The 53658-nt window shown below is 59.9% G+C and carries 49 protein-coding genes and 1 tRNA gene (1 of these 50 cut by a window edge); 27 read left to right on the top strand and 23 right to left on the bottom strand.

Translation table 11 applies throughout. The features are described 5' to 3' along the window. The coding region (locus HNQ99_RS12460) for an FAD-binding protein (RefSeq protein WP_184476006.1) at positions 1-419 on the top strand (419 nt) is incomplete at its 5' end. Between the two features lie 203 nt (positions 420-622). On the opposite strand, the gene HNQ99_RS12455 is transcribed toward HNQ99_RS12460, so the two are convergent. Continuing rightward, entirely contained in the window at positions 623-2101 is a 1479-nt protein-coding gene (locus HNQ99_RS12455) for an MmgE/PrpD family protein (RefSeq protein ID WP_184476004.1), read from the bottom strand. Positions 2102-2530: 429 nt separating this feature from the next. Here HNQ99_RS12455 and HNQ99_RS12450 point away from each other — a divergent pair, with 429 nt between their 5' ends. The 4 genes from HNQ99_RS12450 (at position 2531) to HNQ99_RS12435 (ending at position 7755) form a co-directional block, all read left to right on the top strand. Further along, positions 2531-4729 carry a TonB-dependent receptor gene (locus HNQ99_RS12450; protein ID WP_184476002.1) on the top strand — a complete coding sequence of 733 codons (2199 nt, stop codon included), beginning with the start codon at positions 2531-2533 and terminating at the stop codon, positions 4727-4729. Between the two features lie 94 nt (positions 4730-4823). Further along, complete coding sequence (locus tag HNQ99_RS12445; RefSeq protein WP_184476000.1) at positions 4824-5192, top strand: VOC family protein; 369 nt, start codon at positions 4824-4826, stop codon at positions 5190-5192. A gap of 452 nt (positions 5193-5644) precedes the next feature. After that, positions 5645-6562: an HpcH/HpaI aldolase/citrate lyase family protein gene (locus HNQ99_RS12440; protein WP_322790366.1), complete on the top strand. Its 918-nt coding sequence runs from the start codon at positions 5645-5647 to the stop codon at positions 6560-6562. Positions 6563-6594: 32 nt separating this feature from the next. After that, positions 6595-7755 (top strand): acetyl-CoA C-acetyltransferase, encoded by a 1161-nt coding sequence (locus tag HNQ99_RS12435; RefSeq protein WP_184475998.1) that lies wholly within the window; start codon positions 6595-6597, stop codon positions 7753-7755. Positions 7756-7862: 107 nt separating this feature from the next. Here HNQ99_RS12435 and HNQ99_RS12430 read toward each other — a convergent pair whose 3' ends face one another. Continuing rightward, positions 7863-8651, bottom strand: coding sequence for an IclR family transcriptional regulator (locus tag HNQ99_RS12430; RefSeq protein WP_184475996.1), 789 nt, complete (start codon positions 8649-8651; stop codon positions 7863-7865). Between the two features lie 248 nt (positions 8652-8899). After that, on the bottom strand, positions 8900-9706 hold the full coding sequence (locus HNQ99_RS12425) for a crotonase/enoyl-CoA hydratase family protein (RefSeq protein WP_184475994.1): 807 nt from the start codon (positions 9704-9706) through the stop codon (positions 8900-8902). A 130-nt stretch (positions 9707-9836) separates the two neighbouring features. On the opposite strand from HNQ99_RS12425, the gene HNQ99_RS12420 reads away from it, so the two are divergent. The 3 genes from HNQ99_RS12420 to HNQ99_RS12410 all read left to right on the top strand — a co-directional run bounded on the left by HNQ99_RS12420 (position 9837) and on the right by HNQ99_RS12410 (position 12969). After that, a complete protein-coding gene (locus HNQ99_RS12420; RefSeq protein WP_184475992.1) occupies positions 9837-10736 on the top strand; it encodes a LysR family transcriptional regulator in 900 nt (299 codons plus the stop codon). Positions 10737-10844: 108 nt separating this feature from the next. Next, positions 10845-11990, top strand: a complete 1146-nt coding sequence (locus HNQ99_RS12415; protein ID WP_322790365.1) for an acyl-CoA dehydrogenase family protein — start codon at positions 10845-10847, stop codon at positions 11988-11990. A gap of 13 nt (positions 11991-12003) precedes the next feature. Continuing rightward, positions 12004-12969 (top strand): acyl-CoA dehydrogenase, encoded by a 966-nt coding sequence (locus HNQ99_RS12410; RefSeq protein WP_184475990.1) that lies wholly within the window; start codon positions 12004-12006, stop codon positions 12967-12969. Between the two features lie 188 nt (positions 12970-13157). Here the strand turns inward: HNQ99_RS12410 and HNQ99_RS12405 are convergent, their stop codons facing one another. From HNQ99_RS12405 to HNQ99_RS12390, 4 genes are all read right to left on the bottom strand, one after another. Continuing rightward, positions 13158-14429 (bottom strand): cytochrome P450, encoded by a 1272-nt coding sequence (locus HNQ99_RS12405; protein WP_184475988.1) that lies wholly within the window; start codon positions 14427-14429, stop codon positions 13158-13160. A gap of 226 nt (positions 14430-14655) precedes the next feature. Then, positions 14656-15405: an SDR family NAD(P)-dependent oxidoreductase gene (locus HNQ99_RS12400; protein WP_184475986.1), complete on the bottom strand. Its 750-nt coding sequence runs from the start codon at positions 15403-15405 to the stop codon at positions 14656-14658. A gap of 158 nt (positions 15406-15563) precedes the next feature. Beyond that, entirely contained in the window at positions 15564-15845 is a 282-nt protein-coding gene (locus HNQ99_RS12395; RefSeq protein ID WP_184475984.1) for an enoyl-CoA hydratase-related protein, read from the bottom strand. Between the two features lie 72 nt (positions 15846-15917). Then, positions 15918-18821, bottom strand: coding sequence for a TonB-dependent receptor plug domain-containing protein (locus HNQ99_RS12390; protein ID WP_184475982.1), 2904 nt, complete (start codon positions 18819-18821; stop codon positions 15918-15920). Positions 18822-19054: 233 nt separating this feature from the next. On the opposite strand from HNQ99_RS12390, the gene HNQ99_RS16915 reads away from it, so the two are divergent. After that, the gene (locus HNQ99_RS16915; protein ID WP_184475980.1) at positions 19055-20170 is read left to right on the top strand and encodes a zinc-binding dehydrogenase; all 1116 of its coding nucleotides are present in this window, start codon (positions 19055-19057) and stop codon (positions 20168-20170) included. 184 nt (positions 20171-20354) lie between these two features. Here HNQ99_RS16915 and HNQ99_RS12380 read toward each other — a convergent pair whose 3' ends face one another. After that, positions 20355-21701 carry an MFS transporter gene (locus tag HNQ99_RS12380; RefSeq protein ID WP_184475978.1) on the bottom strand — a complete coding sequence of 449 codons (1347 nt, stop codon included), beginning with the start codon at positions 21699-21701 and terminating at the stop codon, positions 20355-20357. A gap of 194 nt (positions 21702-21895) precedes the next feature. Between HNQ99_RS12380 and HNQ99_RS12375 the strand changes: the two genes are divergently transcribed. The 6 genes from HNQ99_RS12375 (at position 21896) to HNQ99_RS12350 (ending at position 28026) form a co-directional block, all read left to right on the top strand. Then, positions 21896-23107, top strand: coding sequence for an acyl-CoA dehydrogenase family protein (locus HNQ99_RS12375; RefSeq protein WP_184475976.1), 1212 nt, complete (start codon positions 21896-21898; stop codon positions 23105-23107). A 36-nt stretch (positions 23108-23143) separates the two neighbouring features. Next, positions 23144-24280: an acyl-CoA dehydrogenase family protein gene (locus tag HNQ99_RS12370; RefSeq protein WP_184475974.1), complete on the top strand. Its 1137-nt coding sequence runs from the start codon at positions 23144-23146 to the stop codon at positions 24278-24280. Then, positions 24261-24761, top strand: coding sequence for a nuclear transport factor 2 family protein (locus HNQ99_RS12365; protein ID WP_184475972.1), 501 nt, complete (start codon positions 24261-24263; stop codon positions 24759-24761). The genes HNQ99_RS12370 and HNQ99_RS12365 overlap by 20 nt, the downstream gene beginning before the upstream one ends. Positions 24762-25120: 359 nt before the next feature. Beyond that, positions 25121-25987 (top strand): HpcH/HpaI aldolase/citrate lyase family protein, encoded by an 867-nt coding sequence (locus HNQ99_RS12360; RefSeq protein ID WP_184476028.1) that lies wholly within the window; start codon positions 25121-25123, stop codon positions 25985-25987. Between the two features lie 45 nt (positions 25988-26032). Continuing rightward, positions 26033-26791, top strand: a complete 759-nt coding sequence (locus HNQ99_RS12355) for an NADPH-dependent F420 reductase (RefSeq protein WP_184475970.1) — start codon at positions 26033-26035, stop codon at positions 26789-26791. Positions 26792-26832: 41 nt separating this feature from the next. Beyond that, positions 26833-28026: an acyl-CoA dehydrogenase family protein gene (locus HNQ99_RS12350; RefSeq protein WP_184475968.1), complete on the top strand. Its 1194-nt coding sequence runs from the start codon at positions 26833-26835 to the stop codon at positions 28024-28026. A gap of 45 nt (positions 28027-28071) precedes the next feature. On the opposite strand, the gene HNQ99_RS12345 is transcribed toward HNQ99_RS12350, so the two are convergent. From HNQ99_RS12345 to HNQ99_RS12335, 3 genes are all read right to left on the bottom strand, one after another. Continuing rightward, a complete protein-coding gene (locus HNQ99_RS12345; RefSeq protein ID WP_184475966.1) occupies positions 28072-30135 on the bottom strand; it encodes a 3-hydroxyacyl-CoA dehydrogenase NAD-binding domain-containing protein in 2064 nt (687 codons plus the stop codon). Between the two features lie 62 nt (positions 30136-30197). Continuing rightward, positions 30198-30935 carry an SDR family NAD(P)-dependent oxidoreductase gene (locus HNQ99_RS12340; protein ID WP_184475963.1) on the bottom strand — a complete coding sequence of 246 codons (738 nt, stop codon included), beginning with the start codon at positions 30933-30935 and terminating at the stop codon, positions 30198-30200. A 101-nt stretch (positions 30936-31036) separates the two neighbouring features. Next, positions 31037-32065 carry an amidohydrolase family protein gene (locus HNQ99_RS12335; RefSeq protein WP_184475961.1) on the bottom strand — a complete coding sequence of 343 codons (1029 nt, stop codon included), beginning with the start codon at positions 32063-32065 and terminating at the stop codon, positions 31037-31039. A 374-nt stretch (positions 32066-32439) separates the two neighbouring features. Here HNQ99_RS12335 and HNQ99_RS12330 point away from each other — a divergent pair, with 374 nt between their 5' ends. The 3 genes from HNQ99_RS12330 (at position 32440) to HNQ99_RS12320 (ending at position 34902) form a co-directional block, all read left to right on the top strand. Next, on the top strand, positions 32440-33870 hold the full coding sequence (locus tag HNQ99_RS12330; protein ID WP_184475959.1) for an aldehyde dehydrogenase family protein: 1431 nt from the start codon (positions 32440-32442) through the stop codon (positions 33868-33870). A 73-nt stretch (positions 33871-33943) separates the two neighbouring features. Beyond that, positions 33944-34438 carry a MaoC family dehydratase gene (locus HNQ99_RS12325; RefSeq protein WP_184475958.1) on the top strand — a complete coding sequence of 165 codons (495 nt, stop codon included), beginning with the start codon at positions 33944-33946 and terminating at the stop codon, positions 34436-34438. Further along, positions 34435-34902, top strand: coding sequence for a MaoC family dehydratase (locus tag HNQ99_RS12320; RefSeq protein WP_184475957.1), 468 nt, complete (start codon positions 34435-34437; stop codon positions 34900-34902). Before HNQ99_RS12325 ends, HNQ99_RS12320 begins: the two co-directional genes overlap by 4 nt. Before the next feature lie 138 nt (positions 34903-35040). On the opposite strand, the gene HNQ99_RS12315 is transcribed toward HNQ99_RS12320, so the two are convergent. From HNQ99_RS12315 to HNQ99_RS12300, 4 genes are all read right to left on the bottom strand, one after another. Beyond that, positions 35041-35370, bottom strand: a complete 330-nt coding sequence (locus HNQ99_RS12315; protein WP_184475956.1) for a hypothetical protein — start codon at positions 35368-35370, stop codon at positions 35041-35043. Positions 35371-35423: 53 nt separating this feature from the next. Beyond that, entirely contained in the window at positions 35424-35750 is a 327-nt protein-coding gene (locus HNQ99_RS12310; protein ID WP_184475955.1) for a hypothetical protein, read from the bottom strand. A 198-nt stretch (positions 35751-35948) separates the two neighbouring features. Then, entirely contained in the window at positions 35949-37013 is a 1065-nt protein-coding gene (locus tag HNQ99_RS12305; protein ID WP_184475954.1) for a phosphotransferase family protein, read from the bottom strand. Continuing rightward, positions 37010-38296 carry an acyl-CoA dehydrogenase family protein gene (locus tag HNQ99_RS12300; RefSeq protein ID WP_184475953.1) on the bottom strand — a complete coding sequence of 429 codons (1287 nt, stop codon included), beginning with the start codon at positions 38294-38296 and terminating at the stop codon, positions 37010-37012. The genes HNQ99_RS12305 and HNQ99_RS12300 overlap by 4 nt, the downstream gene beginning before the upstream one ends. A gap of 410 nt (positions 38297-38706) precedes the next feature. Between HNQ99_RS12300 and HNQ99_RS12295 the strand changes: the two genes are divergently transcribed. The 4 genes from HNQ99_RS12295 to HNQ99_RS12280 all read left to right on the top strand — a co-directional run bounded on the left by HNQ99_RS12295 (position 38707) and on the right by HNQ99_RS12280 (position 44524). After that, positions 38707-39939 carry a CaiB/BaiF CoA transferase family protein gene (locus HNQ99_RS12295; RefSeq protein ID WP_221232678.1) on the top strand — a complete coding sequence of 411 codons (1233 nt, stop codon included), beginning with the start codon at positions 38707-38709 and terminating at the stop codon, positions 39937-39939. A gap of 74 nt (positions 39940-40013) precedes the next feature. Continuing rightward, positions 40014-40538, top strand: a complete 525-nt coding sequence (locus tag HNQ99_RS12290; protein WP_184475952.1) for a nuclear transport factor 2 family protein — start codon at positions 40014-40016, stop codon at positions 40536-40538. A gap of 80 nt (positions 40539-40618) precedes the next feature. Further along, complete coding sequence (locus HNQ99_RS12285) at positions 40619-42106, top strand: aldehyde dehydrogenase (RefSeq protein ID WP_184475951.1); 1488 nt, start codon at positions 40619-40621, stop codon at positions 42104-42106. Positions 42107-42541: 435 nt separating this feature from the next. Beyond that, positions 42542-44524, top strand: a complete 1983-nt coding sequence (locus HNQ99_RS12280) for an acyltransferase family protein (RefSeq protein WP_184475950.1) — start codon at positions 42542-42544, stop codon at positions 44522-44524. Between the two features lie 14 nt (positions 44525-44538). On the opposite strand, the gene HNQ99_RS12275 is transcribed toward HNQ99_RS12280, so the two are convergent. Then, positions 44539-45297, bottom strand: a complete 759-nt coding sequence (locus HNQ99_RS12275; RefSeq protein ID WP_184475949.1) for a competence/damage-inducible protein A — start codon at positions 45295-45297, stop codon at positions 44539-44541. A gap of 79 nt (positions 45298-45376) precedes the next feature. Between HNQ99_RS12275 and map the strand changes: the two genes are divergently transcribed. Continuing rightward, positions 45377-46201 carry a type I methionyl aminopeptidase gene (map, locus tag HNQ99_RS12270; RefSeq protein WP_184475948.1) on the top strand — a complete coding sequence of 275 codons (825 nt, stop codon included), beginning with the start codon at positions 45377-45379 and terminating at the stop codon, positions 46199-46201. A 35-nt stretch (positions 46202-46236) separates the two neighbouring features. Here the strand turns inward: map and HNQ99_RS12265 are convergent, their stop codons facing one another. Continuing rightward, positions 46237-46443 carry a hypothetical protein gene (locus tag HNQ99_RS12265; protein WP_184475947.1) on the bottom strand — a complete coding sequence of 69 codons (207 nt, stop codon included), beginning with the start codon at positions 46441-46443 and terminating at the stop codon, positions 46237-46239. Between the two features lie 142 nt (positions 46444-46585). Continuing rightward, positions 46586-46675 (bottom strand) — tRNA-Ser (locus HNQ99_RS12260). Positions 46676-46816: 141 nt separating this feature from the next. Here HNQ99_RS12260 and hspQ point away from each other — a divergent pair. Then, positions 46817-47191, top strand: a complete 375-nt coding sequence (gene hspQ, locus HNQ99_RS12255) for a heat shock protein HspQ (RefSeq protein ID WP_184475946.1) — start codon at positions 46817-46819, stop codon at positions 47189-47191. A gap of 12 nt (positions 47192-47203) precedes the next feature. Here hspQ and HNQ99_RS12250 read toward each other — a convergent pair whose 3' ends face one another. After that, positions 47204-48049 (bottom strand): ABC transporter permease, encoded by an 846-nt coding sequence (locus HNQ99_RS12250; protein WP_184475945.1) that lies wholly within the window; start codon positions 48047-48049, stop codon positions 47204-47206. Between the two features lie 109 nt (positions 48050-48158). On the opposite strand from HNQ99_RS12250, the gene HNQ99_RS12245 reads away from it, so the two are divergent. Further along, positions 48159-48824, top strand: coding sequence for a GcrA family cell cycle regulator (locus HNQ99_RS12245; RefSeq protein WP_184475944.1), 666 nt, complete (start codon positions 48159-48161; stop codon positions 48822-48824). Between the two features lie 51 nt (positions 48825-48875). Here HNQ99_RS12245 and HNQ99_RS12240 read toward each other — a convergent pair whose 3' ends face one another. Next, on the bottom strand, positions 48876-49721 hold the full coding sequence (locus HNQ99_RS12240; RefSeq protein ID WP_184475943.1) for an outer membrane protein: 846 nt from the start codon (positions 49719-49721) through the stop codon (positions 48876-48878). A 148-nt stretch (positions 49722-49869) separates the two neighbouring features. Here HNQ99_RS12240 and parE point away from each other — a divergent pair, with 148 nt between their 5' ends. Both parE and HNQ99_RS12230 read left to right on the top strand, forming a co-directional pair. After that, the gene (gene parE, locus HNQ99_RS12235) at positions 49870-51846 is read left to right on the top strand and encodes a DNA topoisomerase IV subunit B (protein WP_184475942.1); all 1977 of its coding nucleotides are present in this window, start codon (positions 49870-49872) and stop codon (positions 51844-51846) included. A 78-nt stretch (positions 51847-51924) separates the two neighbouring features. Beyond that, positions 51925-52296, top strand: a complete 372-nt coding sequence (locus HNQ99_RS12230; protein ID WP_184475941.1) for a c-type cytochrome — start codon at positions 51925-51927, stop codon at positions 52294-52296. A gap of 60 nt (positions 52297-52356) precedes the next feature. Here the strand turns inward: HNQ99_RS12230 and HNQ99_RS12225 are convergent, their stop codons facing one another. The 3 genes in view from HNQ99_RS12225 to HNQ99_RS12215 are tightly spaced (at most 14 nt apart) and all read right to left on the bottom strand, a layout consistent with a single transcriptional unit that may run on beyond the window. Further along, complete coding sequence (locus tag HNQ99_RS12225) at positions 52357-53151, bottom strand: LysR family transcriptional regulator (protein ID WP_184475940.1); 795 nt, start codon at positions 53149-53151, stop codon at positions 52357-52359. Then, entirely contained in the window at positions 53148-53546 is a 399-nt protein-coding gene (gene apaG / locus HNQ99_RS12220) for a Co2+/Mg2+ efflux protein ApaG (protein ID WP_184475939.1), read from the bottom strand. The genes HNQ99_RS12225 and apaG overlap by 4 nt, the downstream gene beginning before the upstream one ends. 14 nt (positions 53547-53560) lie before the next feature. Beyond that, positions 53561-53658, bottom strand: partial view of a trans-sulfuration enzyme family protein gene (locus HNQ99_RS12215; RefSeq protein ID WP_184475938.1) — the end only. The gene runs 1111 nt beyond the window's last position; 98 of the gene's 1209 nt are visible here — the last part of the coding sequence; its start codon lies beyond the right edge, outside the window — the gene reads right to left on this strand; the stop codon is at positions 53561-53563.

Below are 53658 nucleotides of genomic sequence, written 5' to 3'. Positions count from 1 at the left end.
AAGGCAGGGTGAAGGTCGCCGACACGATCGCCGAACTCGCCAAACGCGCCGATATCGATCCGATATGCCTTGAGGCCACGGTCGAACGCTACAATCATTTCATGGACGAAGGGGAAGACCAGGATTTCTTCAAGAAGGCCGAAAAGCTCTACCCCATCCGCACCGGCCCCTTCTATGCCGTCGAAATCCGCGCCACGGCCATGGTGTCGTGCCACTCCGGCCTCGAAATCGACAGCGACGGCCAAGTGATCGACGGGCGGGGCCTAATCATTCCCGGACTCTATGCCGGTGGCGAAGTTCTCGGCTGTACTCTAGGACGTCGATACATTGGCGGCGGCATCGGCATAGCCAATGCGCTCACCTTCGGACGCGTGGCCGGAGAAAGCGCGGCGAAAGGGTGCGCCACGCACCGTGCTTAGGGGGGCGGACTGAAGACTGGCCAGCCCGCTCCTACCTGCGCGGCGTCGACATGAGGCGCCGCATCCTACGCTGGGTCGAGGCCTGGACCGATCGAGTGAGCAATGACGCCAATGAAACTGAATCTTCGGCACATCCGTCGCGATCCGGGCGTCGCGATCCGGGCGTCTCGATCCGGGTTCCGCGCCGGGTGATCGACATGGCGTTAGCCAGTCATGACGAAGTGCACGTCATCGCCTGCCCTGACGTCGCGAAGCAGATCGCTCAGGGCAACGCCCTGGTCGAGCCTAGAAACGCCGCTGAGAAGCCTCCTGGCCACGTCGGCGCCAAGCACGGGGACTGCCAGGCTCATGAACTTGGCCTCGATCCGCTTCGCCTGGCGGAGTAGATCGTCCTCGACCACGCCGGTATCATGATTGGCCTCGTAGCGGGCGCCGTCGTGCGTCTGTACAACCACCCGCACCGCTCCACCTGCAGGCATGTCTCCGTAAACCGACACGCGCTGTCGCATGGAAACAAGCTCCGGATCTGCGGCGCCTTCGTCCGAGAAGGTCTCAAGCGCCGAACTGTTCCGCCTGTGAAGGGCGAGCGCGGCCGCGTGCCTGAGACTGAACTTGGCCTCAAGACCATTGGCCGGATCGAGAATGTTGCATGCCGCAAGGTGGCCAGGCGCAACATGAATGTAGACCGCCGCCACGGCATCCGCAGAAAGATCTGCCTCGTCGCGCAGTTTGGCCAGGCAATCTATTGTCGAATGGGTCATGTAACAGGCTGCGTGATATTTGAAGAGCGTCTTGACGATCTCAGCGCCTGGCGGAGGGATTATGGCGGAGCGAGAGGGCTCGAGGCTGAGGGTCGAGATGAACCCTTGACCCGCCTCCAGCGCGCCGGGATGCGCCGTGAACCCTCGCGCGGCCAGTCGGGCCGCGAGCACACCATTGGCGGCCGCTTTCCCCGCATGAAGGGGCTTGGCCATGCTGCCGAACATCGCCTTCAGCCCGGCGCTCTGCGTCGCGGCCAGGCCGATCGCGTGCGCCATCTGCGTCTCATCCAGTTCGAGCAGCAGGCCGGCCGCAACGGCCGCGCCAATGGCGCCGATCGTGCCCGTCGCGTGAAATCCCATGGCATAATGGGATGGGGCCACTTGGGCGTTGACAATGCAGGCGATTTCATAGCCTGCAATGTAGGCAGTCAGCAAATCCCGACTGCTCTTCCCCTCGGCCTCCGACACGGCGAGAGCAGCCGGAAATATCGCCACCGTGGGATGGCCTTGCATCGTACGGTTGACATCGTCGAAATCGAGCGCGTGCGACGCCACGCCATTGGCGAGTGCGGCATCCTGCGCCGACAGGCGGCAGCGTCGGCCGATCACCATGCACGGGCCTTGACCGACCGATTCCAGCTCATCGGCGAGCAGCATGGCGCAGTCTTCCCGTGCGCCGGGCAGAGCGACGGCAAACCAATCCATGATACATTGCTTGGCCACCATCAGGGCATCAGCCGGCAGGGCGGCAGTTCGATAGTCGAGCGCCGTTCGCGCCAGGAGCCTTGTCAGGCCAGCATTGGCCTGCACCGCTTGATTGCCGCTGTCCATGTCTTCAGTCCCGCTTCTTTCCGACAGTTCTGCGTGGGATACGGGCATGTCCAGCACGCCACGTAACGGCCTGATTTTCGTCTCGGACACCATCGCTCTCCACATAGACGGCTATATCGTATCCGCCATTCTAGGGATGTGGCCAGGTCGGTTAGCAAGCCTAATCGCCACAGCGTCTGTGTTGATTGCATGGGTAATGAGCCTGCCTGAGTCAGCGCGGTGGTATCCAAACAACCGCGCGCGCCACACAACAGCTTGTGGTACTATCCACCAGCGCAACTGCTTGCCGCCCGTGGGACGCAGCCATATGCGTTTGCCGCCAAATACAGATGTCCAAATACAGATGTAATGCCTCAGCGGGTACCTTGCCGGCCCGAGCTAGGCCGGCATATATGTTAAACCAATAATTAGACCAGAAGATCGATTAGGCGGCGCAGTTCGTCTAAGTTGAGTATTCGTTTTGCGAATACATGTCCGCATAGAACGGATGATGACAACCACAAAAAGGGGAGGCAGCAATTGAAGAATAAAATAGCTTTAACGTACGGCTCCATCGGCATGATCATGATGGTCCCGAGCCTTGCGCAGGCGCAGCAGGCTGGCGCCGAAGAACCTGTCTCTCCTGCTGGCATTCCCGAAATCGTGGTGACGGCGCAAAAGCGCTCCGAGAGTATTCAGAAGGTTCCCGCAACGATCACTGCGCTGAACTCTGAAGCTTTGGAAACCCGTCAAATCAATGACACGGCAGCATTGCAGTCGCAGGTGCCTGGCCTTGTTGTCGGCGAAACCTTTGGCGCCAGCCTGATTTCGCTGCGCGGGATCAGCACCGGGGTTACTTCGGGGGCCGAGGACCCGTCCGTCGCGACCCATATCAACGGGGTTTATCAACCGCGATCACGCACTATCGATTCCGCGCTGGTGGATCTGGATCGCGTGGAAGTTCTGTCCGGCCCGCAAGGCACGCTCTACGGTCGCAACGCGACGGCCGGCGTCATCAACTATATCTTGAAGCGGCCTTCGAGCAGCTTCCAGGGCGAAGTAACGGGCAGCGTCGGAAATTATGAAACATTTGGCGTCAAGGGCCGTGTTTCCGGACCCCTTTCGGACAATGTCCGACTTCTTGCCTCCGGCGTGTTCGAAAACCGTGACAAAGGCTTTACGAAAAATCTTCTTGCAGGAGCGCCGCAGTCGCGTCTGCAGACCAATCGCGTCGCCGGCGGCCGGGCCGCACTCGATATCGATCTGCCAGGCGGCGCCGGGATCGAGCTTGACGCCATTTACCTGGATAGCAAATACACGCCAACCACTCTGGCGTTCGGCCCGTCGCAGGAGTCCTTCATTCAGGCCGCTCTGGACCCGCAGTCGTTCAACCCGCGCGAGGTATACACCAACTACAGGTCGCTGGATCGCACGAAATATCTCCAGCTGATCGGAACCATCAATGTTCCGCTGTCCGATGGCGTCAGCCTGAAGTCGATTACCGGATATCAGCGCTTTCGCAATCATCTGAGGCTCGACGGTGATGCCAGCAGAACGAGGGTCGTCGAGAGCGACATCCGGTTTCGCAGCAATACATTCAGCCAGGAACTCAATCTCAACGCCTCCCTTTTAGACGGCAGGCTGAAGTCCATTTTCGGCGCATTCTACTATAACGACAAGTTCAATCACAAAGGCGACAACCCTTTCGACCTGTCTTCATTCTTCCCGACCGCCGCACCTTTCATTTTTTCGGTCGAGGGTCCTATCCACGGCGAATCCTATTCGGCATTTACCGACCACACATTTTCGGTAACCGATCGCCTGCGCTTGCAAGCCGGCATACGCTACAACCATGACAAGAAGTCCGCAGCGACCAACATCCTGTTCGATGGCTTCGATGTGTGCCCTGCGCCGCCCGCAACAAAGTCATGGAATAGCTGGACCCCGCGCTTCGGCGCCCAATATGATATCACCGACAGTTCCATGCTCTACGCGCAATATACCAAGGGGTTCAAGACAGGCGGCTTTGCCGCGTCCAGTTGCATGGATGAGTTCGACCCCGAGAAGATCAGCGGCGTGGAAGTCGGCCTCAAGGCGCGGTTCTTCGACAATCGGGTGAGGTTCAACATTGCCGGATACAGCTACCGGATCAAGGATCTGCAGGTTCAGAAGGTCGTCGATATCGGAACGCTGTTGATCGAGAATGCGGCTCGCGCCAAGGTATATGGTGTGGAAGCATCGCTGACCGCCCAATTGGCCGAGCACCTGCGCCTGGACGCATCCGGCATGATCCAGTCGGCAAAATATGACGAGTTCTTCAATTGCAACGAGAAGCTGTTCCTCGGCGCCTGTAGCGCTTCCGATACGAGCCCGGACTCGGACGCATCGGGCAACAGGCTCAATCGCGCGCCGCCCTATACCGCCAATGTCGGCGCGGAATATGATGTGATGCTGAACGGCGGAGGGAAGATTCTTCTGCGCGGCGAATCCGTGTTCAGCGGACGGGTGGACTATCATGAATTCCCGACAGAAGGATCACAGCAGAAGGCCTACAGCATTCAAAACGCCTTCATCTCCTACACCAGCCCCAACGACCGCTACGTCCTGCGGGGCTTTATCAAGAACATCGCCAACAAGGTCTACAAGAGCGGCTATCTGTTTTTCTCCGCGACCAGGCAGGACACGGGCCAATATGCTCCGCCGCGCACTTTTGGCGCTGAGGCGACTGTGAGGTTCTGAGTTTCGCTCCTTGCCATCCTCCCGCAACGTGTATGGTCATACGCTGCGGGAGCCCCCCCCTTCCTCCTTTGCTCAGCCACGAACGGGATGAACGATGATCGGTTATGTCACCTTGGGCACCAACGACCTGCCGCGGGCGGTCGCTTTTTACGACAAGCTATGTGCTGAACTTGGCGCCTCGCGGATGATCGAGATGGAGACGGGCGTCCTATGGGCGATCGATGGCGTCTGGCCGGGGCTCACGCTGACCAAGCCCTTCAACAAGGAACCGGCGACGGTCGGCAATGGCGTGATGGTGAGCTTCAAGGCCAAGGACCACGAACAGGTCCGCCGGCTTTACGAGATTGCGCTCGCCAATGGCGGGAGCGATGAGGGCGCACCTGGCCCGCGCGTCGAGGGATTCTACGCGGCCTACTTCCGTGATCCGGACGGTAACAAGCTCAACGCCTTCGTGATGGACTGAGCATTTTCTCGTCAGGGGGGCATCACCTGACGACCCGGATAATAGAGCATGTTTCGATCCCATCTGAACATGCTCTAAGCAGGGGCGGGCGACGTCAATCAGGATTCACGCCGCCCTTTGAACACCCCACGGCGCTTGGCCAGGAATGCTTCCACGCCCTCACGGAAATCCGTCTCGGATGCCGCTTATACTTTACGAACGACGGTAGGAGACAATATCCGGCTGAAATCATTACAAGTGAATTGTCTGGGCTCGCGCGGACCAAGATGCTGATCCGAGGGAATTTGTCGCCGTCACGACCAGCGATATTCCTATTGTAATGCCTCCAACAGCAAGGGCTAATCCAAGGTGAAAATTGCGCTCCGGCACCTTATGCCCATAGCCATTCCATGCCGATCCTGCCTGTTACGATCGAATGGTTGCACAAGCCGTATCAAATGTGGGGAAATCGAGTGAGTAACTATATCCGTCCTGCCCGCTTGCGCCGTGTCCAGCTTTCCGTGCCGGGGAGCAGCGAAAAGATGCTGGCCAAAGCCGCCGCGTCGAAAGCCGATCATGTGTTCTGTGACCTTGAAGATGCGGTTGCGCCTTCCGCGAAGGTCGGTGCGCGGGACTTGATCGCGAATGCACTCAACGAACTCGACTGGGGCCGCAAGACGCGCTGCGTGCGCATCAACGATGTCACGACGCCCTGGTGTCATGACGACATCATCACTCTGGTCGAAAAGGCCGGGCGCAACATCGACACCATCATGCTGACAAAGCCGCGTAACGCGGGGGACGTTCTTTTCCTGCACCATATGCTGTGTCAGCTGGAACAGAAGCTCAAGCTGGAGCGCAGCATCGGCATCGAAGTGCTGATCGAGGAAGTCGAGGCTCTGCAGAATGTCGAGGAAATCGCGTCCTGCACCAATCGCATGGAGTGCCTCATCTTCGGCATGGGCGACTATTCGGCGTCACAGGGGATCGATACGCGGGCCATCGGAGAAGGCGGCGCCTATCCGGGCGATATTTTCCATTATGCGCGTTTTCGCGTCACGATGGCGGCCCGCGCGATCGGCATCGACGCAGTCGACGGTCCGTTCGGAAATTTCAGGAACGAGCAGGCTTATCGTGAGCAGGCAATCCAGGCGCGTTCATTGGGCATGGTGGGCAAATGGGCAATCCACCCCGCGCAGATCGACTGGGCCCTCGATGCGTTCACCCCGGCGCCCGAAGCGGTGGCCCACGCCCGCAAGCTGGAAGCCGCCTATCGCGAGGCCGAAGCGCAGGGTCTGGGCGCGGCGCAGGTCGACGGCGCAATGATCGACGCCGCCACCGTACGGCTGGTCCGCAACACGCTGGTCAAGGCCGATTTGATCGGCATGTGAACGGCGCATGTCGCTTCACAAAGGAGAGACACATGGCTGAAGCCTATATCGTAAACGCATTCAGGACCGCTGGCGGTCGCCGCCGCGGCCGGGTGGCCGGCGTGCACCCTGCCCTGCTGGCGGCGGAGACACTCAATGGGCTGATCGATCGCACGAAAATCGATCCGTCCGCCATCGAAGATGTGATCATGGGCTGCGTCACCCAGGCGGGCGAGCAGGCGCTCAATATCGGGCGACATGCCATCCTGGAATCGCGCCTGCCGCTCAGCGTTCCTGCAGTGACGATCGACCGGCAGTGCGGTTCGTCCCAGCAGGCGCTCCAGTTCGCGGCGCAAGCCGTCATGTCCGGCACGCAGGATGTGGTCGTCGCCGCCGGCGTGGAAAGCATGCCCCGCGCGGCGCTGGGCCTCAGCGTTCCGCCCGAGAGCGGCAACCCGCGCACGCCGGGCGTGCTGGACAAGTTCGGCATCAAACGGTTTAGCCAGTTCGACGGCGCAGAGATGATTGCGGCCAAATGGGGCTTCACCCGCGAGCAGATGGACGCATTCGGACTGGAAAGTCATCGGCGCGCGGCCGCGGCGACCGAAGCAGGCGCGTTCGATGATGAGATCATCCCGATTGAAATCACCCTGCCCGATGGCGCCACCGAGATGCACGTCCGCGACGAAGGCATCCGGTATGATGCAACGCTGGAATCGATGGCCAGCCTGCAACCCCTCGCGCCCGATGGCACAATCACGGCTGCCACTTCAAGCCAGATCTGCGACGGCGCCAGCGCCGCGCTCATCGTGTCCGAACGCGCGCTGAAGGAGCATGGTCTGGTTCCCTCGGCGCGGATAGTGAACCTGACCATCACCGGGGGCGATCCGGTCATCATGCTGGAGGAGCCGCTTTACGCCACCGAGAAGGCGCTGAAACGAGCAGGCCTGCGCATCGACGACATCGACCTGTACGAGATCAACGAAGCGTTCGCTTCGGTTCCGATGGCATGGCTGCAACATCATCATGCCGATCCCGCCCGCCTCAACGTGAATGGCGGCGCGATCGCGCTCGGCCATCCCCTGGGCGCCAGCGGCACGAAGCTGATGGCAACGCTGATCCATGCCCTTCATGCGCGCGGCAAGCGCTATGGGTTGCAGGCGATGTGCGAGGGTGGCGGCATGGCCAATGTCACGATAGTGGAACGGCTTTGATCCTCAGTGCGCCGCCCCCATATCCCATAGCGGCTGGGAGGCGACGACGTGGTAGAGCTATCGCCCTGGGGGAGTCCCTCCCGCAACGGAACCCGGATCGCCCCCCGTCATGTCCCATATGCGGTCAGGTCCGCCGACTGGCGCATATCTTCGTCCGCCGACAATGCAGTGGCAAATTTCTTCAGCTCCTCAAGAATAAGAGGCTTCTTGCTTTTCATTCGGTCGGTCTGGCCGCCAACCGCCACCGCGATCGGTGATTGCCCGAGCAAAGGTCGAATTGGCATGGCGATGACCGCGATGTCATCCAGAACATCACCGCAAGTTTCCGCATATCCGTTTCGCCGCACCTTTTCCATTTCGGCAATGATTTGTTGCGGGCCCATCTTATGGCGCGGCTCGACCGCTTCGTCATTTGCGCGATGGACGAGGCTTCGCACCACATCGTCCGGCTTCAAGCTGAGCAACGCCTTTCCTACCGCAGAAGTCGCCAACGGGCGCGCCATGCGGGCCTGAACATCAAAGCGCTGGGGCGTTTCGGCCTTGATGAACAAGATATACTGAACATGCACGCCGTTCTGGATTCCTATGAACGTCGTCTCCTGCACCGCATTAAAAAGATTGCTCAACCGCCATTCAAGTTGGCGATCCTGAACATAGGTCTGATGTATCCAGCTGCCGATCAGGGCGATCCTGATCGTTGGCGTATATGTCCTGGCGTAGCGGTCCTGGTCGAGATACCCCAAGGCGACCAGATTCTGCACCAGCATAGTCACACTGGGCTGGGGCACACCCAGGAACCGCGAGATTTCACCCACTGTCAGCGGCCGTTGTTTCGCCGAAAACAGTTCAAACAGCGCCAGCGTCCGCTCCGCCGACTTTATGGAACGCAAAGCCATTCCTCTTGCCTTCTCAAGCCCGTTCAAGCCATCCGATCGATGAAGCAGCGTCGATAAGGACACGCGCCCGACGGGCAGCTTTCCGGCAGCACCTCTCCACCCGTCTTCTTTACCTCCACCATGGCACAGCGGCCATGCAGGCTTATAACATATGTAATCACCTGCTTTTGCAAGCACTGATTGTCGCTCTCTGTCCGGAACCGGGCCGGCATCAAGCTATTGGCAATCAGTCGGCCCTCGCGAGACCTCTATCGGTCCTGGAAAGCAGGCGCGCGCTTTTGCAGAAAGGCGGCGACAGCCTCTTCATGATCATGGGTATGATGTGCGAGCGCCTGATAAGCTGCCGACAGTTCCAGCAGCGGCCCCAGCTTCATGTCCTGCCCTTCCCGCAGCAGCCGCTTTGCCAGGCGAGTGGCATGGCCGGGGTTCGCCGCAATGGATTGCGCGATAGCCAATGCGCGAAGCAGCACCTCCTCAGGCGGCGCCACTTCGCTGACCAGCCCATAGTCTAGCGCCTTTGCCGCGTCGATTGTGTCGCCCGTCAGCGTCATCAAGGTGGCGCGAGCCATACCGATGATGCGGGGCAGCAACCACGCTCCGCCATCGCCCGGAACGATGCCGAGCTTCACGAAACTCTCCGCGAACAACGCCGATGACGAGGCGATGCGGATATCGCACATGCAGGCAAGATCAAGGCCCGCGCCGATGGCTGGACCGTTGATGGCGGCGACCACCGGCACTTCCAACTCGTAAAGCGCCACCGGAATGCGTTGGATGCCCGCGCGATAGGAATTGCGCAGCGTTTGGGGCGATCCTTCAAACATCCCCTTCTTTTCATGCATATGCTTCACATTGCCGCCGGCGCAAAAAGCAGAGCCCGCGCCGGTTAGGACGATGGCGCGAACGGAGGTGTCGCGTGTCATCTGGCTGCAGAAATCGGCAATCTCGTCGCTATGCGCCGTTTCGGTGATGGCGTTGCGGATTTCTGGCCGGTTGAGCGTGGCAATGACCACTGGTCCATCTCTCTGGACGAGCAGAAAGGGCGTGTCAGTCATGAGGGTTCCTCCTCCATAGGTATGTTTTGGCGCGGGATTCGAGTGGGTAAGCCGTGCTCTCACAACTCTAGTAGGTTGCCTCCAAATCCTCTAATATTGATTCTGCATTTATCGATAGGTTTTTCATATCATGGATCTTCGCCAGCTCCGCTATTTCGTCGCCGTGGCCGAGACGCGTAATTTTCATCGCGCGGCCGAGCGCCTGAATATCTCGCAGCCTCCCATCACGGTCGCAATCCGCAAGCTGGAAAGCGAATTGGGCGAAACCCTGTTCGTGCGCGATCCGCGTGGCGTGACATTAACGCCGGCCGGTCGAGCTGCGCTCCCCACCGCGCGTGAGGCAATTGCGGCAACGGAGCAGCTTCGCGACGTCGTCCGTGAGGGCGCATCGGGTTTGCGAGGGCGCCTAAGGCTGGGGATCATAGGCTCCGCAAACAGCGATTTACTGCCGCGCGTCATCCCCCCCTTTTGCAAGGCTTTTCCAGACATCGAACTCGCGCTCGCCGAGATGAGCAGCGTGGAGATTGTTCAAGCGATCGCCGCGCAACAGATCGATGTGGGCTTCATCCGCTTGCCCATGATCGACGCTGCTCCCGTCAGGGCCGAGGTCGTAGAGCATGACGAACTGGTGGTGGCTCTGCAAGCCACCGATCCGCTAGCAGCCCGCAAGCGCCTGGCATTGGCAGAACTTGCCGACCGCCCCTTCATCTTCTTCAACCCCGTCAGCATCCTGAACGCGATCACCCATATCGCCTGCCAGAGGGCGGGTTTCGCACCCCGCATTCAGCAACAGGCAACCCAGGTCCAGACCTTGCTGAGCCTAGTCGAGGCTGGTCTTGGCGTAGCCCTCATTCCCGGGCGGAGCGCCCGCTTCACCAGCGATCGCCTGCGCGTCCTCCGCTTGACCGAGCCAATTCCCATCGAACTCGGAATGGCCTTTCCGCATGACTTGGGACCGCTGGCGCGCAACTTCGTGGCCACTGCGCGAGACAGCTGCGATACTAATACGATATCACCCAGACCCGATTAAATATTTGAATGGTGCTGCCGTCGGGTTCATTCTCAACGTTCTAATGACCATGTGGATCACGGCGAAGCGCGTTTCGCGCGCCCATGATCGAGAGGAGAGCGGAGCAGCGTGTTCGACACATTTTCCATGGCATTCTTGCCGGAAGCCGATGAGTCCCTGCGTCCGGCGGTGCGCGACCTCATTGCACGCTGCACGGCAAGCATGCCGATCGATCGGCGCGCGCGATCGTGGCAGGGGTTCAGCGCGGAATTCAGCCGGATGCTGGGCGCGGAGGGGTTTCTGGGACTGACCCTGCCCAAAAAATATGGCGGGCGGGGGCGCGGACCTTTTTCGCGCTTCGTGGTGGTTGAGGAACTGCTCTGCGCCGGTGCGCCGGTGGCGGCCCACTGGATCGCCGACCGGCAGAGCGCGCCCCTCATCCTCAACTATGGAACCGAGGCGCAGCGGCAACTTTACATCCCGCGCATTTGCCGTGGCGAAGCCTTGTTCTGTATCGGGATGAGCGAGCCGGGCGCCGGATCCGACCTGGCCGGAGTGCGCACCCGTGCTGAACGAAGCGGCGGCGGGTGGCTGCTGAACGGGCAGAAGATATGGACCACCAACGCCTTGCACTCCGACTATATGATCGCGCTGGTGCGCACATCGGGGACGCCGGCCGATCGGCACGCCGGCCTGTCACAGCTGATCGTCGATCTGAAAGCGCCTGGCGTCACCGTCCGCCCGATCGTCGATCTGACGGGCGACGCCCATTTTTCCGAGGTGTTCTTCGACAATGTCGAGCTCGGCGCGGATGCGCTGATCGGGAACGAGGGCGATGGATGGAAGCAGGTCACCGCCGAACTCGCCTTCGAGCGTTCGGGGCCGGAGCGGATTTACTCCAGCGTCGTCCTGCTCGATGCCTGGGTGCGGCACCTCCAGACCGTGGGCCGGGAAGACGCATCGCGCCTGGTCGGCGGATTGACGGCGGAACTTGCGACTCTTCGCGCGATGTCCATCGCCTGCACGGCAAGGCTCGCCGCGGGAGAAAGCCCGGTGCTGGAAGCGAGCATCGTCAAGGATCGCGGCACCGGTTTCGAGCAATTGCTTCCGGTCGTCATCGGCGATGACCTGGCCGCCCATCCCGACGAAGCGGTGAGCGACGAGCTGTACCGCACCTTGATCTACGTGACGCACATCGCCCCGAGCTTCAGCCTGCGGGGCGGCACGCGCGAAATCCTTCGCGGCATCATCGCCCGCGGCATGGGCCTGCGTTAAGAAGGGAATGACCATGGACATGATCGAACTGCTCGAACCCTTCAAACGCCTTCTGGAAACCGTCTCGCCGCCTGCGGCCGTTCGCGCCGTCGAAGCCGGCGGCGACTCCGGCCGAATGTGGCAGGCAATCACTGAATCGGGTTTTCTTGATGCGCTTGTCGATGAAGAGCATGACGGCGCTGGACTCTCGCTTACCGACATCGGACCATTGTTTCAGGCAATCGGCGCGCAACCGGCACCCCTGCCCGTGGCGGAAACCATTGTTGCACGGGCGTTGATCGCGAAGGCAGGCGGCGAGAGGCCTGACGGTCCCATCATCTTGGTGACTGGCGCGGCCCAGCCCGTACCCTGTGCCGCCGTAGCCACCCATGCCCTGGTCGATGATGGCGAAATACTACGCCTTGTCCCCGTGGATGCGCTTTCCCCATTGCCGGTCGGCGCATATCATTCGCTCTCCATGCGCCTGACGGGCACGGCATCGGGAGCGACCCTTCCCCGCCCCGCCGGCGGCCTGCGCCCGATCGCCGCTGTCGTGCGCGCCGCTCTGATAGCCGGCGCGGCTGAGCGGCTGACGCATATCTCCACCCTATTCGCCAATGAACGGGTCCAGTTCGGCAAGCCCATCGGTCGTCAGCAGTCGGTCCAGCATATGCTGGCGGTCATGGGTGAAGACATGATCGCCTGCCGCATCGCTGCGCAGCTCGGCCTCTCCAAGGGGCTTGAAGTACCCGTGGCGGTCGCAGCGGCGGCGAAGGCGACGACATCGGCAGCGGCGCCGCGCATCGCGGCCACCGCCCATGCAGTCCATGGCGCGATCGGTATCAGCGAGGAATATGACCTCCAGCTGCTAACCCGCCGCCTTCATGAATGGCGCCTGGCGGACGGGTCAGAAGGCTATTGGGAGAAATTGCTTGGGGCTGCACGGCTGGCCTCGCCCGATGCGACCGTCGATTGGGTACGTGCTGAGATCTTCGCCTGAGTATCGCTTCGTCTTCGGTGGCCGGCCATTCGGTTAAAGCCGGCCTCTTCATAAGATGCGAGAATTCGTATGGAGTGGTTTTCCGATGCCGCGCACTCATTATTATCTGGCATAATGCCTCCCCTCATTCGCGTTCATCACGATAAATTTGCCGATGGAGGAGTTCAGCCGGACCGCGCCGCGGCTGGTCAGTCGCGGCGCTTCCGAAACGTGATCGGCAGGGCCTTCAATCCGTGAACCATGCCCGCCTCGGCATATTCTATCGGCCCCTTGCTGGCATCGATGCGCATATCCTCAAGCCGATCGAGCAGCCGAGCAAGCCCTATCCGGATTTCTGATCGCGACAGGTGAACGCCCACGCAATAATGGACGCCATGTCCAAAACCGAGGTGGTTACGAACATTGCCACGCTGGGGGTCGAATTCGTTGGCATGATTATATTTCGCCTCGTCGCGATTGCCCGATGCCAGTCGGACATGCACGCAACTGCCCTTGGGGATGAGCGTTTCACCGATCACCGTATCTTCCTTGGCCCATCGCGTGGCTGCGGCGATGGGGCTGTCAAAGCGCATGACCTCTTCGATGAATTTGGGGATCAGATCGCGATTTTCAGCTAGCCGTTGCAGCGTTTGGGGGTCCTTGATTGCTGCATAGAGCGTGTTGCCAAGGCCGTTGGTAGTGGTTTCGTTGCCGCCGGTGTTCAGCGTGGCGCACATCGATATGACTTCCTGCTCGCTAAGGCGGTCTCCATCGCGCGTTTCGCTGTGGATCATGTGGCTGAGCAGGCTGTCATCGGGCCCGGCGCGCAGCCTTTGAATGTTCTCCTGGATGAACTTCGCAAATTCGATGAGCTTGAGATGAGCGGCGACCCTTCCCTCCTCGTCCAGCAGACCGCCGGTCACCAGCGCGATGGAGGCCGCGCCCGCATCCTGCATCAACTGGATATGCGTCCGGGGCACGCCCAGCGTATCGCAGAAGAAATATAGCGGGACCAGCAGCGCGTATTCACGGTAGAGATCGACGGAGCCCTCGCCCTCCGCACCGCGCTCGATGAAACCGTCGATCAGCCCGTCCACGACCGCAGCCAGGGCATCTTCCATCCGCTTGATCGCTGAAGGCATGAAGCGCGGGTTGATAAGCTCGCGATATCGCAGGTGAAGACTACCGTCGGTCATCGCCAGCACGGGCACACGACGAGGCACGTTCGCTTCGTCATAGAGCTTGTAATAACGCTCGGTGTAGGCCGCCATGGCGGAGGACTGGTTGATAGGCGGAGTATTTACGAAAATATTTGTATTCTGAAGGACCGCTTCGCTGTCGGCAAATCTCGATATCACGAAGGCATTGAGCGCTTTTGAAAAAAATATTTCGTCTTCGCCACGAATCTGCGAATAATAATCATATGGAGACCTAAGTATCTCGGCGTCGCCAAAACGATCCGGCAATTCTTTCGTGGCCATTCTCTACTCTCCGCTTCAATGCTTTTCAGGCATATCGCCGCCGCTCTTAACGGCAGCGTGTGCCGCCATTGGTACGACCCGGCGCTCAGATTGGATGAACATGATAAAGTTGATTCGTTGGCCGATCCAGCACTCCGAATTTTCCTGATCGCCTTAGCACGTATGTAATAGGAGCGACCAAGAGCCGAGTGGCGCCTGTATCTCATAATCCGCGAATATCCCGGCCTCAGGCTGTCTGACCGCCTTCGACCGGGAGCACGGTGCCTGTGACGAAAGCGGACGCATCGCTTGCGTAGAAATAGATTGCCTGAGCGATTTCCTCCGGCTTACCCAGGCGACGCATCGGAACATTGGCGATAATCTTTTCTCGGGATGGCGGATTTGCCTCGACGGCAGCCAGCAGCATCGGTGTTTCATGCGGTCCCGGACAGATCGCATTCACCCGAATATTATGTTCTGCAAATTCTACGGCAGCGCCCCGCGTGATAGCGACAAGCCCAGCCTTTGAGCCGCCATAGACGACGAGCGAGGGATAACCCTTCAACGCGGCCGTGGAGGCGACATTCACAATGGAGCCGCCGCCCCGTGCGATCATATGAGGAATTGCCGCCTTCATGGTCATGAAAGGACCACGGAAGTTGACGGCAACGAGCTTGTCAAAATTTTCGATGCTGCAATCCACCAATGTTCCGCGGTTATCGCCCGGATAGCCCGCGATGTTGCAGAGGATGTCCACTCCGCCGAATCTGGAAACGGCAAGGTCGACGATCGCTATCGCGTCGGCGCTGGTGCCGACATCCCCGACAATCCCGGCTGCCCGGTCGCCAAGTTCATTGGCGAGCTTGATCACGCCGTCCGAGATATCGGCGAGGACAAGATAGGCGCCGTTCGCGTACATCAACCGCGCGACCGCCGCCCCCATTCCGGAAGCCGCGCCTGTAATAATCGCGATCTTGCCCTCGACTTGTCCCGTCATGATTATCCTCTCATCTTTGACAGCCGCGCTGTTCTTAATGCCGCAATTTCAAAGCCGGCATCCTTTTCCCTGCGGGATCTAACTGCCGGCTGAGCCGTATGACATCATAAGTGCTGCGCCGCCTGGAGCCAGTCAGGGATCGCCTCACAGCCCCTTTATCATATGTGCAATGGCTCGCCCCGCGCGGACGCGGCCGTCGCTTGAGGCCGCTGGCTGTAATCGAATAATGCCCGGCCCTGCCCGATGTCGGCACCCGCGCAGAAGGCCCGGTTGCTAGCGCCAGTGACGATCACCGCCTTAACGGCGTCGTCCGCGTCGAACGCGGCGATGAGGTCATTGGCCATTTCGTCGGTCAGCGCGTTCATCCGATCCGGACGGTTGAGCGTGATGGTCGCAATGGCGTGATCGACGTCATAGCCAAGCGTTTTGAATTGCTTCATCCCTCATCCTCATTTTGGCGCCTGATTCATCGATGATAAGCCATCACTTCGGGCAACCCCATCGATCGGGCATCAGAACTTAAACCGCACGCCCGCTGTGAACGCCAGGCCCACACTATCATAGACATCGGTCAGAGTTGCCATGTACAGACCTGGGCTAGGCCCCGTCGCGATAAACGGGGGATCGCGATCGAACAGATTGTTGGCCGTGACAAAGAGCTCGCTTCCAGTGCGATTTTCGCCGAACTGGTATGACACTGTAAGATCGGTGTAGAATACCGCCGGCAGATCGCGCTCGGCCCAGATGTTGATCGGCCCGCGCTTCATGCGCCCGACCATGCGTTCCTGCGCCGTCACGCTGAGGCGATCCGTCGAATATGAAACCTGCAGGCTGCCACGCACCTTGGGAACAGAAGCGCCCACGGACGAGATGATACCTTCCGTCCAGCCTGCAAGCTCGACGGGGGCTTGCAATGCGCTGTCCTGAATGATGTAGCGGTCGACATAGGTTACGAACAGGCGAGTGGAAAGATCACCGCCGAAAAGCGGATGACGATAGCTGGCCTCAATATCAAAGCCTCTCGTCTTGAGACCTGCCAAATTGGCGGGGGTATTGATAATCGCTCTGGCGGCATTGGCGTCCGTCCTATCGCTGTACGGCAGGGCCGGATTGCGGACGATCAGGGCGCATAAGGGGCTGGTTCCGCCGCTTGCCTCGCACGTCCTTGCGGCGATGTCGGTATTGAGCGACTGAATCGCGCCCTTCAACTTGACGTCATAATAATCGACGGAAAGGGTAAATCCGGGCGCCGCGCGCGGTTGAACCACGAAACCCAGGCTCAGCGAGTTGGCGACCTCCGGCTTCAGATCGGGATTGCCGCGAGTGACGCGCGACACGACGATCTGTTTTTGTAGGTGCGGATCGAAGAAGGTCGCGTCGATAGCCGCCCCCCTGTTATAGAGGTCGAACAGGGTGGGCGCGCGGATATCGCGCGATCGCGTCCCACGGAAGCGCAAGCCGTCCATGACCTCCCAGACGGCGCCCCCCTTCCAGGTCGTGACCGTACCGCTGGTCGAATAGTCAGTGATGCGCGCGGCGGCATTCAGCTCCAGGGATTTGGCGAATGGCTGATCCTTGAATATTGGAATGGCGACTTCTCCGAACGCCTCTTTCACGTCGTATGAACCGCTCGCCGTTGCGAAATTGTTGAGCAGGAACCTTCCGACGCCTGCCGGGAGGTTTCGCAGACCCGTGGAGTCGGCGAGGATAAGGGGATCGGAATTGCTTGTCATGTCGAGACTGGACTTGCGATATTCCGCCCCGACCGCAGCTGACAGGGCGCCGGCCGGCAAGTCAAAAAGGTCGCCGGTGATCGTGGCGGCGACATTGTCCAACTTCGTGACGGCCGCATATTGCGAAACGTCGCGCACATAGGCAAGCGCCTCTGCGGACGGAGCGCCCTGGCCGAAAAGGTTGAGCGGGACGCAGCCAGCGAACCTTGCCCGCACTGCGGGATCGGGATCCAAGGTGGGCCGACAGACAATCTGGCCGGATGGACTCAGCACCGCGTCAGTGGCAGCGGCGAGCCTGTCCTGCCGCATATCCTGGTTTCTGCTTCGATATTTCGACCATGAATGCTGGTACGTCAGGTCCCAGCGAAATCTATCCAGCTCACCTTTCAGTCCGATAGCGGCATTATAGTAATTTGTATCGTCGTGAGTACCGTTATTGGCCGTTTCGGTGATGATCCGGCTCATCTGGAATGACGACTGGCCAGCATTCGTGAGGGCAGTCGCCATCGCAGGGGGGAGGAAAGGGTTCTCGGCAAAATAGGTTCTTCTGAGCGGATATAGCACCTGCCCCTGGCCCATCCGGCCATCGCCATCGGCATAGCGCTGCTTCGTTTTAGCGCCGTTTACCTGCACAAAAGCCGTGATATCATCGCTGGCTTCGAAATTGACGCGCAAGAATCCCGTATTGGTCGTGGCGGGCACGGCCTGCCACTGGCCATCCCACTTGTGGTAGTCGCCGCCCACGAACAAGCCGGGGCTGCCGGTCACGCCGCCGACGTCGATCGGGCGATAGACACCCGGCGTCGTGAACACATAGTTGGCGAAAGGCCCGCTGAGGATATTGCCCCCAGCCGTTGCAAGAGCGAAGCGGATGTTCCGGCCATCAACCAGCGGATTAGCCAGCAGGCCCGGCGTGCCGCCACCCGGAACGCTGCCGACCGGAATATTATAATTGCCGTACGGCGGGCGATCCTCGAATTTGAAGCCGCCGGTCTGATAGCGCTCGACCGAGGCCACGATATTGATCCTGTCGCCGAGCTGCGCGCCATAGGCGAGCGCCACACGGTAATTCGCATTGTCGCCGCGTGAGGCGATGGAACCTTGGGCGACTCCTTTTAAACCTGTGAACTTGTCATCGAGAATGAAGTTGACGACGCCGGACACGGCGTCCGAACCATAGGTGGCGGAGGCGCCCGCGGTCACAACTTCGACCCGCCTGACCAAAAGCTGCGGTATGATGGAGGTGTCGACCAGCCCTGTGAAAGTAGTCGGCGCAAGACGTCGGCCATCCTGCAGGACCAGGGTCCGCACCGCACCGATGGCGTGCAGGTTCACGAAGTCGCCATGGTTGCCGACGATCGCCGCAATGGATCGGGCGCTCGTATTGGTCAACGATCCGCTGAATTGGGGCAATTGCGTGAGACCGGCAATCAATGAAGTTGGCGCTACCTTGTTGAGATCCTCCGCCGTCGAAATCGTCATCGGCGACGGAGCTTGCGATCCGTCTCGCGCGATTCGGGTGCCGGTCACAACGATGTCCGAAACAGCTACCGGATCTTGATCCTGAACCGATGATGCTTCTCGCGCGCCCGATGACTCCTGAGCAAGCACCAGAGCGGGACTTGATATGATCGCGGCAAGCGAGGCAAGCGAGGCAAGCGAAATAGCCACCTTACGGTTCATGGAAGCCCCTCCTATTTAGATCTTGTCAGCTTATGCAGCGCCTTCATCGATTAGCGCCTGTTGTTGCTGGAATTGATCCAGATTTCGGGACGCTTCAATATGCGTTGGCCGAGATTACGTATGCGATAACGCCCTGAACATTTAATGGTGATGCTGTAGTGCATCTATGAACACCGAGAATAACGTCTCATATTGTCGAAAATGCCGAAGAACTTGATAGGAGAGTGAGCATCGTGCGTGCAGCAGTGATCCGAGATATTGGCGGAACGTTCGAAATCGCAGACGTCACGCTTTCCGCCCCCGTCGACAAGGAGGTGCTTGTCGAGGTTCGCGCATCGGGGCTGTGCCACAGCGATATCACCGTTGCGAAAACCGGCATGGGCATATCGACACCGATTGTACTCGGCCACGAAATCGCAGGCGTCGTTAAAGCAGTCGGCCCCCTTGTCACGCGCATTCAGGTAGGGGATCATGTCGTCGCCGCCGCGTTGCAGCCCTGTGGCCATTGTCCGGCCTGCCTTCGCGGCAACCTCAACGCATGTTCCAACCCTGGCGCGCTCGACCGCGACGCCTCGGCAGCGGAGTGCAGATTGCATGACGATTGCGGATGCCTCGGCCAACTGCAAGGCTTGGGTGGATTCGCCGAACAGGCTCTGATCCACGAGAACCAACTGGTCCCGATCGACAAGGCGATGCCCTTTCCACAAGCTGCGATAATCGGGTGCGCGGTCGTGACCGGCTGTGGCGCTGTTTTCAACGCCGCCAAGGTTTCTCCGGGACAATCGGTCGTCGTCTTCGGCTGCGGAGGTGTCGGCCTCAATGCTCTCCAGGCAGCGAAGCTGGCGGGCGCAACCAGGATCGTCGGTGTCGATATCCAGCAGGCGAAGCTTGACCTCGCCAGCAAGTTCGGAGCCACGGACGTCGTCAACTCTTCGCAGGCGAGTGCGGTCGACGCGATCCTCGCGCTCACTGGCGGAGCAGGCGTGGATCATGCCTTTGTGATGATCGGAGTGCCGGCAGTCGCGGAGGCGGCCATGGCGGTACTCGGCTTTGGCGGGACAACATATCTGATCGGTGGCATGGCGCCCGGCGCCGAACTGACGCTGCGTCCGTCGCCGATGGAAAGCGGGATACTGCCTCGCCAGCAGGGTGTCCGGGGACTATGGCTCGGCTCGTCGAACTTTTACCACGACATCCCCTTGTATGTGGACCTGTATCTGCGTGGTCAGCTGAACCTTGACGACCTCGTGTCGCGAACCATCGATCTTGACGAAATCAACGAGGCTTATGAGGCGCTGGAACATGGCGGCGTAGCCCGCAGCGTCATAACCTTCCCCGCTGGCGCTTGAACACGTGGCGCTCGACCGTCGTCAGCGCCTGACGACCAGTTCGGGGCAGTTTCCCTACGCTGCCTCCCCGTTAGACGCCGGATGAGAGTATCCGTGCGCAAAAGTGGGAACCGGCTTTGCGCAAGAACGATGCGACAACAACGGACCAGAGCGCGCGGCCCGCGTCAGATTAACGTAACGCGCTCTAGCCATCGTGAGCGCCAAAGACTGGAAATCCGGCGATCGCTTCTCGTTCGAAATCAGCGCGTATCCACCAGAGCAGCAACAAGCCAATGCCGCTGAGGCATGTGCAGACAATCGCCAGGCCCCCGCTCAATCCGTTGGATTGGCTCAACATGCCGCCGACCACGGGGACAACGACCGGAACCGCCCCTGCGCCGAACAAGGTGATGCCCATGTACAGCAGCGCCACGAACGTCGCCCGCATCCGGGCGGGCGCGACCTCCTGCATGGAAATCACGATATTCATGCTGCCACCCAGCGTTCCGACCAGACCCAATCCGATCAACGCCAGCCGAAGTACAGGATCGGACAGGATCGGGCCGATGGCCAGTGACAGAAAGGCCATGGCCACGAAGGCGAAGCTGACCAGAATGACGGCATCGGCGCGTCCTCCCGCTTTTACGCGGGTGGTGAGCCAGGGCGCCCCCATCACTCCGACCACACTCGCCAGGAAAATGACCGGGCCGAATGCCGATCCGGCCTCCACCGCGGACCAGCCGAAATCGCGCTTCAGGGACTCGATCGTCCAGTAATTGAGGGCATAGCTGCATCCTGCGGCCAGGACGGAGCTTAAAAAGAGGCCCGCATACAGCTTCTTGCGGGATGCGATCTGGCGCATGATATCGCCCTTCGCAAGCGCCTGCGCTTGACCAGTCTCGCTGGTCCGCTGCGGTTCGCGCACCACCAGCCAAAACAGGATGGCCAAGGCCAGGGACGGCAAGCCCACCACGAAAAGCACCAGCTGCCAGACCTGCATTTCGATCTGGACGCCACCCGCCTTCACGCCTTCTATGCCGGAAATAACCAGCGCGCCGCCGGAAAAGGCCAAGGGGGCACCGATCAAGCCGGCGGACGTGTACAGGCTGGCAGCCAGGCTGCGCTTTTCGCGCGGAAAAAGGTCGCCGATCATCGAATGCGCAGCCGGGGTCAGCACCGCCTCGCCGGCAGCGAGCCCCAATCGAAGCATGACCAACATGGCGTAACTGGTAGCGAAGCCCGATGCGATGGTGGAAAGGCACCAGATGATCGCACCTGCCACAATCAACTGCTTGCGGTTGCCTCGATCGGCAATGCGCCCCGCGGGAATACCCATAAACGAATAGACCGCCGCAAAAGCCGTACCGATCAGCAGGCCGATCTGCACGTCGCTAAGCTGGAATTGCGCCTTTATCGGGCCGATCAACAGGACGAAAATCTGTCGATCGATAAGCGAAAAGACATAGAGCGCCGACAACATCGAGAGAACCAGCCACGGGCGAGCGCCTGTCCGCAAAAACCTGGGCGCGTCAGTACTGATCGATGCGGGCATATTCTTGTCTCTCCTTCGGCTTTTATGGCTTGTGGCCGACACTAGGCCGCGGCGTGGGCCAGGTCACGCGCGGAGGGATTGCATATGAGATAACACTCGTTGCGGGATAGTCGCGGTCCCGGGGCACTTGCTGCGGCATCCAGATATGGTCATGTTCCGCGCAAACGCACAAAATGAAGATACAGAGGACCAGCATGGACCAGATATTCACGTCAGGCGATGAGGACTTCCGTCGGGAAGTGTCTGATTTCATCGCCAACGAATATCCGCAGTATTTGCGCGAAAAAACGGCGAATAACGAAGAATATAGTCGCGAAGACTATATGACCTGGATGCGTATACTCGCGAATAAGGGCTGGCTCGGATCGAGCTGGCCGACAGAATATGGCGGAACCGGCTGGACCCTGACGCGGCGCTACATCTTCAAGGAGGAACTGGAAGCTGCGGACACCATCCGCGTCTTTTCAATGGGCGTTTCCATGTGCGGCCCGGTGATCCAACGTTTCGGCACCCCGGAACAGAAGGCGCGCTTCCTGCCGCCCATGGTCCGCGCCGAATCCTGGTGGTGCCAAGGATTCAGCGAGCCGGGCGCGGGATCGGATCTGGCAAGCCTACGTACCACGGCGGAACGATTTCGCGGGGAAGATGGCAAGGAATATTACCGTGTCAACGGCCAGAAAACCTGGACCACATTTGCACAATATGCGGATTGGGGATTTTTCCTGGTGCGCACCGACACCACGGTCAAGAAGCAGGAGGGAATATCCTTCCTGCTGATTGACATGGCGAGTCCCGGCCTGACCGTCCGCCCGATCGAGACGCTGGGCGGCGACTGGGAAGTCAATGAAGTGTGGTTGGACGACGTCATCGTGCCGGTCGAAAACCGCATTCACGATGAGAATAAGGGTTGGACCTGCGCGAAATATCTGCTCCAACATGAGCGGTCCAACCTCGCCGAGGTCAGCCGATCCAAGAACCGGATCAAGAAACTGCGGGCGCTGGCGGCCGAGCAACTTAACGGTGATGGCGATCCCCTCATCAAGGTCCCCGCGTTCAGGCGCCAAATCGCTCAGCTGGAGATCGAACTGATGGCTCTTGAAATTTCGGACCTCCGGACGCTGGCGGCGGCTAATGCCGGGCGGGACACGACGCCGCTGCTAAGCATGCTCAAGACGCGCGGCAGCCGCATCGCCCAGCGCGCCACGGAACTGACTATGGAAGCGGCCGGCCCGCATGGGCTGATCGATCACGACGGCAAACCCCCGAGCGCTGATGGCGGGATGAGCGGCCCCCGGCGCGCGAGGCGAGCGGCCGACCAATATCTCAACATGCGCAAAGCCTCCATTTATGGCGGATCCAATGAAATCCAGATGGAAATTATCGCCAAACGGGCGCTCGGACTCTGATCCCGTTTTGACGCTTGCGGCAGATGGATGCGACACATGAATTTTGAATATAGCGAAGAACAGAATATGCTGCGCGAAACGTTGGCAGCTTTCCTTCGTGACCAGTTCAGCATTGAAAAACGTCGCGAGATCGTCAAGGCGGCCCAGGGCTATTCTCCGGAGATTTGGCGCGCGTTCGCAGCGGAACTTGGCTTACTTGCGGCCCCCTTCTCGGAGGCCATTGGCGGTTTCGGCGCCGGGGCGACCGGCAACATGATCATCATGGAAGAATTGGGCAAGGCGCTGTCGGTCGAACCGTGGCTGGAATCCATCGTAATGGCCGAGGCGCTGCTGACGGGCGCGGGGGACGAGGCGCTTCAGGCCGTTATGGCTGGAGAGCGGATCATCATTCCAGCCGTCGACTGGCGGGTTCGCGCTCCGGGCGGCAAGGAATCCATTGCGGCGCGGACAGGCGAGCAGGGCTTTACCCTGACGGGCCATATCCCACTGGTGCGCAATGCCGCCAGAGCGACCCACTTTGTGGTGGCTGCGGATCTTGGCGGCGCTTCCGGCCCCGGACTGTTCCTGGTGCAGGCCGACCTCCCCGGCATGGAGCGCGAAGACGCCAAGCTGGTGGACGGCGGGCGCTGCGTCGACATTACTTTTGCAGACGTCGTGGTCCCGGCCGAGGCAATGATCGCGCAAGGTGAGGATGCAACCAGCAGGCTGGCGGCGGCGTTCGATGCTGGCCTGTCCGCCCTTTGCGCGGAGGCGCTGGGTATTCAGCGCATGTTGCTGGAATGGACCGTAGACTATGCCAAGCAGCGCAAGCAGTTCGGCAAAGCAATCGGTGAATTCCAGGCGCTGCAGCACCGCATGGCGGAAATGTTCATCAAGGTCGAAGAAAGTTTCTCCATGACGATCATGGCCGCCGCCAGTCTTTCTGGCGCGGCCGACAGCCGGGCCCAGTCGGTTTCGGCAGCGAAGGTCCTGATCGACCAATCATCCAGGTTTGTTGGTGAAGCGGCGGTGCAGATCCACGGCGGCATGGGCATGACCAGGGAACTGCCGGTCGCCGATTACTTCACCCGCCTGATCGCGATCTCGCACCAGCTGGGTTCGACGGAATATCATTTCCAGCGCTATGAGGCGGCGTCGTTCGGCGCAGCAGCCGATGTCATTCACCCTGGCTGAGCTTCTGAACAGCGATGACGCGCAGCGGGACGATCCAGTCGCGCGCCGCGCGGCAAAGGCCGCGGTCGCGCGCTTCTATGCAGCGATCGGGCGGCGAGACATGGACGCGCTGCGCGAAGCGCTGACGCCGGACGCTGTGTACGAATTCCCTTTTTCCGAAAGTGGTTCGAGCGATCCCTCCGAATGTCGATGCCTTGTAGGCCCAGAGGCAATCATTGCGTTTTGGCGCGATACGCTCTCGCTCGACATGCGCTTTGGCGCGTTGGAGGATGTCGACCTCTCAATTCTCGCGGACGGAAGCCGGTTGTTCATCGAACAGCGCGGCGACATTACGCTGGCCGACGGCGTGTCCTATCGAAACCGCTACATCTTCCGGTACGATATTCGCGATGGCCGGATCGCGCATGTGCGCGAATATATGAATCCTATCATTTCGGCCCGCGCCTTCGGGCGACCAATCGGCCCGTCAGATGCTCAGTAAGAGCGACCGGCGAAGCTACACAGGACAGGACTATGCGGAACGATCCCGTGATCGCCGATATCGTGCGATCTCCCATGGGACGCGGGGCGGCGATGGCGCTGGTCATGTCCGAAGCCACGGCGTCGCAGCTGGGGTTGAAGCCTCATCGAAAATCCGATGCTCAACGGCGAGACGATCCGGCTCAACGGCGCCATCCGCATGCCTCCGCGATAATCACGCGAGCACGGCGACGGCGCCATTACTGATGCAATCAACGCGATCCGGATGGTCGATTGGGCTTGCTAAACGGCGGCGCCGCGCCCCTAGAATGTCAGCTCACTGCAGTTGATAGACACCCTCAAGGAGCATTTGTGTCTGAAATGGAATATAAGCCGGTTCGCAGCGTACTGTACATGCCTGCCTCTAACGCCAAGGCGATCGCCAAGGCGCGCAGCTTGGATTGTGACGCTGTCATCCTCGACCTTGAAGATGCGGTCGCGCCGGATGAAAAGGCCGATGCCCGCGCACGCGCGCTGGAGGCGGTTCGCGAAGGCGGCTTTGGTCATCGGGAAGTAGTGGTGCGCGTCAACAGCCTCGATACCCCATGGGGCCGCGCGGATATGGAAGCCGTCGCTGCGTCCTCCGTCGCACCCGACGCGATCCTGGCACCCAAAATTTCCACGGCTGGCGACGTCCGGGCTTATAACGCCCTGATGGCATCGCTCCCTCCCCGCACCCGCCTGTGGATCATGATCGAAACCGCCCGGTCGATCTTCAACCTGCGCGACATTTCCGACGCCGCGCAGGAGACTCGCCTGGCTGCCTTCGTCATGGGCACCAACGATCTTTGCAAGGAAACCAATGCCCGCCTGGTTGCCGGCCGCGCCGCGCTGGCGCCGCAACTATGTCTGGCGGTGACGGCCGCGAAGATGGCAGGCCTGACGATCATCGACGGGGTCTACAATGATTTGGAGAACGCTCCGGGGCTGGAGGCGGAATGCCGGCAGGCACTGGAATTCGGTTTCGACGGCAAAACGCTGATCCATCCAGGCCAGATCGAGACCGCAAACACCGTCTTTTCCCCGACAGAGGCCGAGATCGGCTTCGCGACGGCGGTTATCGACGCCTTTGCCAAGCCAGAGAACGCCAGTTCCGGCGTGCTGCGGGTGGACGGCAAGATGGTGGAACTGCTGCATCTGGAACAGTGCCGAAGGCTGGTGGCCATGGCCCGATCGCTGGTCCGATAAGGCGCCGCTTGAGACGCGGATCATAACCGAAGGAGAGTATAGGCCATGAAGATTGGCATGATCGGCGTAGGCAAGATCGGCGGCATACTGGCAAAAAAATATGCCGCAGCAGGCCATGAGGTGACCATCTCGAACTCGCGCGGCGCAGACAGCCTGACCGATCTCGCCGCCGAATTGGGCGCACGTGCCGGCTCGATCGCCGAAGCGGTGGACGGAGCGGATGTGGTTTTCATCTCAATCCCGCAGATGAATATTCCCGCGCTGCCCGCCGACTTGTTCTCCAAGGCCGGCGATGATCTGGTGATCGTGGATACCGGCAACTACATGCCCCATCGCGACCCTCCGATCGAGGAGATTGAGGCAGGGGAAGTGGAAAGCGTGTGGGTGTCCCGCCATCTGGGACACCCGGTCATCAAGGCCTATAACAGCATCTTGGCAGAAAGTCTGCGCGACGAAGGCAGGCCTGCAGCTACGCCCGGACGCATCGCCCTGCCTGTGGCGGGCGATGACCCCCGCGCCAAGCGGACCATCATGGATCTGGTCGATCTTTCGGGCTTCGACCCCTTCGACGCCGGCGCTCTGGCGGAATCATGGCGGCAGCAGCCGGGTACGGCCGCCTATTGCACGGATCTGACATTGGCGGAGCTGCCAAATGCGCTGGCAGCGGCGAACCGCGCAGCTGCTCCGGCGATCCGCGACGCCTTCACCAAGGAACTGCTCGAAGGTTGGGAAACCGCCAAACCGGGCGACCGGGTGAAGATCATCCGCCGCTACCACGCCAACGACAGCGTCCCTCCGGTTTGAAACCGAGCACAGCCGCCAGGCAGCATCGAAGGCACCCGAAAATGGATACGCAGCAGGCAACCGGTTTCGCGTGCGGCATGACCGAAGAGCGGCTCATGATACAACAGCTTGCTCGTGACTTCACGCGCAACGAAGTGCGTCCACTGGCGGATCGACTGGATCCAGAAAAGGCCGATTTCCCGCCTGAGCTGATCGACCGCATGGGCGAGCTCGGCTTCTTCGGCATTCTCATCCCGGAGGAGCTGGGCGGCCTCGGCCTTGGCGCCTATGAATATTGCCTTGTCACCGAAGAACTGGCCAAGGGCTGGATGAGCGTCGCCAGCTTGCCCGCGCGCGGCAACGCCTTCTATCGCGGTGTCAGCGGGTCCGCTAAGGAAAAGAACCGGAAAATAGCGGCGATGGCGCAGGGCCGCTACCTGGGGGCAGCTGCCTTGTCCGAGCCTGGCGCAGGTTCGGACCTGTCCGGTGTATCTTGTCGTGCCCGCCGTGAAGGCGACGACTGGGTCATTACCGGCAACAAATATTGGTGCACTTTTGCCGATGGCGCGGATTTCATTCGTGTCCTTTGCCGTATCGACGATGAGAGCGGCGGCAAGGCAGGCACCATCAGCCTGAACGTCGATAAACCGCGCGGTGAATTGCCTCAAGGCGTCACCGGTTCGCCGATCCCGAAGATAGGCTATTTCGGGTGGAAGACGTGGGAACTATATTTTGACGGTGTGCGCGTGCGCGCCGATCCGGAAGCGGCGGATACGGGGCGCGCGTTTCAGAACACCGCCCACGCCCTTGAACTGGCGCGCGCGCAGACCGGCGCCAGATCCATCGGCCTGGCGCAGGCGGCACTGGACCATGCCGTCGCCTATGCGCACGAACGCGTGCAATTCGGGCAGCCGATTTCGGATTTCCAGGCGATCCGCTTCAAGATTGCGACGATGGCCACCAAAGTCGAGGCCGCGCGCCAACTGCTGTACCATGTCTGTGAGGAAATCGACGCTGGCCGTCCCGCCAAGGTCAAAACCTCCATGATCAAATATCTTGCCGCCGAAATGGCCGAAGAAGTCACGAGCGAAGCAATGCAAATCGTCGGCGGCGCGGCTTACACCACGCTCCATCCGATCGAACGCTTTTGGCGCGATGCCCGATTGACCAAGATCTTTGAAGGCACGTCGGAAATTCAGCTGCGCATCATTTCGGATGCGATGCTCGGTAAGCCGGTGGGCAAGAAAGAGGGATGAGTACCGCTACGGCGGCCCGCGCTGCGGCGGCCGCCGAGTGCGCGGTCAGCCGGTAAAACTGCCGCCGGATTCAGCCTTTTCCACCAGCAGGCGCGCCGGATCGAAGCGGGGACCATATTCTTGCGCGAGCTTGCGCAATTTGGCAACGATCCGGGGCAGGCCCACCTGATCCGCCCAGAACATCGGCCCTCCGGTGTAGAGCGGCCAGGCGTAGCCCAGAATGCAGGCGACATCGATATCCGATGCCCGCAACGCGATGCCGTCCTCAAGGATGCGCGCGCCTTCATTGACCACCGGGTAGAGAAGCCGGGCGATGATTTCATCCTCGCTCAGCGGCGGACGCTGCGCGATGCCACGCTCGGCGGCGACTTCCGCGATGATGCTGGCGACCAGTGGCGAAGGCGAGGCTTTGCGGTTTTCGTCATAATCGTAAAAGCCCGCATTCGCCTTCTGTCCGCGCCGTCCGGCATCGAGCAGGTCCTGCTTGACGGTGCGGAACGGCTCCTTGCGGTTGATGACATCCAGGCCGACCAAATCCAGCGTGGCGAACGGTCCCATGGGGAAGCCGAAGTCATACACAGCCTTGTCCACAGCTTGCGGAGAGGTGCCCTCCAATATCAGCGCGTCGGCCTGCTCGCGTCGCGGCGTCATGATCCGGTTCGCGATGAAGCCGTCGCAGACGCCGCTGACGACCGGAACCTTGCCGATCTGCCCCGCGACTTGCAGCGCCGTCACCAGCACCTGATCGGATGTCCGAGCGCCGCGCACGATCTCCAGCAGCCGCATGACATTGGCCGGGGAGAAAAAGTGCAGGCCGACCACTGCTTCAGGACGGCTGGTCGCCCGCGCGATCTGATCGAGATCGAGGAAGGAGGTGTTGCTGGCCAGGATCGCCCCTGGCTTGGCGACCTTATCCAGCTTGGCGAAGATATCCTGCTTGACGTCCATTCGCTCAAACACGGCCTCGATCACCAGATCGACATCCGAAAGCGCCGTGATGTCGACCGACGGGATGATCAGCGCCATGCACTTTTCCACCTCTGCGTTCGTCAGGCGACCGCGTTTCGCGCTGTTCTCGTAATTCTTCCGGATGATGCCAATGCCGCGGTCCAGCGCCTCGCGCGACATTTCCACCAGTGTGACGGGGATGCCGGCACTCAGGAAATTCATCGTGATGCCGCCGCCCATGGTGCCGGCCCCGATCACCCCCACGCGGGCGATCGGCAGAGCCGGACAATCCTTGGCCAGGCCCGGCACCTTGCCTGTTTGTCGCTCGGCAAAGAAATAATAGCGCTGCGCCGCGCTTTGCACGGAATCCCGCAGTTCCTCGAACAACTGCCGCTCACGCGCCATACCCTCGTCGAATGGAAGTGCGACGGCCGCTTCCACAGCCTTGATAATATTTTCGGGCGCCATGAAGCCGCGCGCGGTCTTTGCCGACTTGGCCCGTGCGGCGGCGAATATCTCGGGCTTGTCCTTGAACGGGTCGATCTGGTCGCGTCTATCCCTGATCTTCACCAGCGGCTTGTTGTCCGCCAGCACCGATCGGGCGAATTCCACGGCGCCGTCCAGAAGTGCATCTTCGGCGACGATCTTGTCGACCACGCCAAGCCCCAACGCTTCGTCCGCGCCGATCGAGCGGCCGGAAAGCATCAGGTCCATGGCCAGTTCCGGCCCGACGATGCGGGGCAGGCGCTGGGTGCCGCCGGCTCCGGGCAGGAGGCCCAGCTTGACTTCGGGCAAGCCGATCCGGGCGCTCGGCACGCTGACGCGATAATTGCAGACGAGCGCGAATTCACAGCCCCCGCCCAGCGCCGTTCCGTGGATCGCGGCGATCACCGGTTTACCGGCATTTTCGACGCCAGCGAACACAGCGCCCAGCAGCGGCGCCTCGGGCGGCTTGCCGAATTCGGAAATGTCCGCTCCGGCAAAGAATGTCTTCCCTGCGCAGATTACTACGATCGCCTTGACGTCATCGTCCGCCTTGAGCTGGCTGAACATGTCATCGAGCCCACGGCGCACGGCGATGCCGAATGCGTTCACCGGCGGCGAATTGACCGTGATGATCCCGATGTCGCCGCGCTTTTCCTGAAACACCACGTTGTTCATAATTACTCCTAAATTCCTTGCGCTGGGGGCATGGCGGCACCGGCTGACTGCCGCCGAGCGGATCACGTAAGCGTTCTGCCACCGTCGGCGATGATCGTCTGGCCCACAATGTAACTCGACATCGGCGAGGCTAGGAACATCGCGATCGAAGCGATCTCAGCCGGGCTGGCAAGACGGTTCAGCGGTATGCCCTTCAGGCGCGCGGCCAAACGCTCTGGATTTTCAGTGGTAACCGCGATCATCTTGGTCTCGACTAGGCCCGGGGCGATGCCATTGACACGGATGCCATCGCGCGCCCATGCGGCACCCAGCACGCGCGTCAGGTGGATAAGGCCAGCCTTCGATGCGGAATAAGCCGGGTTGGCGATTGTCGCTCGAACGCCGCCTACCGAACTGATGGTGATGATGCTCCCGGAACTGACGGAAAGCAGCGGCTTCAGCCGCGCGGCGCAGTCCATCATGGAATTGAGGTTGATGTCGACGATACGGCGGAACGTCTCCGGCTCGAACTCCTGCCGGCGGTACGCAACCGACCCTTGCGACAGAACCAACACGTCGAGCCGTTCCACGGCGGGCTGCCAGGTGGCCACCGAATCGGCATCCCCCACGATCAGTTGCGAATAGGCGAGACCTTCAAAGCTGTCGGCTTCATCGGGCCCATAGTCTGCGGCGGAAGCGCGCGTGCCGGTGACCAGAACATCGGCGCCTGCGTCGCGAAAGGCGCGAGCGGTTGCGTTGCCGATACCGCTGGAGCCGCCGACGACGATCACCTGCTTGCCAGCGAAGTTCAGATTGTCCATTCCCATTCCAGTTCGTTCCATCCGGGCAGCGCCCCGGAATATGGATGTGGCCGGCCGGCGAAAGACCATCCGGGCACATCATTGCTAGAGTACAGACCCTGTTACGCGGGGTCCTGCAGATTATAGACCTTGGCCGCTGTGCCGTGGAACAGGGCCGCGCGCTCATCCGGACTGTAACGGTTCGCCAGAATGCGGTGCGCGTTCCAAAGCACGCCATAGGAAATGCCAAGTCGGTCGCGCGGGAAGTTGCTGGTGAACATGCACCGTTCGGGCCCGAAAAGTTCGATGGTCGGGATGTAATGATCCTCCATCGCATCCGCCGCCTGCTGCGAGGTCGGCGGCGTCGGGTGATCATCGAAAGCGCGCCCCGAAAAGCCCATCAACAAGCCCGAAACCTTCACATAGACATTAGGGTAGCGGGCAAGATCGGTCATCATCGCCAGCCAGTGCTGATAGGTTTCCTGGAGCTTGTCCTTGAAGCGCCCGGTATAGATCGGAATGCCGACATGATTGAGGATGATAGGCAGATCCGGCACCTTTTCCGCGAGGGCCGCGACATAGGGAATCTGGGGATGGAATACCGCCGCGTCCCAGGTCAGCTTGTGATCCAGCAGCCGCTTCGCTCCGGCGACGAAAGCCGGATCGGCGAGCAGGTCAACGGGCGCTTCATAGGGCAAGGTGATTTCGGGATCGCTCATCGTCCACGAACGCACGCCGCGCAGCCGACCCTTTGCGGCCTCCCGATGAGCGGCGAGCACATCGTCCAGCCGCTCGCCCAGGGTGAGATCGGCAGCGCAGATAATGCCCTCGGACAGGCGCGGACCGGCCGGGTCGCGCTGCTGCGACTCTTCACCGACCCGCGTCGCCGCCCGTGTTTCGGCCACGGCCTGCAACTCGGCCGGGGCGGCGGCGTCGACGAAGGTCTTGTACGCCTCGCAATGGACGGTCGACACGACCTTATGACCTGAATCATGAATTTCCTTGAGGAATTCCTCGGTCATGAAGCCGCCCATGGTGGCGCGGCGGACGGGATCGTCATACAGATGGCAATGCGGATCGATGATCGGCAGATCCGGGTCGATGGGTGCCTCTTGCACAAGACTCAGCCACTCGGGCTTATACTGGGCCATCTTCAACTCCTTTCCCATTGCGGCGGCAGACCGCTTGTCCGCATTTCTTGGCTGCGATGATTGCTACGCCACGGGGGTGCATGGCAAGCGCACCACCTGAAGCTATTACAGGTGCATTGAGTCCGATCCCCGTCCTGGCTCTGGCGCGGGAACGCGCCAGGCACCGGCATGAATCTGCTTCTGAAATTTCCTGCGCGCCAGCGGGCAGCCGCCATATTATGGATGAAATTTACAGCAACCAGCCCGAACGAAGATTGCCAATCCAGCCATTATCAAGGATCACCGATCAAGGATTGCGTCCATTGGCGGCAGTTCATACTGCCAAAAGAAAAAGCCGGCATGTTGGGCCGGGCTAGAGCAGATCAGGAGACATGATGTTCCGGCATCTCCATTTCATCGGACAGGATATCGAGCCGGATACCGGCCGTTTCATCGACAAGATCTCGCCCTCGTCAGGCCAGAAGATCGGTGAAGTGGCTGTCGGCTCTGCCACGGATGTCGACCGGGCCGTGCAACATGCGTCGCAGGCCTTTCCCGCCTGGCGTAACCAGCATCCCATGGCGCGCGGGCGCATCCTGAATGCTATCGCCGCAAAATTGCGGGAACAGATCGACCGTTTCGCCGAAATCGAAGGTCTCGAAACCGGCAAGCCAGCGTGGCAGTCCCCGATCGAGATCGAGAGCGTAGCCAAATATTTTGAGTTCTACGCCGGTCTGGTCAGCATCGGCCATGGCGAAATCATCGATCTTGGTCCAGCCTATCATTCCTACACGTTACGCGAACCGTTTGGCGTCGTAGGCGTGATCCTGCCCTGGAACGCGCCATTGCAGCAGGCAGCGCGCGCCATTGCGCCGGCGCTGGCCGCCGGCAATGTGGTGGTGAGCAAACCCTCGGAAGAAACTCCCGGATCGCTGGCCATGCTGGCGCGGGTCGCCGTGGAGGAATGCGGACTGCCGGCCGGCGTGCTGAACGTCGTGCAGGGACTGGGGAAAGAGGCTGGGGCGGCTCTTGTCAGCCATCCGCTGGTGCGCAAAGTCGCCTTCACCGGCAGCCTGCGTGCCGGAATGGAGGTTGGCAAGATCGCGGCTGAGCGCATCATTCCGCTCACGCTTGAACTGGGCGGCAAATCGGCCAACATCGTGTTCGCCAATGCCGACATGGAGTCCGCCGTGGCCGGGGCTATCAGAGCCTTCAGTGTGAATGCCGGCCAGATCTGCCTCGCCGGCACGCGGTTGCTAGTCGAGGAATCGATCAACGACGCCTTTGTCGCGCGACTGGTCGCTGCCGTCGAGGCATTGAAGGTCGGGCCGCAGCCAGACGCCTATGTGGGCGCGATAACGACCGCCGCCCAGTTCGAGAAAGTTCAGGCCTACATTGCCGTGGGCGTCGAGGAGGGAGCAACGCTGGCCGCCGGTGGCAGGGTTTTGAAAGCGGAAGAAAGCCAGGGCGGCTGGTATGTCCGCCCCGCCATATTCACCAACGCCCGTCCCGACATGAGGATCGCGACCGAGGAAATCTTCGGCCCGGTCTTGACCGTGTTGCCCTTCAAGGATGAAGCAGACGCGGTTCGTATCGCCAATGACAGCAATTACGGACTGGCCGCCGGCATCTGGACCCGCGACCTGGGTTGCGCGCACCGCGTCGCATCGCAACTGGAGGCCGGACAGATCTACATCAACGAATATATGGCAGGCGGCGTCGAAACGCCGCTCGGCGGCTATAAGCAGAGCGGATACGGCCGCGAAAAAGGCGTCGAGGCGCTACACCATTATACGCAGCTGAAATGTATCACGATCAAGCTCTGACTTCGGAACAGAGCCGATCCCTCTTCACCCTGAAGGTGCGGCGCATGACAGGCCGCCAGAGCGGGATATATCCATGTCAAAGGCGATCATAGAAAAGGCGGTCCTTTGGAAAAAGGGCAATCTCTACGAAGACTTTTTCGTTGGGCAAAAGTTCGACCACCATTGGGGCCGCACGATAACGGAAAGCGACAACACCCTTTTCACCACTATCACGCTGTCCTTCGTGCCGCTTTACTTCAACCGGGCCTATGCGAGGCAGCAGGGTCACCCCGACATCGTGCTCAACCCACAACTGGTGTTCAACGTCGCGCTGGGCCTGTCGGTCGAGGATTGCAGCGAAGCCGGCGGGCCCTTTCTGGGGGTCTATGATCTTCGCTACCACCGCCCCGCCTATCCGGGCGTGACACTGACCGCGAGCAGCAGCACGGTCGAGGCGCGGATTTCGGGCAGCAATCCCGCTTTTGGCATCGTCACATGGGAGACAGAGGGTCGCGATCAGGATGGCAATCTGCTGGTCAGCTTCCGCCGATCAAATCTGGTTCGCCGACGGGAAGGAAATGATCAATGAGCGCTGATACGCACCTGACCGGCGGCAAGAACTATTTCGAAGATTTCGAGATAGGCGCCGTCATCCGCCATGCGCGAGGCAAAACAGTTTCCAATCTGGAAAATGTGCTGATCACCAATCTCGTCATGAACAGCGCGGACGCGCATTTCAACGAAGACAAAATGTCCCGTACCCCGTTCGGTCAGGTCGTGTCCTATGGTGGCGTGAACTTTTCGATCGTCCTGGGGCTGGCGGCGCAGGATTGTTGCGAGAACGCCATTGCGGAACTCGGACTGGACAATATCCGCCTGACGAGGTCCGTTTTTCACGGCGATACGCTCTATGCCTATACCGAGGTTCTAGAAAAGTCGGACTCCGATCGGCCCGACGCGGGCATCATCCTATACCGTCACTACGGCGTGAATCAGAAACAGGAGATTGTCGCTCAAGTCGATCGCAAGGTCTTGCTGAAGCGGCGTCCTTGATGGGGGACGCGACAGTGGCTGACGGGAAATGCGTCAGCCTCCTATCCATAAAATACTTTACGGCCGTCTCTGCCGGCTATCCCAATTCGCCGTCATCCTGGAGCAGGGCAGCAGCCTGCCCCGCTCCAGGAAAAAAGTTCAATCGACCGGGATTGTAATGACATGCGGAATTTCGAACGAGGCGATGTAATCCGATATCGTGTTCGCCGCTATCCGATCGGGGCTGTTGAGATAATCGAGATTCTGGCTGACGAAGTCGTCATCGCGGCTGACCGCCCAGATGAAGCGGTGTCCGGGAATATCGGCGACGGCGAATTCGACCTTGAACCCGGCAGCCCGGCGGAGCTTTACAATTTTTCTCCAGCGGCTCAAAAAATGCGGCCAGCCGTCCTTCTTGACCTCGTAAACCTTGAGTTCGACGGTGGGCCCTTCCTTGAGTGCCTCAAGCGATGGAAAGCTGTTGCTCATATAAACCTCGGCAAATTGAAGATGTCATCGGGTGATCGAGTTAGGACGCAAGATCAGGCTGGCTGTTCTTCGGGCGACGCGGCAAAGGCGTCGTAGCGGGAGCCTGCCCACAGACACATGGGCAATTTAGGAAATTTGCCGAGGTAGAAGCGGTTCGCGAGGTCGAAGCCCTTCTCATATCTGTGGATCCAGATCAGGCGATTGTTGGCCAGATCGGCGCACGCGTAGATGATCTTGAAGCCCTCGGGCTTATAGTCGGCAAACGCTTCCTGAAAAGCGGCGATAGCCTCCTCCATCCGGCCTGGCTGGACGTGGTTTATATTGACTTCGATCTTCGATCCGTCGTCGATCAGGCCCAGCGCGGCAGGGTCAAAATCCATGTTCATCCATCCTCTCAAGCGGTCGCGCGGCAGGCCCAGGAAGCCAGCGCGCGCGTCATTGTTCAGCGTGCAGACTGCACATGCCCCGGTTCACAATCAACTCGGTCGATTGCGGGCGCGGATTCCATTGCATATGCAACCCCCGCATGCCGCACTGGAACCCGCTTTGAGAGCGGCATGCCTAGCCCGCGCCGGCCCTCAAGCCCCAGTAGAACCGCCGAGGATTTCAAGGCTGCGCTCCACCATCACAGGTACGGAACGAACGAGGTCGGCCCACATGGGATCATGCTTCTTACCGCGGCGATGCAGCATTTCATTGAACAGTGCGATCACGGCGAACCGGTAGCCAGCCATCGCGCGATGCCAGATAATCGACCTGCTATCGACGACATGTCCGGCGGCGCGCTGGTATGTGTCGATAATCTCACCCGGTGAAAGCACCCAGCGCTCCGCACGGTGGCGATGTTCCGGCAACACGGCATCGGGGTCGGCATAGAAGGCCAACATGCCCAGGTCGAGCAGCGTCGACCCGAGGAACGCGATCTCCCAATCCAGCACGGCGCGAACATCATCGGGACCGAAGATCATGTTGCCGAAATGCATGTCGCCATGGACGCAGCCGGAATGGAACTCATTCGGGATGGTCGAGATAAGCCGATCGCGTAGCAGCTCGACACGGCCGGCCCAAGCCAAGTCTATTGTGGGCCGGTCGAAAAGGCGGAACAGGCGGCTGAACTCGGCGGTCGGGGTCTGCACCGCCCCCCACACGGCCTCCAGGCCGGCCAAAGGAACTTTATGGAGCTGCGCCATCACCTCGACGCCCCGGCGCGCCAGTACGACGTGGGCGGGCGTCTGATCCACGGCACGCGCAGGAATGGCGTTGCCCGTCACGAAGCCGGCGATGAAATAGGGACGCCCCAGCAGCGAGTCATGGCCGCCGAACGAGAGGATCGGCGGGACCGGAACGCCGGTGCCAGCGAGCGATTGCATGATGCGCGCCTGACGGATGACATCGGACGGCCCGGTGGACGGCGCATCGGCCGCAATCGTGCGGACGATCAGCTTTTGCTTTGCTGCTCCGTCGTCGGCAATGAAGCTGAAACCGACCCCGGCGTGGCCCGGGAGCGGCTCAACCTGGTCGACGGTGACCGTGCCGCGCGCCTCGCTACTCAGCACGGCAGCGAGCAGTTCGTCCATCGGCCGATCACAAGACGCCGCCCCGGAAGCGCCGGCTGTTGGGACCTCAGGAGTCGGCGTCGTCACTTTGCCTCGGCGCCTTCCAGGGCTTCCGCGAACTTGGCCTGCGCGGCGGCCTGCCTTTCAAACAGCATATAGTCTGGGAACGGCCCCCTCGCCGGTTGCGCCTCTCTGAGCAACTCGCGCGCGACCGTAACCTTGTGCACCTCGGTCGGACCATCGGCCAAGCCCATGTGATAGGAGGTCATGATCATGCTGGTGAAGGGCATCTGATCGGTCAGGCCAAGCGAACCATGGATCTGGAGCGCTCGCGATGCGATGTCGTGCAGCACCTGCGGCATCAGGAATTTCACGGCCGCAACGTTCTTGCGCAGATCCTTCCAGCTATGTCCGTTGTCCGCCAGCCATGCCGTTTCCAGCACGAGCAGGCGGAACTGCCGAAGCTGGGCCCACGACTCCGCAATTTGCGCCTGCACCAGTTGCTTGTTGCCAAGCAACTCGCCTTTAGTGCTGCGCGAAACGGCGCGTTCGCACATCTTGTCCAGCGCGCTTTGCGCCAGGGCGATAGTGCGCATGGCGTGATGCATGCGCCCTCCACCCAGGCGCTGTTGGGCCACGATGAAGCCATCGCCGCGCTTGCCCAGCAGATTTTCGGCGGGTACGCGCACATTGGTCCACCGCATGTGGGCGTGGGTCGGGATATGGCCGTAAAAGCCATAGTTGCGGATCACTTCGATCCCCGGCAAATCCGCCGGAACGATGAACATGGAAGTTCGCCGATGGGGGCGTTCGTCGGGATCGGTCACGGCCATGATCAGAAAGAAGCTGGCTACAGAAGCGCTGCTGGCGAACCATTTTTCGCCGTTGATCACCCATTCATCACCATCGCGGACCGCAGTCGCCTCTATCATCGTTGGGTCCGCGCCACCCTGCGGCTCGGTCACTGCGAAACAGGACACGATTTCGTTCGCGAGCAGCGGTTCCAGATAACGCTTCTTCTGCTCGGGCGTGCCATATTCGGCCAGCACGTCGGCATTGCCACTATCGGGCGCCTGCGCGCCAAAGACGATGGGGCCAAAGCGCGAGCGGCCCACCAATTCGTTGATCAACGCCAGCTTGAGCTGGCCAAAGCCCTTCCCGCCCATCTCCGGCCCCAGATGGCACGCCCACAGACCCCGCTCCTGCACGCGCTTTTGCAGCGGACGTACGATTTTGACGAAACGCGGATCGTGAATATCATGCTGGGCGCCAAGGACGAGATCCAGCGGTTCGACTTCCTCGCGAACAAACTGATCGATCCAGTCGAGTTCCTTTTGGAACTCAGGGTCGGTTGAGAAATTCCAGGTCACTAATATTCTCCGGAAAGTTGAGGGAAAAGCTCCGCGAAGAGCCATAGGTATTTTTCATCGCTCATGCGGCCGACCGCTGCTATCGATGGTCACTGCTGGCGCGCTGATCTAATGCGCCCTCCTGGCCATCTCTACGTGGCGACGTGCGGGAAGTAAGCCAAGAGAATTTGCACAATTCGCATCGCCTATCACAACTGCAATAGCTGGCTGACCATTTTTAAAAAAACCATCTATCCGAAGCATCCTCTGGCATTGCAATCGTAATGAAATCGCGTCCGCCCGCATTCTCCATTGCCTCTCAGACAAATCCGCCAAAAATGCAGGTAGCTGCGTGCCTACTTCGAACCGCCGAGAAACTGAGGTTCTAGAGGCGTGAAATCACGCAACTGTTTTGGATGGGATAACTGGAATTGACGGACAACGCAGCCGCTTTCGGCGCTTTATCGGGCATTAAGATCATCGACCTGACGCAAATGCTGGCCGGCCCCTTCGGCACCATGCTGCTTGCGGATCATGGCGCCACGGTGATCAAGGTCGAGCCGCCGGTAGGCGATCTGACGCGGCCCGGCGGTCCGTTTCGCGATGATGACACGCAACGCGTGCTCGGCGGCTATTTCCAGAGCGTCGATCGCAATAAATACAGCATCTGCCTCGATCTCAAAACCGAGCGCGGACGTGAAGCCTTCAAGCAGCTGGTGCGAGATTCGGACGCAGTGGTAGAAAATTTCCGCGCCGGAGTGATGGAGCGGCTGGGACTGGGTTATGAAGTGCTTAGAGAAATCAACCCACGGCTCGTCTATGGCGCGCTGCGCGGGTTTGGCGACGCACGAACCGGCGCATCACCATATCTGGACTGGCCAGCCTTCGACGTCGTGGCTCAGGCCATGGGCGGCATTATGGCGATCACCGGACCCGACCAGGCAACACCCACCAAGGTCGGTCCTGGAGTTGGTGATATCATCCCCGGCATGATGCTGGGCTTCGGAGTGCTTGCGGCGGTCTATCATGCAAAAAGCACCGGGGTGGGCCAGTTTGTCGACGTGGCCATGACCGATGCGGTGCTCGCCGTGTGTGAACGTACAATCTGGCAGAACTCGGTACAGGGACTGGTTCCGGGGCCTGAAGGCAATCACCATCCCTTCCTTTGTCCCTTCGGAATGTTTCCCGCAAAGGATGGATTCGTAACCATCGCTGCGCAGCAGGATGTGTTCTTCCCGATACTCTGCCGGCAACTGGATGCTCCGGAGCTGAGTACGGACTCCCGCTTTTCCGATCGCGAGGTCAGGAAGGCAAATAGACTGGTCTTGATTGAACTCGTCAGCGCCCGCACTCGCAAGTTCACGAAAGCCGAACTGATGAAACGGTTGGGCGGCAAAATACCTTTCGGACCTGTGATGGACATCACGGACGTGCTTAACGACGAACATTTCAAGGTCCGTGAAATGCTGGTTGATGTCGAAAACCCTGGCACCGCGCCAGTGACGATCGCGGGCGTGCCCATAAAAATGACCCATACTCCTGGGCAGGTAGCCCGGCGCGCGCCGATACTTGGCGAACATACACGCCAGTTGCTGCTGGATGCAGGGGTGAGCGAGTCCGAGGTGGAGTTGATCATGCTGGAAAGTGTGCCGGTCAAATTTTGACTTTTTCACATGCCTCCCTGCCAGCTTATCCCGGTTTAATGGCGGATTCCCCCGATCGATTTAGGAGAAGAGCGATGACGACGGACATGACCGATAATGCACAGGAACTCCATGACCTTGTTCAGAAGAACAAGATTCACGAAAACCTCATGAAATACTGCCGAGGGCAGGATCGCAAGGATCTCGAACTGATGAAGTCAAGCTATTGGCCTGATGCGATCGACAATCACGGGAGCTTCGTCGGCAACGCTCATGAGTTCTGCGAAATGGCCTATGAAGGCCAGAAGAAGTCAGGCCATTCCGCGCTTCACCACTGCTCCAATGTTCTGATTGAATTGTCCGGAGACCAGGCGAAGTGCGAATCCGCTTTCCTGTATGTGATGAGCCATCCGGGCAAAAAGACGCAGTTCCTGGGCGGGCGCTACAGGGACCTTTGTGAAAAGCGTGATGGGGAATGGAAGGTTTTGCGCCGCATGTGCATATTCGATTGGGCCAACGAGTTGGATGGCGCACAGGACTTTCAGACCATTTTCAAATTCCCGCAAGATACGGTGGTCGGTAGAACCTACCCGAACGATCCCATATACGCGGAGTGGTGACGAGCTATGGTCTCCGGCTCGCGCCGTCAGCCGGATTCCAGACACTGTCCAGTTTCTTAGTCCTGTAAACGGAGATATTCATGGCAAGTCCGAACGGTGACGGGATCATCCGCAATCCGGATCAGCTTTTCATAGGCGGCCAGTGGACAAGGCCCTCCACCACTGCGATGCTGGACGTGATCGCGCCTGCCACGGAAACCGTCTTCCTGAGCGTCGCCGAGGCAATGGAGGCCGATGTTGATCGCGCGGTGGCTGCCGCGCGGGATGCCTTCGACAATGGTCCCTGGCCCCGGCTCACCCATGCTGAGCGCGCTGGCTACCTGCGCGCCCTCAGCGCCAAGCTGAGTGAGCGGGCGGACGATATCGCCCAGGCTTGGCCCAGTGAAATGGGCGTTACTTTGCCGGTGGCGCAGGGCACTGCCGCCTTTCTCCCGTCAATCTATGAATTTTACGCAAATCTCGCTGACACGTTTCCGTTCTACGAGCGGCATGCCGCCCAGGATGGCGGCGTGGGCCTCCTGGTTCGCGAACCCGTTGGCGTGGTGGGCATGATCATCCCGTGGAACGCAGCGCCGTTCCTGCTCTCCTACAAGCTTGCGCCTGCATTGCTGGCAGGCTGCACGGTGGTCATCAAGCCCTCTCCGGAGGCCCCCGTCGCAGCCTATGTTCTTGCCGAGATCGCCGAGGCGATAGGACTGCCTCCGGGGGTGGTCAACGTCGTGACCGCCGATCGGCATGCATCGGAAGCTTTGGTCCGCAACCCTGGCGTCGACAAGATCAGCTTCACTGGGTCGAGCGTCGTCGGCCGGCGTATCGCTTCGATATGCGGCGAGCGTCTCGCCCGTTACACTTTGGAATTGGGAGGCAAATCCCCGGCCCTGCTGCTCGACGACTATGACGTCGAGACCGCAGCGGAAAGAATCTCTCAATCGACGCGAGTAATGACCGGGCAGGTCTGCGCGGCGCTTACCCGCGTTATCGTCGAGGAAAGCCGACACGATGACTTCGTCGAGGCGCTGAGCGCGTCCTTTCAGAAAATTCGAGTAGGCGATCCCTATGATCCGCAGACTGACATGGGTCCGTTGGCGATGGCCCGCCAGCGCGACCGCGTCGAAGACTATATCGCCAAGGGCAAGGAGGAGGGAGCGCAACTTGCTACAGGCGGTGGTCGCCCGCCCCACCTCAACCGCGGCTTCTATATAGAGCCGACCGTGTTCGGCCGGGTCGATAACCGCTCCACCATCGCACGGGAAGAGATTTTCGGCCCCGTTATCTGTGTCATACCAGCACGCGGCGAGGAGGAGATGATCAGGATCGCGAACGACAGCGTCTTCGGCCTCAACGCTTCGGTCTTCACCAACGACAGCGCACGGGCTTATGCAATTAGCCGAAAACTGCTCTCCGGCGGCGTGGGGCATAATGGCTTCCGCGCAGATCCCTCTATCGGCTTTGGTGGATTCAAGCAGTCGGGAATTGGCCGCGAGGGCGGCGTCGATGGATTGCTGCCTTACCTTGAAAGCAAGACGGTGCTGCTCGACGACGACCCTGGGCCATTGGATAAGATGTAATTCCCCATTTGGGCTGCAGGCCGTATATCTATCCAGCATTAGAGAGCGCCTCTACGAGGGGGCGATAGGCTCTGACATGCCCTCCGGCAGGATGAAATAGGAGAGAGCAGGCCCAGCGCCGACGCTGGCCAGCCAGCGGATACGGCGGTGCCTTGCTTGAATAGGCATCATACTCTCCTGATCATTTTGCTCTTTGGGTGTGTCGACGCAGCCGGTTCTTCGCTGCGGTGCTCAGAAAAGGGCAATTGCCCGGATCGGCATGCAGAAGCTCGTTTCGAATTAGCGCTAAGAATTTGCTCCCGCCACCCCACCGTAAAGTTCCGGATCAATAGCCTTAATAGTGAGGTGAAGGGACTTTGCCGTTTGGCGGCGCGGGTTTAGAAATGGCCCGTTCCCTCCCTTTCATTGGGAAACAATATCTTACCGGCAGGGACGATGGCGCCGAAATATCGTTCAGACATTGACGGGTTGCGCGCGATAGCCGTTGGCGGAGTCGTCATCTATCACGCCTTTCCAACGCTGCTGCCCGGCGGATTTGTAGGCGTGGACGTGTTCTTCGTGATCTCGGGCTTCCTGATCACGTCGATCATTGCTTCGGACGCGCTGGCGGGAAAATTCTCCATCGCAGGATTTTATGAGCGCCGGTTCAGGCGGATTTTGCCCGCCCTGCTGTTCATGCTTGTCCTGACGACCGCAGCCACTCTCCTGATCCTGCCGCCGACCGAGCTTGAACAATATGGTCAAAGCCTGATCGCGGTCGCCCTGTTCGGCTCGAATATATTGTTCTGGCGGGAGGGCGGCTATTTCGACCAGCCTGCCCATGACAAGCCTCTGCTCCATACCTGGTCGCTGGCGGTCGAGGAGCAGTTCTATATTGTCTGGCCGCTCATCATCGCCGTCCTGGTGGTTCTGGGACGGGAGCGCACTTTGCGTGCATTTGTGTGGGTGGCGGTCATCGGTTCGCTGCTGGCGGCCGAAGCCGTTGTCCGTTTCGCGCCGACGCAGGCCTTCTTCCTTCTCCCTTATCGGGCCTGGGAATTGGGCTTTGGTGCGCTTCTTGCCGTGAGCGCGGTGCCGTCGCTGCGGTCGGTGCGGCAACGGGAGATTGCGGCATGGGTCGGCCTGGCACTTATAGTTGCGCCGATGCTGTTCTATTCGCCGAACACGCCCTTCCCCGGCTTGAGCGCCGTACCGCCGTGCCTTGGCACCATGATATTGATCCATTCCGGCCGTGAAGGCCTCACCCGGGTGGGCAGGATGCTGTCTTGGCGGCCGATATTGTTCACCGGCCTCATCTCCTATGGCTTTTACCTGTGGCACTGGCCCGCGCTGGTCTTGACGCAGATCGCGCTAAATCGCCCCCTGCATCCGCTTGAAGCCGTGCTGGCGGTCAGCGCGGCTTTCGCATTGGCATCCTTTTCGCTGCGTTTTGTCGAACGACCGTTCCGCCAGTCGGGACAGGTGCGGATCAGCCGCCGCGCCGTGCTTGCGGCCAGCGGCATAACCATGGGATTATTCGCGAGCGCCGGTGCCGCCGCCTACGCCACAAAGGGCTTTGCCGACCTCGCATCCCCGAAGGTAAAGGTCGCGCAAGCGGCTATGGCAAGCATCAATCCCTTCCGGGGCCGCTGCCACAATAATCTGGGCACGGCGGATTTGGGGCCAGTCGAAAAATGCTCCGGCGGCATTGTGGGCCGCAAAGGCTATAATGTGCTCCTATGGGGAGATTCTCATGGCGATCACCTCATGCCAGGTTTGGATCATCAAGGACGCAAGCAGGGTTTCGTCGTCCGTCAAGCCACGGTGTCAGGGTGCAGCCCGCTAATCCTCACCTATAAAAACATTCCCGCGCTTGATCGTCCATGCGCCGAATTTCACCGCGCCGCACTGGCAGAGGCGACGCGTCAGCCCGATCTGGGCGCTATCGTACTAAGCATAAGATGGTCCACCGCCATCCAGGAATTATCGGATAAAACGGCTACCGACTTGGCCCAGCAGGAAGCAACCGGCGCGGTCGGCCTGACCGGAGCTTTGGATAAGCTGATCGCCACCATCAGACAGAGCGTTCCGGCGGGCACCCGCATCATATTGGTGGGTTCGACACCCGAATTCGGCATATGGCCAGCCACCTGTTTCGCTCGCGCTTATAAGCTGGACGGAGATCCCAATCTATGCGCGACACAAATCGCGCGTGACACCGCCTGGGGCACGACCGCCGACAAGACGCTTACGCAGGTTGCGAGGAATAACGGCGTTGCATTGATGCTGCCGAGGGCTTCTTTCTGTGAGGGCGCTCTGTGCCGGACCATTGCCGATGGCAAGATCCTGTTCCGGGACGATGATCATTTGACCAACGAAGGCTCCGAGTTCACGACCAGCGCCATGAGGCCACTGCTATCCGGATTGGCCTTTCGTTAGCAAAGACTTGGTTCTCAAATCTCTCCCATCGCTACTTCCAGGCCCTTGGCCTTCAGCCGCCCGGTCAGATCGGTGATGCAGGCATTGAGGACGGAGGGATCGGTCGAACGCACCACGAAATTGGCCCCTACCCTTCCTTCCCGGAAGAAAGGATAGCTGCCGATCTGGCATCCTTCGTGCGCCCTTTCGGTTTCAGCCAGGATGTCGGCTATTTCGCTTTCCGGGACCCAACATCCCACTGTTTCAGACAATAGAGGCCGCCCCCCGTCCAATTCGCCGGTCAATGCGTCCAGCATCTCCGCCATAATATGCGGCACACCGGCCATCATGAAGATGTTGCCGACCCGAATGCCGGGCGCTCCGGACTGGCGATTTTCGATGAGGTCGGCCCCTTCCGGCACGCGGGCCATGCGCAGCCGCTGCTCATTCATGCCGCCACGGCTGGCATAATAATGTTCCAGCGCCGCCTTGGCGCGGGGATGAACCACGACCTGAAGGCCCAGCGCCGCCGCCATGGCATCGACCGTAATATCGTCGTGGGTGGGGCCAATACCGCCGGTTGTGAAGAGATAATTATGGCGCACCCGCAGCGCGTTCACAGCCTCGACAATCGCGTCCTGCTCGTCGGGGACAACACGCACTTCCTTCAACCGGATACCCTGCACGTTCAGCCAAAGCGCGATCTGCGCGATATTCCTGTCCTGAGTTCGACCGGAAAGGATTTCATCGCCGATGATGATCAACGCAGCAGTCCAAATGCGGGGCTCGGTCATGCACAACCTCTTAACGCGGTCGGCTCAAGAGGCAAAGTGCCCTCTCGCAAAATTGCAACAGGATGCCTATAACAACCGGATGACTGAATATATAACCGTCACGCAAGACCGCCCCGCCGCCCGGTCCGGCGCCATCAAGCTTCACGATGCCTCTGGCTTTGAAGGCATGCGCAAGGCCGGAAGGTTGGCCGCTGAAGCACTTGACGCATTAATACCCCATGTCGTTCCGGGCGTCACCACAGAAGAACTGGACGACATAGTTCGGGACCATATGCTGCGGGGGGGCGGTGTACCGGCGACGCTCGGCTACCGGGGCTATACGCATAGCTGTTGCATTTCGATCAACAATGTCATCTGCCATGGCATTCCAGGACCCAAGCCGTTGAAAGACGGCGATATCGCGAACATCGACGTGACGGTGATCGTCGATGGTTGGCACGGCGACACCAGCCGGATGTTCATCGTCGGCGACGCACCGATCAAGGCGCGGCGGTTGGTCGACGTCACCTATGAATGCATGATGCTAGGCATTGAGCAGGCCAAACCTGGCAATACCATGGGTGACATCGGATACGCCATCCAGCAGTTTGCCGAAAAACACCGCTACGGCGTCGTTCGCGACTTTTGCGGCCACGGCCTGGGCCGTGTCTTTCACGATTCCCCCGAGGTCGTCCACGTCGGCCGGCCCGGTGTGGGACCGGAACTGAAGCCCGGCATGTTCTTCACCATCGAACCCATGATCAACATTGGCAAGCCAGGCGTAAAGATGCTGGAAGACGGATGGACGGCCGTAACCCGCGACCGCTCATTGTCAGCGCAATTCGAGCACAGCATCGGCATTACCGAAACCGGCTGCGAGATTTTCACGAAGAGCCCGGCCGGGTTGGATCGGCCACCTTATTGAGGCGAAAGTCCCATCGCGCGACAAAACAGCTTCCCTCAGCGGCCCGCGAGTGCCGGTGCCTGGCGCTCCGTCAAGTCAATCGCGACACCGTCGTTGGAGGCGCGCAATGTCCCTATTCGGTCCTCAACCCCCTGTAGCCATGCCGCGAACTCGGCCTTGGCCTGCGTCTGCGTCAGTGTCGCGGGCCACGTCGGTATCTCTTCACGCTTGCCATAGATTTCCCGGATGTCCGTCGGGATCACTTTGCGGGCCGTCCAGAGCCCTGAGGGAGCGCGAGAGCTTCGCCATTCTAACCGCCATTTGTACCAACCTTTTGTACCTGGGCGGCAGAAATATCTCGAGGAAATCAGCAGCTAATTGAAAACACTCAGCTTTCTGAGTGCGTGGCGGAGAGGGAGGGATTCGAACCCTCGATACGGTTGCCCGTATGCCGCATTTCGAGTGCGGTGCATTCGACCACTCTGCCACCTCTCCGCGAGGACCTTTTCCAGAACCATGGAATATAATGCCGATGGACCGGGACGAGCGCCTGTCGAGGGGCGGCCATTAGCGGATGATTTCACCCTTGCCAAGCGCCCTCCTTGTATCAATGCACAATCTTTCTAAATTGGGACGATGGACTCGAACGTTACGCCCCCGAATAGCCCCAAACTTCACGCCCCGATTGTCGCTCATGCACGCTTCTGCATCGGAGATGTTGTCAGACATCGGCTTTTCAATTTTCGCGGCGTGGTCTTTGACATAGACCCGATCTTCGCCAACAGCGAAGAGTGGTATAACGCAATTCCCGAGGAGATCCGGCCCGACCGCGATCAGCCCTTTTACCATCTGCTCGCGGAAAATGGCGAAAGCAGCTACATCGCTTATGTCAGCCAGCAGAACCTGCAAGTCGACAATAGCGAGGAGCCGGTCGATCATCCCGCTATAGACGGCCTGTTCAGTGCCTATGTTGATGGCCGCTACAAGTTGCGCAGCCGGCATCGCCACTGAGCAAGGACAAGTTCAAGCCTTAAGCTTCCAACCTTTTTTCAGCAGGACATAGCAGGCGAGGCCCGCAAATATGTTCAGCAGGCACAGCACCACTCCCCCGGCCAATATGTTCGAATCCGCGGCCGACAGGAAGCCATAGCGAAAGCCCGAAATGATATAGAAAAAGGGATTGGCGTGGCTGATCGCCTGAAACATCGGTGTGAGGCGGTCGACGGAGTAAAAAGTCCCTGAAAGCAGCGACAGCGGCGCGATCACGAAATTGGTAACCGCGGCTGCATGATCGAATTTTTCGGCCCAGATCGAGGTCATCATGCCAAGAAATGCAAGGAAGGCTGAACCCAGGATACCAAAGCAGGCAATGGCCCAGCCATGTACTGGCACCACATGAACGCCTGGCCAGAATAGCATTGCTATCCACACGGCCAGCCCAACCAAAAGCCCGCGAGTGACGGAAGCTGCGATAAGAGCGGCCAGCAACTCGCCGACGGAAATAGGGGGCGTCAGGTAATCCACCAACGTACCCTGGATCTTTCCGACCAGCAGCGTGAAGCTGCTATTTGCAAAGCTGTTCTGCATCATCCCCATTATGATCAGGCCGGGGGCGAGAAAATCGGCGAACGGCACGCCCAGCACTTCATATCCGCCCCGACGACCGAGCGCGACGGTGAAGATGATCAGGAACAGCAGTGTTGTAATCGCGGGCGCCCAGACCGTTTGCAGCTGGACCTTGAAGAAACGCCGAACCTCCTTAATATAAAGAGCTCGCGTTCCTGCCCAATTAACATTGCGGATCAGGGGAACTCCCGGTTCTGCGCGAACTGCCATGACGTCGCTGCCGATTTTATGCTGTTCGTTCATGGTGAGATCGCCTATCGGGTAGCGGCATGGCCCGCAAGGGCGTTTTTTTGGCTGCGGCCCCGGCATTTGTGGGGAGGCTGCGTGACGGATGAATGTCGAAGGAGTTTGAATGGCCTGGACTGATGAACGCATCGATCAACTGAAATCGATGTGGGAAAAGGGCATGACAGCAAGCCAGATCGCCGACGAACTCGGTGGGGTCAGCCGCAATGCCGTGATCGGAAAGGCGCACCGCCTGGGCTTGCAGTCGCGACCGTCCCCGGTGAAAGCTGGCGACGCGCCTCGCAAGGCTGCTCCGCCCAAGCGGCCAGTGCCGAAAAAAGCTGAGACACAGGTTGAAGCAGCGCCCGTAGAGAGTTCCAGACCTGCACCCGCCCCCCCAGCGCCGCGCACGGCGGCGGTCGCCCAACCTGCGGCTCCCGCCGATGTTGCCCCGCAGCCGCGTATCGTATCTGTCGGTCCGGGCGGGTTTCTGCGTCAGGGACCAGGCGACCAGCAGGCGCCCATTCCCCCTGCCCCGCCCCGCCGGCTGGTTCCGGCGAAGCCCAGTTCAGAGATCGCCGGAAAGACCAGCCTGCTGGATCTGACCGAGAGGATTTGCAAATGGCCCATGGGCCACCCTGGTGAGCCGGATTTCCACTTCTGTGGAGAAAAGGTCAACCCGGGCTTCCCCTATTGTGTTGAACATTGCGGCCGTGCCTATCAGGCACAGCTGCCGCGCGGGACACGCCGGCCTCCGCCGCCGCTGCCGTTTGGCGGTCCCAGGGTACGCTGAATAAGGAAAAGGCCGCCGAAATTCCGGCGGCCTTTTCGGAGGCCGACTAGCTTAGAAGCGGTAGCTCGCCGAAATCTTCGCAGCATGATAGTTGAAGTCGTCGTTGCTACGGCTGATCAATGTTTGTCCATTGGTCGTCGCTGGATTGGTGAAAGGACCGGTCGCTGGGGCAGTACCCTGCGCCACGGTCACCTCATAATCATCCGGATTGAGCGATGTATATTTATAGAGCAAGCCAACGGAGAAATTGTCGCTGATCTTTTGTTCGACGCCGGCACCGGCTGTCCAACCCCAGGCATCCCCATCGCCATTGTCCGAAAAGGCGTTCGCGGCGTTGGATGTGGCAAAGCGATTGTTGATCTTACCGTAAGCGCCGCCGCCCGTCAGATAAAACAGCGTGTTGCCCGCGGTATAGCCGAGTCGGGCTCGTAAGGCTGCATTTTCCTTCAGACGCCGGGAGAGCGTATAATCCCCGGGCTCGCTGGTGAAGCCCGTCACACTGTCGGTAACATCGGCCACACCGCCTTCCGCGACCACGCCAGCCACGATATTGCCGAACTGCATGTCATAACCAACATGTCCTGCCCAGTCCGTGCCGGTACGATCTTTGATACAGCCATCAGCAGCCGATCCGCTACGCGAACGGCCTCCACAATAGCTGGTGAAAGTATCGGTGCCGCCAGTAGTGACCGCATCGTCAGAATTTCCATCTCCATCTGTGTCGAAGGTGAGTTGCTCGTTTTTCTTATTGTCGACTCTGCCAAGTCCGATGGAGCCACCGACATAAGGTCCTGTCCAATTGCGTTCTCCTGCGCCGGCGCCGTCTTGTGCCAGAACGGGCGTGCTGAGAGCGAGCGCGACCATAGCGCCAAGAGGCGCTTTTATGATGTATTTCATGAGGTTGGATCCCTTTTCGTTGATAGGCAAGTTTCTAACGGCTCTTTTCCGCGCTGGTTGCATGAACCCTAGGTGAACTCCACGCCCCACGGCCTTTGGCGCACGATCCGCCTTGCCAGGCTTGGCCAGCAGGCCCTATAGCTGACCCATGTCAGACGACCTCTTCGGATCCGTTCCCACCACATCGACCGATTATGACGCTTCCCATATTGAGGTATTGGAGGGTCTGGAGCCTGTTCGCCGCCGCCCAGGCATGTATATCGGCGGGACAGACGAGCGGGCGCTGCACCATTTGGCATCCGAAGTGCTGGATAACAGCATGGATGAGGCGGTGGCAGGTCATGCCAGTCGGATCGAAGTGAGCCTGGAGCCGGGGAATCGACTGACCATTACGGACAATGGGCGCGGTATTCCTGTCGATCCGCACCCGAAATTCCCCGGGAAGTCGGCGCTGGAAGTCATCCTTACCACCTTGCATTCTGGCGGTAAATTTTCCGACAAGGCCTATGCTACCTCTGGCGGACTTCACGGCGTAGGCGTCAGCGTCGTGAACGCGCTGTCCAGCGACACGGTTGTCGAGGTTGCACGGAATAAGGAACTATTCCGCCAGCGCTTTTCAAAGGGTCATCCGCAGGGCAGGTTGGAAAAGGCGGGCGCAGCGCCCAACCGGCGAGGAACGTCCGTCGCCTTCACTCCAGATACCGAGATTTTTGGCGAGCTAAAGTTCAAACCCGCCCGTCTACACCGCCTCGCCCGATCGAAAGCTTATCTTTTCGCGGGCGTTGAAATCCGATGGAAATGCGTTCCGGAACTGGTCACTGACGATACGCCGGCTGAAGCGGTATTCCAGTTCCCAGGCGGTCTGTCCGATCACCTGAGAGAACAGATCGGCGCCCGTGAATGCGCCACCGCCCAGTTTTTTGATGGCCGACAGGATCTGCCCGACGGCGCCGGGCGCGTGGAATGGGCGGTGGCCTGGCCGCTCTGGTCGGACGGCAGCTATAGTTGGTACTGCAACACCATCCCCACGCCTGACGGCGGGACGCATGAAGCAGGCCTTCGCGCAGCTCTTACCAAGGGCATCCGCGCATTTGGCGAGCTGGCGGGACAAAAGCGGGCGGCTCAAATCCAGGCCGAAGACATCATGTCGGCATGCGAGATAATGCTGTCTCTCTTCATCCGCGATCCCCAGTTCCAGAGCCAGACCAAGGATCGACTGACATCACCAGAAGCCGCCCGCCTGGTGGAAAATGCCGTGCGAGATCATTTTGATCATTTCCTGTCCGATAATATGGAGCGTGGTAAGGCGTTGCTCGCTTTCGTTCTGGACCGAATGGACGAGCGGCTGAAACGGAAGGCGGAACGGGAGGTCAAACGTAAAAATGCGACGAGCGCCCGCAAGCTTCGCCTGCCGGGTAAGCTAACCGATTGTTCCTCGGACGATCCGGACGGCACAGAAATTTTCATAGTCGAGGGCGACAGCGCCGGCGGCTCGGCCAAACAGGCACGGGACCGCAAGACGCAAGCGATATTGCCGATCCGAGGCAAAATCTTGAACGTCGCTTCCGCCAATAGCGCCAAGATTTTCGCTAACCAGGAAATTGCAGATCTTGTGCAGGCTCTAGGCTGTGGCATCCGCAAGGACTGTAACCCGGACAATCTTCGCTACGACCGCATTGTCATCATGACGGACGCCGACGTCGATGGGGCGCATATTGCCACGTTATTGATGACCTTCTTCTTTCAGGAAATGCCGGAAATTGTCCGCCGGGGCCATCTCTACCTGGCGCAGCCGCCGCTCTACCGGCTCGTGTCGGGAGCCAAAAGCATATACGCCCGCGACGACGCCCATCGTGCCCAATTGGAGGCCAGCGAATTCAAGGGCAAAAAGGTCGAAATCAATCGATTCAAGGGGCTGGGAGAGATGAATCCGCAGCAGCTTCGCGAAACAACGATGGATCCCAAAACCCGCAGCATGATCCGCATCACCCTACCTCAGGAATATGAGGAACGTGCCGGAGTGCGTGATCTGGTCGATCGTCTCATGGGAAAAAATCCCGAACATCGTTTCGCATTCATTCAGGAGAATGCCGCCAATGTGGATGACGAAGTGATCGACGCCTGATGGAGATTGGAGGTTTGCGTCCTCATGTTTAATCAGCTATTCCATGGCTAATCATAACTATTGTTACAAAGAGGTCATATGACGCGTTTCTTCCTTCCGAGCGCCCTATCCTTCGTCCTGGCGGGCGTGATCGCGACGCCGGCCCATGCGGCACCGTCCAAGCCGTCAGCCTTTACGCAATGCGCCGTCTGCCACAAGGTCGACGACAGCGGCAAGCACGGCATCGGTCCCAATTTGTCGGGTGTTTATGGTGAGAAGGCTGGAACCAAGGCTGGCTTCAACTTCTCTCCGGCGATGAAGAGCTGGGGTAAAAAGCTTGATGATGCTGCGCTGAACGCCTTCCTCGAAAATCCACGCAAGAGCGTCCCGGGCACTAAAATGGCCTTTGCCGGATTGAAGGATCCCGCGAAGCGCAAGGCGATCATCGACTGGCTGAAGGTTCAGAAATAAGGATGCTGTAGGCGTTGAACTCTGCAATTCCCGGCGTACTCGCGCCGCAATCCAGCTTCGTCAGTACGCCGCCAGCGCTTCCACGAGCACCTTAACCTTCTTCTGCCGCCATTGAGGCAAAGGCGCGATGAGCCAATAAGCCCGCGAAGAGGGCTGCGCCTCACCAACCTGCCGAACTCGACCATCCTTCAGGTCTTTTTCCGCCAGCAGCAAGGGCACGCTGGCATGGCCAAAACCATTCGCAGCCGCCTCAATAGCAAGTCCCGCATCGGCCACCCGCATGATTGCAGTGCCATCCCCTGCGGGACATCCAGGCCAGTCTATCTTGTAATCAGGCCCTCCACCGGCCGCTTCCACGGTGACGAACAGCCCGTCCCCAAGACGAACTCCTTCATGCTCACCGGGACTCTCAGTCAGATATATCGCCAAGTCCAGATTGGCCTCGGTAAAATCCAGCGGCTCGTCCGCCGCCACCATGGAGAAACGCAATTCACCGTCACTTGCGGCATATGTTGCCAGGCGAGCATTCAGCCATTTCGCCGTAAAATCACGCGGAGCCGCGATGGTCAAAGATTTGGAGGTCTGGCCCGCTTGCATGGCCCGCACCGCTTCCTCAAATTGAAGGAAGCCCTGCCGAAGCGCCTCTAGTCCGCCCTCGGTTTCCGGCGTCATTTCCAATCCCTTGGGAGTGCGACGGAAGAGCACAACCCCCAGCATGTCCTCTAGAGCCCGGATTTGTTGACCAACCGCTGCTGGAGTTACCGCAAGTTCATCGGCAGCGCGAGTGAAGCTTAAATGGCGCGCGGCGGCGTCCAGCACCCGCAAGCCATTTAGCGGCAAATGGGTGCGCTTCATTCGGCCACCGCTGATGCGATCAACGCAAATCGAGGAATTGCCACCTCAAAGATCTGCCCATTGGCTACAAGCATTTGATAGCTGCCCTGCATTGCTCCCGTCGGCGTGGAAAGCGGACAACCCGAGACATAATCATAGGCGGCGGCCGGCTGAATCACTGGTTGCTCGCCGACGACGCCCTCGCCTTCGACACAATGCTGGACACCCCGCCCATCAGTGATAATCCATCGGCGGGTGAGAAGCTGAACCGGCTCTTCACCCTTATTTTCAATCCGGATATGATAGGCCCAAAACCACCGCCCCCTTTCCGGTTCCGATTGCTCCGGCAAAAAGCTCACGGAGACCCTGACTACAATGTCGCCCGTAGTCTGACTGAAGGGAAAAAGGCTCAACACCAGCTAAGATTCGCCTATCTTCCGATGGCCGTCAATGCCTGATCCAAATCCTCGATCAGGTCCTGAGGATCTTCAAGTCCCACGTTGATACGCAACATGTCTTCGGTAATGC

Source organism: Rhizorhapis suberifaciens, assembly GCF_014200045.1.
Taxonomy (GTDB): domain Bacteria; phylum Pseudomonadota; class Alphaproteobacteria; order Sphingomonadales; family Sphingomonadaceae; genus Rhizorhapis; species Rhizorhapis suberifaciens.
This window is presented reverse-complemented; position numbering and strand designations above follow the sequence as displayed.

What these genes read in the sequence shown, in the direction of transcription:
- HNQ99_RS12445 (WP_184476000.1), top strand. Translation starts at nt 4,824, where the DNA reads ATGATCGGTTATGTCACCTTGGGCACCAACGACCTGCCGCGGGCGGTC.
- HNQ99_RS12435 (WP_184475998.1), top strand. Translation starts at nt 6,595, where the DNA reads ATGGCTGAAGCCTATATCGTAAACGCATTCAGGACCGCTGGCGGTCGC.
- HNQ99_RS12430 (WP_184475996.1), bottom strand. Translation starts at nt 8,651, where the DNA reads ATGGCTTTGCGTTCCATAAAGTCGGCGGAGCGGACGCTGGCGCTGTTT.
- HNQ99_RS12425 (WP_184475994.1), bottom strand. Translation starts at nt 9,706, where the DNA reads ATGACTGACACGCCCTTTCTGCTCGTCCAGAGAGATGGACCAGTGGTC.
- HNQ99_RS12420 (WP_184475992.1), top strand. Translation starts at nt 9,837, where the DNA reads ATGGATCTTCGCCAGCTCCGCTATTTCGTCGCCGTGGCCGAGACGCGT.
- HNQ99_RS12410 (WP_184475990.1), top strand. Translation starts at nt 12,004, where the DNA reads ATGGACATGATCGAACTGCTCGAACCCTTCAAACGCCTTCTGGAAACC.
- HNQ99_RS12405 (WP_184475988.1), bottom strand. Translation starts at nt 14,429, where the DNA reads ATGGCCACGAAAGAATTGCCGGATCGTTTTGGCGACGCCGAGATACTT.
- HNQ99_RS12400 (WP_184475986.1), bottom strand. Translation starts at nt 15,405, where the DNA reads ATGACGGGACAAGTCGAGGGCAAGATCGCGATTATTACAGGCGCGGCT.
- HNQ99_RS12395 (WP_184475984.1), bottom strand. Translation starts at nt 15,845, where the DNA reads ATGAAGCAATTCAAAACGCTTGGCTATGACGTCGATCACGCCATTGCG.
- HNQ99_RS12390 (WP_184475982.1), bottom strand. Translation starts at nt 18,821, where the DNA reads ATGAACCGTAAGGTGGCTATTTCGCTTGCCTCGCTTGCCTCGCTTGCC.
- HNQ99_RS12380 (WP_184475978.1), bottom strand. Translation starts at nt 21,701, where the DNA reads ATGCCCGCATCGATCAGTACTGACGCGCCCAGGTTTTTGCGGACAGGC.
- HNQ99_RS12375 (WP_184475976.1), top strand. Translation starts at nt 21,896, where the DNA reads ATGGACCAGATATTCACGTCAGGCGATGAGGACTTCCGTCGGGAAGTG.
- HNQ99_RS12370 (WP_184475974.1), top strand. Translation starts at nt 23,144, where the DNA reads ATGAATTTTGAATATAGCGAAGAACAGAATATGCTGCGCGAAACGTTG.
- HNQ99_RS12365 (WP_184475972.1), top strand. Translation starts at nt 24,261, where the DNA reads ATGTCATTCACCCTGGCTGAGCTTCTGAACAGCGATGACGCGCAGCGG.
- HNQ99_RS12360 (WP_184476028.1), top strand. Translation starts at nt 25,121, where the DNA reads ATGGAATATAAGCCGGTTCGCAGCGTACTGTACATGCCTGCCTCTAAC.
- HNQ99_RS12355 (WP_184475970.1), top strand. Translation starts at nt 26,033, where the DNA reads ATGAAGATTGGCATGATCGGCGTAGGCAAGATCGGCGGCATACTGGCA.
- HNQ99_RS12350 (WP_184475968.1), top strand. Translation starts at nt 26,833, where the DNA reads ATGGATACGCAGCAGGCAACCGGTTTCGCGTGCGGCATGACCGAAGAG.
- HNQ99_RS12345 (WP_184475966.1), bottom strand. Translation starts at nt 30,135, where the DNA reads ATGAACAACGTGGTGTTTCAGGAAAAGCGCGGCGACATCGGGATCATC.
- HNQ99_RS12340 (WP_184475963.1), bottom strand. Translation starts at nt 30,935, where the DNA reads ATGGACAATCTGAACTTCGCTGGCAAGCAGGTGATCGTCGTCGGCGGC.
- HNQ99_RS12335 (WP_184475961.1), bottom strand. Translation starts at nt 32,065, where the DNA reads ATGGCCCAGTATAAGCCCGAGTGGCTGAGTCTTGTGCAAGAGGCACCC.
- HNQ99_RS12330 (WP_184475959.1), top strand. Translation starts at nt 32,440, where the DNA reads ATGTTCCGGCATCTCCATTTCATCGGACAGGATATCGAGCCGGATACC.
- HNQ99_RS12325 (WP_184475958.1), top strand. Translation starts at nt 33,944, where the DNA reads ATGTCAAAGGCGATCATAGAAAAGGCGGTCCTTTGGAAAAAGGGCAAT.
- HNQ99_RS12320 (WP_184475957.1), top strand. Translation starts at nt 34,435, where the DNA reads ATGAGCGCTGATACGCACCTGACCGGCGGCAAGAACTATTTCGAAGAT.
- HNQ99_RS12315 (WP_184475956.1), bottom strand. Translation starts at nt 35,370, where the DNA reads ATGAGCAACAGCTTTCCATCGCTTGAGGCACTCAAGGAAGGGCCCACC.
- HNQ99_RS12310 (WP_184475955.1), bottom strand. Translation starts at nt 35,750, where the DNA reads ATGGATTTTGACCCTGCCGCGCTGGGCCTGATCGACGACGGATCGAAG.
- HNQ99_RS12290 (WP_184475952.1), top strand. Translation starts at nt 40,014, where the DNA reads ATGACGACGGACATGACCGATAATGCACAGGAACTCCATGACCTTGTT.
- HNQ99_RS12285 (WP_184475951.1), top strand. Translation starts at nt 40,619, where the DNA reads ATGGCAAGTCCGAACGGTGACGGGATCATCCGCAATCCGGATCAGCTT.
- HNQ99_RS12280 (WP_184475950.1), top strand. Translation starts at nt 42,542, where the DNA reads ATGGCGCCGAAATATCGTTCAGACATTGACGGGTTGCGCGCGATAGCC.
- HNQ99_RS12275 (WP_184475949.1), bottom strand. Translation starts at nt 45,297, where the DNA reads ATGACCGAGCCCCGCATTTGGACTGCTGCGTTGATCATCATCGGCGAT.
- map (WP_184475948.1), top strand. Translation starts at nt 45,377, where the DNA reads ATGACTGAATATATAACCGTCACGCAAGACCGCCCCGCCGCCCGGTCC.
- hspQ (WP_184475946.1), top strand. Translation starts at nt 46,817, where the DNA reads ATGGACTCGAACGTTACGCCCCCGAATAGCCCCAAACTTCACGCCCCG.
- HNQ99_RS12250 (WP_184475945.1), bottom strand. Translation starts at nt 48,049, where the DNA reads ATGAACGAACAGCATAAAATCGGCAGCGACGTCATGGCAGTTCGCGCA.
- HNQ99_RS12245 (WP_184475944.1), top strand. Translation starts at nt 48,159, where the DNA reads ATGGCCTGGACTGATGAACGCATCGATCAACTGAAATCGATGTGGGAA.
- HNQ99_RS12240 (WP_184475943.1), bottom strand. Translation starts at nt 49,721, where the DNA reads ATGAAATACATCATAAAAGCGCCTCTTGGCGCTATGGTCGCGCTCGCT.
- parE (WP_184475942.1), top strand. Translation starts at nt 49,870, where the DNA reads ATGTCAGACGACCTCTTCGGATCCGTTCCCACCACATCGACCGATTAT.
- HNQ99_RS12230 (WP_184475941.1), top strand. Translation starts at nt 51,925, where the DNA reads ATGACGCGTTTCTTCCTTCCGAGCGCCCTATCCTTCGTCCTGGCGGGC.
- HNQ99_RS12225 (WP_184475940.1), bottom strand. Translation starts at nt 53,151, where the DNA reads ATGAAGCGCACCCATTTGCCGCTAAATGGCTTGCGGGTGCTGGACGCC.